Source organism: Sporosarcina sp. P20a (genome assembly GCF_002743175.1).
Taxonomy (GTDB): Bacteria; Bacillota; Bacilli; order Bacillales_A; family Planococcaceae; genus Sporosarcina.
On record NZ_PDYT01000024.1, the window covers coordinates 1 to 48,345 of the forward strand.

Here is a 48,345-nt window from a genome sequence, read left to right on the forward strand (position 1 = left end):
CGCAAGTAAGTAAGATCCCTCAAAGATGATGAGGTGGATAGGTCTGGGGTGTAAGTACGGCGACGTATGTAGCTGACAGATACTAATCGATCGAGGACTTAACCTATTTTAAAAAGTAGTTACTTGAACTACACAATGTCTTTTATTCAGTTTTGAGTGAATGAAATCTTTTTATCAAAAAGGATTGACTTTCTCACTCAGTTTGATATAATAATCATGGCTTTGAAAACAGTTCAGTGATGATGGCAAAGAGGTCACACCCGTTCCCATACCGAACACGGAAGTTAAGCTCTTTAGCGCCGATGGTAGTTGGGGGTTTCCCCCTGTGAGAGTAGGACATCGCTGGTCTGTTAGACAAGTTATAAAGAATATTATAACCACATTACATTATTCCGCAGTAGCTCAGTGGTAGAGCAATCGGCTGTTAACCGATCGGTCGTAAGTTCGAGTCTTACCTGCGGAGCCATTATGGAGAGCTGTCCGAGTGGCCGAAGGAGCACGATTGGAAATCGTGTAGGCGGTTTGCGCTGCCTCAAGGGTTCGAATCCCTTGCTCTCCGCCAGATGTACGCTTTCATTATATATGGCCCCTTGGTCAAGCGGTTAAGACACCGCCCTTTCACGGCGGTATCACGGGTTCGAATCCCGTAGGGGTCACCATTTATTTTGTAAATGAAGTATTCACAAGAATTGTTTTTCAATTTAACCCAGGAGGATTAGCTCAGCTGGGAGAGCACCTGCCTTACAAGCAGGGGGTCGGCGGTTCGAGCCCGTCATCCTCCACCATTTATTTCATAGTATTATCGCGGGGTGGAGCAGTGGTAGCTCGTTGGGCTCATAACCCAAAGGTCACAGGTTCAAATCCTGTCCCCGCAACCAAGGTCCCGTGGTGTAGCGGTTAACATGCCTGCCTGTCACGCAGGAGATCGCGGGTTCGATTCCCGTCGGGACCGCCATTTTATACATACGCTTCGAAAAGCGTCTTTCTAAAAATAACAAATGTGGCTCAGTAGCTCAGTCGGTAGAGCAAAGGACTGAAAATCCTTGTGTCGGCGGTTCGATTCCGTCCTGAGCCACCATTTATATGCCGGTGTAGCTCAATTGGTAGAGCAACTGACTTGTAATCAGTAGGTTGAGGGTTCAAGTCCTTTCGCCGGCATCCTTACTGGTGGGGTAGCGAAGTGGCTAAACGCGGCGGACTGTAAATCCGCTCCCTCCGGGTTCGGCGGTTCGAATCCGTCCCCCACCACCATTTAGGGGCATAGTTCAACGGTAGAATAGAGGTCTCCAAAACCTTTGGTGTGGGTTCGATTCCTACTGCCCCTGTATTTTTTAAAAACAAATAATTATTTTGGCGGTCGTGGCGAAGTGGTTAACGCATCGGATTGTGATTCCGACATTCGGGGGTTCGATACCCCTCGTCCGCCCCATATTCTTAAATTATTAACACTCATTACTATACTGTATGTGATCATAACATGGCGGGCGTGGCGAAGTGGTTAACGCATCGGATTGTGATTCCGACACTCGGGGGTTCAATTCCCCTCGTCCGCCCCATTAGTGGGGTATAGCCAAGCGGTAAGGCAACGGACTTTGACTCCGTCACTCGTTGGTTCGAATCCAGCTACCCCAGTCAGTTTTGCGGAAGTAGTTCAGTGGTAGAATACGACCTTGCCAAGGTCGGGGTCGCGGGTTCGAATCCCGTCTTCCGCTCCATTATGTTGGCGGCATAGCCAAGCGGTAAGGCACGGGTCTGCAACACCCTTACCACCGGTTCGATTCCGGTTGCCGCCTTATAATTTTATAAAGTTACTTTAACACGTGCCCGAGTGGTGGAATGGCAGACACGTCGCACTCAAAATGCGATGCCGCGAGGCGTGCCGGTTCAAGTCCGGCCTCGGGTATCACCAAAAGAACACAGCATATGCTGTGTTCTTTTTTATATTCAAAAAAATGCGGGAATACCCGTTGCACATCAAACAGATATGCAGCGAGCCGTAGGGGGCTCTTGTGACGTAGTGTTACTCTTTGATGATTCATTGTCTATATGTGCTGATCAAGGCGCATAGAGCAATGTGTAGATGGTGAGGCATTTCAGTATATGGCACGGGTCAAATGAAGCAAATGAACATACAGTAATCTGCATTGTAGAGAGATAGGAGCGGTCCTATATCCTTACTATATACTTTGCGGAATTATTTCTAAACAACAATCGAAATTCAATGATTTAGTATAATTCCAATTCCTTAATTTAGACTTATCGGTTTTCTAATAAAGGAAAGAGAAGCGTTTTACTCAATTTATTTATTTGAATGCTTTAAGTGTTTCGTAATTCTTGGTTGTATCGACATCAAATACCAGTCTGTTGTCGTTACAATTCAAAAGCTTTCCTTGTTTAAGAAAATCACCTTTCAAAATCGCGCGCCCCTTTATCTCCGCGTAACTTTAAAAGTTCGGGATACATGGAGGAAGAAAATAGAACGGGTGGCATAATGGCTTCATTGGATGTAGTGGCTACGAATTTGCAGGCAGGTTTTTCACTCATACAAGTAATCATTTCGGAACCTATTTCTATTTTCTTCAAAATGCATTTTTATAGGAAATTTGAGAAATTACTTAGGATGGTGCAGAGTAATCCTGATTAGTTCTTTTGGAAAATACTTAGACTATTGAGTTACTGAGCAAGTCATATAAAAAGAATTAATGGACTTACTTAGCACCTCGTAGTCGTAAATAAACCCCTACTCTCATTAGTCTTTCCAGTGGACCTTGTTTAAAGTATCTCAAGTAAAGGGTACTGCCTAATATTTGGAAAATGAAGATGGCTATACCTAAAGCGAATCCAGCTGCAACACCTAGTTTTGCGAATAAACCAAATCCATACCCGTAAAACACAAATGTGCATATAACCGTTTGCATGACGTAATTCGTTAATGATAATTTCCCTACGTTTTCAATAACAGTTAACAACGGTTGAAGTTTGGAATAAGCGAATGCAAACAGGCAAATGTATCCCATTGGAAGGACGATTCCACCAAGCATCTCCATATTAATTTCATCAAAAAGGTAAGGTGTGCTTTTTAATAATAAGCCTATAGGTATGAGTAGTAATAAACCAATTAAGTATTTTTTCTTATCTTTTACAGGGTTCATAAACCATTTCTTATGAGCGCCAAACATCCCGAATAAAAACATCGGACTTAACAGAAGCGGCAAGAGTAAGAGCATGAGGACTGCTTCTTCTGGATCAAGTTCCATAGGATCCTCATTTAGACGATGATCTTTAATTTCGCTATACGATCCAGAACTGTAAATGGTCATTGTTTCAATAAGATAAGACGTCATTTTCGCTTCACTCGTGATTTCCAAATCTTCACCAGAATCGAATATGCTCCCTGCCGTTATCAGAGAAAATAGAAGGACGACCCAGATCAGTATCGTTTTTGGTTTACGATTAACAAAGGGCAACAGGAAAATCCCCATAATTCCGTAAACTAGTAGAATATCTCCTTCCCATAAAAATGTGCTGTGCAAGAGTCCGAATAAGATTAATATAATCGACCTTCTGAATAAATGCCATTTGACTCGTAGCTGCTTTCGCTTAAGATTTTGCTTCATGAGAATGAGTGAATATCCAAAAACGAAAGTAAAGATAGGCATGAAAGCACCTTCTATAAAAATCTTAGTAAAATAATAAAATCCTAAGTTAGTTGATGAAAGGTCGAAGTATTCAATTTCATCTTTACCGAAAATCCCGTATTGAAAGATGAGTAAGTTAGCGAGAAGAATTCCAAACAAACTCCACCCTCGTATTCCATCGATTGTACCTACTCTTTTTATTGTTGATGACAAAATTGTATCCCCCTATGTGTTAACTAACAACTTCATGTTCATACGTTTTCTTTCTTCTTATCATCTTCCATAGACTCGTTGAAGAAATGATCACAATTGCAACTCGGAGTAGAAAAAAGGCGAGAGTTTTTCCGACAAGTAATCCTCTTAAGAGATCATCTATTTGTTCAGTGACGTGATAAGCGTGCTATGTGATGAGTAGTAGAAGAAACAATATATTCACATTACTTCATCCTTTCAAGAAAATATCTTCAAGATCTGGTTGGTTCACGGAGATCCGGTGCACACCAATTTCGTTGTTTACGAGCAGTCGAACGACTCTCTGGATCATTTCATCATTAGTGGCCTTGAAATTTAAGACAGATTCAATTGCATCTGTTGGCCCCGTTATACTAGCTACAGCCATGAGAAGTTGGCTGGGAGGTCTTTTGGACACTGCCATAGACACTTCAAGTGATTCAGTATATTTCTTTTTAAGTTCATTTAATGTTCCTTCATTTACAATTAGCCCGTCTTTCATAATGGCGAGGCGCGTACAGATTTTTTCAACTTCGTCCAAATTATGTGACGTCATGAAAATAGTTGTTCCATTTTTATTGAGGTCAAGGAGAAGCCGTTGGATATGGATGGCTGATTCAGCGTCCACTCCTGAAGTCGGCTCATCCAGAATGAGCAAGTCTGGTTCATTAATAATCGCTTGTGCAATGCCTAATTTTTTTTTCATACCGAAAGAGTATTTGCCAACCTTTACAGCTACATGGGGGATGAGTCCGACCTTCTCCAAGACTGTAAGGCATTCCAATTTTGACTTTCTAGCCCCTTGCAATGAGGAAAAGTAGCTTAGGTGTTGCAGGGCAGTCATTGATTCATAAAATGTGGTGTAATCAGGTAAGACGCCGATCCGTTTTAATATTGTATTAGTGTTTTTTGATTCGAGTAAGGAAATCTCACCTGTTGTTGGTTGAATAATGCCTGTCAGCATGTTTATGAACGTAGACTTTCCGGCACCATTACGTCCTAAAAAACCATACAATTCACCTTTTTTGATGTGTAGATTAACCGAATCGACCGCTATAGAACGACCGTATGATTTTGTTAAATTCCGAACTGAAATGGCAATCATTATACATCCCTCTTTCTAAATAAATAAATAGCCAATACTATATAAACAGCTGTAAAAGCAAAATTAACGAGAAAGAGCATATTGTCTTCTTCCAAGTATTTATAAGGAGAAGCATATTTTAGAATAGAAAGAGTCCATTTGTCGCTAAACATCGTCCATAAGCTCAATATAGGAATCGCAATGCCCATCAGAATACTTATAAATGAAGAGAAGATTGGCCTACTAATAATCAAAGAAAGTACTAAAGCCATTCCAACAAATACGGATATGAATGAAGCTGATTGAAAAAATGCGAGAAATGAAAAATAGCCAGATAAAATGAAAATGAGTAAGTATGATATTGTAATAATAGTAAACCAAAATATTAAATGGCCCATTACTTTACCTAGAACAATCTTTTTTCGTTCGATTTTTGTAATTAAAAAACGCATTGTCCTCTGTTCAATATCTCGATTCATCACATCATGTGTTAGTATGAATGCAAATAATGGTCCGAAAATGAAGATCACAAACGATAAACCTATAGAATATATCATTGCCTCATTCTTAGAAACGGATAAATCATTTTCTTGCCTCATTTCGAAGGAGCTCTTTAATAGTTCAGTAACACTTACGCCGGCATACGCACAGCCGAGTAGAAATAGTAGAACGAGAATTGATTTAACACTTTTTAATAGTTGTAAACTTTCATGCTTTGCAATAACCCACATATAAAACCACCCTTTCATTTGTTACTATATAGGGTGAATCTTATAAGAAAGTGACTGGAACCTTAACAGAGTCTTACATTTGGAGGTAATTTAGTGGAACAAGCAAAAATACTTGTGTTAGATGATGAACAAGCCATTGGGGACATGGTAGATATTATTTTGCGCAAGGAGGGATTCTTCGAAATTGATGTATGTATAACTTACCGTGAAGCAGAAGCTTTCATTCTTAAAAGATCTTATGATTTATATATTTTGGACATTATGTTGCCTGATGGAACTGGCCTTGAGCTAGCAGAACAAATCCGTAAACAATCTGACGCACCGATTTTCTTTTTGACAGCAAAAACGTCTGATGCAGATAAATTACGCGGATTCATGCACGGTGCTGATGATTATATTACGAAACCGTTTAACCCAATGGAACTAGCAGCGCGTGTTAAAGTACAAACTAGCCGCTATCTGTCTGCTGTAAATAAAAGGAGAACCCTGTATGACTTTGGACAGTTCCAATTAGATGTGGATGCTGCAGAATTGATTGTAAATGGTGTTACCACCCAAATTCTTGGGAAACAATTTCATCTTTTGAAACTGTTTTGCGAGCATCCGAATCAGGTTCTTTCGAAAGAGCAACTTTATCAATCTGTGTGGGGAATGGATAGCTTTATAGATGACAATACGATTATGGTTCATATTCGAAGATTACGGGAGAAAATTGAAATCAATCCTAGTCGTCCATTCTATTTAAAGACCGTACGTGGCATAGGCTATAAACTACAAACTGAGGGAGAGTGAAGAAGTATTGTCCAGTAAGATAACACTCCGGTTTGTTGGTTATTTCTTTGTCTTTTATTTCAGTGTAGCGCTAGCTTCTATACTTATTATTATCTTCTCAGCCGTTAAAGGGCTTAGTGATTTTAATGCATATACAAATATTCGTGAAGCAGATATAGATACAATCGAGAATCACATTGAGAGGGATGTGTTGGGAAATTTCTTGTTTTCAGATGCAATAAAGAAAAGTGCAGAAGAAAGTGGTGGAATCTTACAACTTATTGATAAAGAAGGAAACGTAATTACTTCTTCTACAACTGAAAGTGGAATCCCTTCCAAGTATAAGTTTACGGATTTTATTGAAATGTCTACTGACAAAGGTTCGTATATATGGCTGCTGAAAAAAGAACGTTCGCTACTATTCATTGAACGGACAGATAGCGATGTACTGATGGAAAGCCTTATGACTTCTAGAAGTTTCCCCAATATTACTAATGAACAGAAAAAAGTATTAAAAGAGCATGAAGCCATATTTGAGCTCTACGACGCAGATGGTAGTATTATCTTAAGGTCTAAAGATAATGCCAAAGATGTGTTGAGTGGGATGGAATTGCTTGAAATATCACAAGTTCTAGCTGAGCAGAAAGAGATAAAAACATCTAAAATACTTGATGATGGAACAACTGCTGTCGTTAGAATGCCTAATCCGCATTATGCACCATTTGATACGGCTATGATTAATTTTGTGAAAAAGTTTCTTATAGGTATTACTGTTTTTCATGGCATACTTCTATTATTTATTATCGTATTTTCATTTTGGATTGGCCAAAGGTTTGTAAGACCTGTTTTTTATTTCATGAAAAAGATTGAAAAGTTGTCTAGAAAAGATTACGGCCATGTAGAAGATCGCAAACTACGGAACGAGAAAAATGGTCGATTAAAGAAGAAGTATAGAGTTTATGAAGATGTGGATCAGTCTTTGTTCACATTGGCTGAAAATCTGGAAGAGAATGAACGAAAACTACAAAGGACAGAACAGCTTCGGGAAGATTGGATTACGGGTCTATCGCATGATTTGAAAACGCCACTTAGCTCCATTTACGGTTATTCAGTGATGCTCGAATCGAGTCATGAATGGACGAGTGAAGAAGTTCAGAAGTTTGCGTCAGTAATGAAAGAGAAAGCAAGCTATATGGATACTCTAATTAATGATTTAACGTATACGTATCAGTTGAAAAATGACGGTGTGTTAATTGAAATGGAAAAGATTGAGTTGTGGGAATTTATTCATGAATACGCTAGTCAAATTGAGGCGGAAACTGTTAACTTTCCTGAAGTAGGCGCATCTATTCGCGTTGCCATTGACCCGAAGAGGTTTAGTAGAGTGTTAGACAATGTTATTGGCAATGCGATTAAGCATAATCCGGATGGGACGCCAATCCATGTAGACATAAATCTAGAAGATAATTTGGTTCTGCTTGAAGTGCGAGACGAAGGGATAGGCATGTCTCAAAATATGATGGAGAATCTATTCGATCGCTATTACAGGGGAACAAACACGACCTCAGGTGATACTGGAACAGGTCTTGGTTTGACGATTGCCAAACAATTAGTCGAAGCGCATGGTGGTAAAATAAGTGTAGATTCAAACAAGAAAGGGACAACAATTACGATTTGGCTACCGCTTGTGGAGGACATGTAGAACAGAGGTATAACTCCCGATTTAATCCTTACTGATAGAGCGATAAATGTAATAAACGAAAGTCGTTTTAAATAAGCTGATTTAGTTTTTATTCCAGACGGGGAGGACAAAGTAAAAGATTCGTTTCTTGAATTGTTCAATAAAATGCAAAAAAGTACTGCAATGTATTATCCCTTACGATAGGAAGTAATATAAAAACAGTTAATTAGTTTTCTGCCAAGGTAGTCCGAGTTAAAGATCTTGATGACGTAGGAAGTTTTACTGCGTTTGAAATATAAAGTGCAAACTAGGACTCACAAATACAGTAACAAGTTTGGCTTTGGTATCCGGAAAGAATAGACTAAATATAATTTCAATATTTTATTTTACTTCAACTGACCAACACTAAAAGTACTATAAAATTAAATGACTTTCATAATTCCAAGTCTCTATCTCCCAACGTTTTTAAAGATCAAAAAAGAAGTACCTCCCAAGTCTTGTAAAATGGTGTCGACTAAAACACCCAAAAGACTGGAGGTACTCGCGTTAAATTGAATGGATTCCGACCATCAAGGGCTTAGTAAAACGCTTGAAAAACGACCTATCTTTCAAGCAGGATGGCGGTTTTAAGATCTTGGAAAAAATGCCTTGCGTGGCTTGTTACAGCCACCTTCTAACTAAGTTAAGTGAAACGAACGTCCATTATTATTTGTGAACTACAATAAATAGTCACCAAATTTACGCATGGAGGTACATGCTAATACCCGAAATTAATTTGTAGGTTGATGTAAATTTTTCCACAAGTTAATAGAAAAAATGATAGTAGCAATAACGATTAGAACTCCGCCAACACTCATCAATGGAATACCTACTGCGTTGTACCTTAGACCGAAAGCAATTAGACCAAGCAACATAATTGGTAAACCAATATTGTGAAGCCAAAAATGAACTTTTGCTAATATATTCTTGGTGATACTAGGGAAAGAATGATAAATCAAACCAAATAGCGTCATGGAAACCCATCCTAATAAGTTGATATGTGCGTGGGTGGACATAAATTGATACAAACCTGCCATTCCCATAACCATTCCTAATACAACACCAATTACAAAATATAAACTTGATATTTTAATAAGTTTAATTCCCAACTCTAACCACTCCTTAATTAATGATGTTCAACAAACAGCTACTTCTTAGAAATAGTAGCTGAAATTTTATTTAATATTTGCAGGCAATTGTTTAAATCGTCTTCATCAATTTCACTCACTGCATGAGCCATTGTTTGTTTAACTGTTTTAATTAACGATTGATGCAATTCCTTTCCTCTTTTTGTTAAATAAATGAGATTGCTTCTTTTATCTAAAGGATTTTCGGAACGATATACCAAATCTCTTTTCACTAGATTATCAATGATTCTTGATGTACTGGTTTGCTGACGGAAGGTGGCTTGCGCAATTTTCAATTGAGTTAAACCATCATTACACCATAGTTCATCAAGGATGATCCATTGCTCTGGTGTAATCTCCTGATTGGCTAATATAAAGTTTTTATGTAATAAATCTGTTATTAACTTTGCTGTTTGGTTAATAATAAAGCCTGGTAGATCTTCGCGTCTGTATACATCATTTTCCTTCATTTACCATCCTCCGTTCAATTTTACCCATTATTAAAGCTACAAGTTTACCCACTATTGGCATGGCCAAGAAAGCTACTAGAATCGCAACAATTGTCCCAATTACTGCACTTCCTAGAAGCGCTTTTATAAAAATACTAATAAAACCAACATTCACAGCAGTCATCACAAATGACATTGGGATACTCATGAATATTGACAGTAATACAGAGAAAAGAATAGCATCTATCTTTTTCAATCCCCCCCTATCCTAAGTACTTGTATATGCAAGTACTTTAATCAATTGTATCCTCAATATACTTGCATATGCAAGTAATAAAGATTAAGTGATAAAAGTTTTATTTTTTTATTTATTGAATGACCTTTTTAAAGATATAAAGTCATTGTTTGTGGTGGCGGTGATTCAGCGCTAGATTGGGCGTTGATGTTAGAGGATTTAGCGTCTTCCGTTATGCTCGTTCACAGGAGAGAGCGTTTTACAGCACATGAAACTAGTGTGGATCAGCTGATGCAATCAAAAGTAGATGTGAAAATATCGCTTTCTGTGAAAGTAATTGAAGGATCGAATGGGGAAATTTCTGAAGTTGTACTTGCATCAAGGGATGGCAATGAACAGCGGATTGTGGCTGATCACCTTATTGTCAATTATGGAAATATTACTTCACTTGGTCCGTTGCAACAATGGGGTATTGAATTGGAACGAAATTCTATCAAGGTCAATACACGAATGGAAACCAATATTGAGGGAATCTATGCAGCGGGCGATGTTACGACATTCGATGGAAAAGTGAAGTTAATTGCAACAGGGCTAGGTGAAGCACCTATAGCAGTGAATCATGCGAAAGCATATATAGATCCCAAAGCGAGACTTCAACCACATCACAGCACAAGTGTTTTTACTTAACATGAAATATTCTTCAGATTACTTCTGTCTAGTTAGATACCGCCTCTTTTTTATAGTGACAAAATATAAAAATACCTGCTGCCTGTCAAAATGACAGGCAGCAGGCCATAGAGGAGAAATATGAGAGGATGTTACTCAGTAAGGGTTCATTGCCATGGACGTGGTTGGTAATAGGTCATTGGTCAATGTGTAAAGGGTAACAAGTAATGGGTTTAGCAAGTTTGTGTTCATATTTCCCACTCTATGCCTCAAAAAGGAGTCTCACCTTTTTGAGGTTAAAAGTAGTTAGCGCCATCGAAGTCGAGAACGATTGTATAGTTTTTCATGTTGATGCGATTCGATAATTGATGCGCTGCTTTTTCCGCATGTTGTGCTTTCAATCGATATTCTTCTGGATCAAATAATGCTACACGATAGATCGTAGTCGATTCGGCAAAACCATATTGTATTTCTTCTTTACTCGCTAAAGAGAATTGTTTATAGTAAGAAGACTTTGCACGCAGTTGGATAGCCAGTTCGATAGCTTCAACTAATGGTAGTTGTTTGTTTTCAAACTCTACTGTATTTGTGCTGTTTGCTACGTAGATGAGATAATCTAGTTTGCGTTGATCTAGTCTAACTCGTTCCATCTCAGCTTCTACGTCTTGTAACGTTCGGCTAATTATAGGACGTGGTGCGCCTTTTTCAACCGTTACGAATGCCACTCGTTGGGCTTCCGTTTCCAATTCACGAATTTGCTTGGATAGAATACTTTTTAATTTAATGCCTTCGGCTAATGTAATATTCATGATTCCACCTCTTTTGTTAGGATAAAGTTAGGATTTCGACTATCCACTACAGAACTTTGATAGTCACCACCGTTTATGCTAGTGAACATTTTACCACAAGCGTCGGCTAATTGTTGAGCCTTTTCTTGTTCCAATGAAGGATGAATGAAAAGCAGTTGAATGATGTTTTCGGTTTCCTCTGTTACGGCTGTTCGTATAGAATCGACATACGGGCTACCAAATGGACTGTAACCGTCGCTTAGGAGTAAGATGTTTTCAAAGGTATTGAATTGATTATTCAATCCTTCGTAGCCGTCCTCAGCGGTGCCGACAGACAATATAATATCTCCAGCTATTTTGTCAGCATCGTAAATAACTGTTGGGATTTCGTATTGCAGTGAAAAGAACGTGTTCAGATCTTCTGCACTATGGAAGGAAGAGGTATAGTGACGATCTTTGATCTGTTGCAAGAGTAATTGAAGAGCTGGTGGCTTAGTCGATGGATCTGCACCGAGAGTTGTCCAGATGGATTGCCATTCCGCTAGACCTTTGAAATCTGCGAAATCTTTGTCAAGTAGTTCGAAATATAATTGTTCTTGAAATAATTGTAGTCTGCCTTTTAGCATCTGAGGTGATGCAGAGACGATTGTTTTGTTATAATAGATTATGCCTAATTTAAAATCAGGGATTTTCGTGAATATAGAAGAATCAATAGTAAGTTGCATCAGTATCACCTGCTTGTAATTTTACTTCATCTTATCATAAGGGAGGCGGGGAATGGTGAATGTCGCTCAGTTACAGCAAGAAATACAAACGTTTGCGGCGTCCATTGGAATAGATAAAATTGGTTTTACGACGGCAGCCCCGTTTGTGAAATTGAAAGATCGTCTGAAACAACAGCAACGATTGAACTATCAATCCGGTTTTGAAGAGCCGGATATAGAGAAACGAACGGAGCCTTTATTATTACTAGATCAAGCAGAGAGTATTATTGCTATAGCAGTTGCGTACCCCTCGAAAATGTCAGATAGTCCCCGTGGGAAAAAAGGGGAACGTCGTGGTATGTTTTGCAGGGCTTCTTGGGGTGAAGATTATCATACTGTGTTGCGTGACAAACTAGCACAGCTGGAATTATTCATTCTGACTAAGGTACCTGATGCGCGACTTCGTTCTATGGTAGATACAGGAGAGCTTGTCGATCGTGCAGTAGCAGAACGTGCGGGGATCGGTTGGTCGGCTAAGAACTGTTCAATTATTACACCGGAATTCGGATCCTACGTTTATCTGGGCGAAATGATTACGAATTTGCCATTTGCACCAGATGAACCGATGGAAGATCAATGTTTAGACTGTAATTTATGCTTAGATGTTTGTCCGACGGGTGCGATTGTACAACCAGGACAATTAGATGCCCAGCGTTGCATTGCATTTTTGACACAAACAAAAAAGCCTGTCCCTGAAGAGTTCCGACATAAGATCGGGAATCGATTGTATGGATGTGATACGTGCCAGACGGTTTGTCCAAAAAACAAGGGAATGAATCACACACACCAGCTAGAATTCACGCCTGAGCCGGAGCTTGTGAAACCTTTGTTGCTGTCACTATTGACCTTATCTAACCGACAGTTCAAAGAGCAGTATGGCTATATGTCAGGCTCTTGGCGCGGAAAGAATCCAATTCAGCGAAATGCACTTATAGCATTGGCTCATTTTAAAGATGAAGCAGCGGTACCAGAGTTAACGAGATTGATAAAAGAAGACCCACGACCCATGATCAGAGGAACAGCAGCATGGGCACTTGGGGAGATTGGAACGACGGAAGTGCTAGAAGTACTTACAGAAAGTTTGATTACAGAAGAAGATGAGTTTGTAGTAAGTGAAATTACGCAGGCTTTGGAACAGCTACACATTAATTGAAAGAAGGTAGTAAGATGACGATTCACGTTGCATTATTCGAACCACAAATTCCTGCGAACACAGGAAACATTTCACGTACTTGTGCGGGTACTGATACTGCGCTCCATTTAATAAAGCCGCTTGGTTTTTCTACTGAAGATAAAATGTTAAAACGTGCTGGACTGGATTACTGGGAGCATGTGGATATCACGTATCACGAGGGGATCCAAGAGTTTATAGACGCATATCCGGAAGGCGAGTTTTATTTCATTACAAAATTCGGTGAGACGAGCTATGATACGTTCGATTATTCGGATACCGGTAAAGACATTTTCTTTGTGTTTGGAAAAGAGACTACCGGCTTGCCAAATGAAATAACAGAGAAGTATAAAGAGAGTTGTTTGCGCGTACCGATGAACGATGAGCATATTCGTTCATTGAACTTGTCGAATACTGCTGCAATCCTCATTTATGAAGCACTTCGTCAACAGAAATTTGCACATTTAACGTAATGTATAAAAAAAGGGGATTGGCTCATGGCCAATCCCTTTTCTATTTACTTCATTTGATTCGTCTTTGATTCGCCTGGCTTATTATCATATCCGCCAGTCAAGATTGCAGATAAGAATGCAAAACAAACGGCCATAATTAGAATTAGTCTCATTGTTTGTACCTCCTATGAAATCAATAGTCCTTCATACAGTATACCGTAAAAATTATATAAATGAAATAATCTTCGTCATTTTATGTGACAGGTTACGAACAAATCTTAATGAGGTAGGAATAGCAACTGATAAGTGAACAGTACCGCGAAGATATACATCAATATGGGAACTTGCTTGCCTTTTCCCTTTGTAATCTTCAGTAACGGGTATGTGATGAACCCAAGTGCGATACCTGTCGCAATACTTGATGTAAGCGGCATCGTCAAAATAACTAGAAATGCTGGGAATGATTCGTCGAATGAATCCCAGTCGATATTTTTCACCGCGCCGATCATCAAACTGCCTACAATAATCAAAGCGGGGGCCGTAATGGCCGCGACGCCGGATAAAGCGCTGACGATCGGACTGAAAAATGCTGCAGCTATGAATAGCACTGCAACTGTTAATGTAGTCAACCCTGTACGACCGCCTACAGCTACGCCAGAGGACGACTCGACGTATGCGGATGTCGGGCTAGTTCCGACCATTGACCCGACTGTGGCGGCTACTGAGTCAGCTAGAAGCGCATGGCGTGCACGAGGTAAGGAATTACCTTTCATGAGTCCTGCTTGCTTGGCTACGCCGATCATTGTTCCCGTTGTATCAAACAAAGTAACGAGTAAAAATGATAGTACGACACCGTATAAACCGTATGAAATTACATCTTCCATGGCCTGTGCAGGATTCCATACAAGAATTCCTTCAGGTAGGTGAGGCATCTTCACAACACCATTGAATTGTAACTGCTTCGTGAAGAATGCGACAATACCTGTTGCAATCATTCCAATGAAAATAGCCCCATAGACGTTGCGGTTCATTAGAATAATCGTCACTAGTAATCCGAACAATGTCAGCAATACAGCAGGCGAGGTGAGTTCACCTAGCTGCACGATGTTGGACTCATGTGGTACTACTAATCCCGATAATCGCATCCCGATGAATGCGATAAACAATCCAATTCCGGCTGTGATACCATGTTTAAGATTTTCGGGAATTCCTTCTATTAGCTTTTCCCGGAAAGAAGTCATCGATAATAATACGAAAATCAGACCTGCTATAAAGACCGCAGAAAAAGCTGCTAAATAGTCAAGTTGACCGTTTGATCCGATGACGACTGAAGCAAAGTATGCATTCAAGCCCATACCTGGTGCAATAGCGATTGGGTAATTAGCGAATAAGGCCATCCATAGCGTACCGATGACAGTGGCTATAATAGTGGCTAAAAAGACTTGGTCAAATGGAACCCCGGCTTCCGATAGAATAATGGGATTGACGATGACGATATAGACCATCGTCAGGAAAGTAGTCATTCCAGCGAGTAATTCCGTTTTGACAGTCGTTTGATTTTTCTTTAATTGAAACACTTTGTATTCTCTCCTTAAATTACGAACATAATAAAGTCCATAGACAATAATATTCGTTTTTTCAGAAGAAATCAACCTGTTATATCGAAAAAGCATTCGTAAATTCTGTAAAATAATGTACAATTACACTATGACTTTATATAAGGAGGATTTTTTATGTCAACGATTTTTGATCAGATGGTTATACTGAGCAACGGCGTGCAAATGCCACAGTTCGGTTTAGGAACCTATAAAATGACAGAACCTGAGCAAACTATGCTAGCCGTCGAGAAAGCGGTTTCACTAGGCTATCGCGCTATAGATACAGCATCTATTTATGATAATGAACAAGCTGTGGGGGAAGCAATCCGTCACTCCGGTATCGCGCGTGAAGACTTATTCGTGACATCAAAGGTATGGAATGATGACCAAGGATATGATGAAACACTGCGTGCATTCGAGCGTACATTAACTAGATTGGATATGAATTACCTAGACTTATATTTGACACATTGGCCTGTTACCGGAAGTTATGTGGATACATATCGTGCGATTGAAAGACTGTATGATGAAAAACTGATTCGATCTACTGGTGTTTCCAATCATCATAAAGCACATTTACAAGAGATATTTACGATTGCCAATATTCGTCCTATGGTGAATCAAATAGAACTTCATCCTCGTTTGACACAAGAGCCGTTGCGGCAGTTTTGCAGTGAGCATCAAATTGCGGTAACTTCTTGGAGTCCTCTAGCTAGAGGGCAAATTCTTGAAGATGCAACACTCACTGCAATCGCTGCGCAGCACGGGAAGACTGTAGCGCAGGTCATCATCAGATGGCATATCCAGAATGGATTGATCGTCATTCCGAAGTCCGTGTCATTTGACCGTATTCAAGAAAATAGTGAAGTGGCTGATTTTACATTAACACTTTCGGATATGGCGATGATCGATGCGTTAAACCGCGATGAACGGACAGGTATGGATCCGGATTCGTTTTAAGTCAATCTATTGAAATAAAAAGATCGAGATGAAAAGAAGTGGACAACTTTTAAGATAACGATATGTAGCTGTTGTTAGTGTGTGAATGAATTTGTCTCTAAACATCATTAGATTCAAATTCAAATGCTCATCAGATTATAAGTCACAACCTACTTTCCAACTAATCTAAACAGAAATGAAAAAGAGCTGTCACAAGTGGTCTCTACGACCTCTTGGACAGCTCTTTTTAATAAATTATTCAGTTTCCACTACAATCATTTCTGATGTAATTGGATGTGTGAAAGCGACCTTTGTCGCGACTAGCTTATATGGCCCTCTTGACATCGTCTCGCTGCCATATAGCTGGTCTCCGACTACAGGGTGACCTAGATGGGAGAAGTGGACACGGATTTGATGTGTTCTTCCTGTCTCCAACTGCGCTTCAACAAGTGTAGTATCCGGTTTACGTTCAAGCACCTTGAAATGCGTGATAGCGGATTGGCCGGAAGGGGATACTCGGCGTTTTGTTGCATGATAGCGATCTTTACCGATTGGCATATTAATCGAGCCACGCGGTTTTCTTAGCTGACCTTCAAGTTCAGCCGTATAATATCGTTCGATTTGATTCTGTTCCAACATCCGGTCGAACATAGTTTTCGCTAGTGGATGTTTGGCGATCAGTAAAACACCAGCCGTATGCTGATCCAATCGGTGGATATGCTCTGCATAGGTGCCGCCTTTTGCTTCAATATAGCCCATGACTTCGTTCATCAATGTGCCAGTACCCGGTAAATGTTCTGGGTGTACGGATACTCCAGCAGGCTTGAATACCGCAAGTATATGCTCGTCTTCCCATAGTACACGCAAGGAGTCGGAAGGTTCCGGTTTGTATGAAGACTGCGCATCAGTGAAACCGAAGATCAGTTCCGTACCTTCGGGAAGGGGTTCTTTCCATTCCACTGGTTGTCCTTCTGTATCCGTCACACTTTTATCCATGCGCATTTGGTGAACCGATTTCTTACCACCTTGCCATTTTTCTCTTAGTAATTTTTCAATCGTTTCGCCAGTTTGTTCAGTCGTATAATGAAAACTTGTCATCTACGTAGTCTCCTTAGTTGCTTTCGAATTCGTCAAAGAATGCTCTAATTTGATCGTCAGGCTGTGAGCCAACTGTTCTGCCTTGTTCTTTTCCATCTTTATAGTGGACTAGAGTAGGCCATGCTGTAATATCGTATTCCTGTTTTATCTGATCTTCATACTCCAGCAGATTATACTGATAGACATGTGCATTATATTCGTCTGCAATCGGCATCAAACGCGGAGTCATATCCATACAGTGCGGGCATTCCGGACTGAAGTAGTAAACGGTTGTTGGCTCGCCACTTTCAATTTTTTTGAAGATATCTTCAGGAAGTGCGACGTTCTGATAATTTTCATTGTCTAATAAATCAATTGTGGATTGTTGTAGATTATTTGTACCGTACGGATTGTCAGCCAGTTTTGTCTCATTGGATTTATTATTGAGGACGATGATCAAAACAAAGATCACGACAATAATTCCACCAATAGCTAATAATTTTTTCAATGTGTTTCACTCCTTTGTCTGTTTCAAGATTACAAGACTTGCGATGAAAATAAAAGCGAATGCTATCAATGCTAGAAAAGGAATCGTGATAAATCCGAAATAATTGATGTAAGCACCTGTACAAGAAGCCCCGCCACATTCAGGCGCACTGTCTTGTAAGAAAGCCAGTTTCTGAATACCGTAATGGTAAAGAGAGATACAGCCTCCAATAAAAGCGAACGAAGCAGTAGTCCAGACAATGGAAATATTTTTCTGAATGAGTGCGATTAAACCGATTAATACAATAGGATACATAAAAATCCGTTGATACCAGCACATCGTACAAGGTGTGTAGCCTTTGATTTCTGAGAAATACAAAGAGCCGAGAGTAGCGATTAGCGCGACGGCCCATATAGAGAGAAACCAGTTTTCCTGTTTTTTATTCATGAAGCATCTCCTTACAATTAGATAATAGATAAAAGCTTTCCCGTTTAAGCGGGAAAGCTTTATTTGGACGAATCGGTAGCTTCATTAGTTGCTATGTCGGGAGGTTGTTTTTTTGCTTCTAAGTAAAGAATGTGGTTACCGTCTACTTCTTTGACAGTAAATTCATATCCTTGTTCGATAATCTTTTCTCCTTGAATAGCTTCAAATCGTTGATCCATGAACCAACCACCGATCGTATCGATATCTTCTTCAAGAATCTCAATGTTCAATGCGTGATTGACGTTTTCAATCAGCATTTTAGCATCTAAAATATAGTGGTCTGGACCCACAATCTGAAGTTCAGGTAGTTCATCCATATCGAACTCATCGCGGATTTCACCAACAATTTCTTCCAATATATCTTCAATGGTGACTAGACCTGAAGTTCCTCCATATTCATCCAGGAGGACGGCCATATGAATACGTTCGCGTTGGATCTTCAATAGTAAATCTCCAATTGGAATGGTTTCGATGACTCGGATAATTGGTTGCATGTAATTGATGACCGATTTACTACCATTTGACGGATCTTTAATATAGGCCGTCAGTAAATGTTTCATGTTGATGAGTCCAATGACGTGATCTTTATCCCCGTCGATAATTGGATAACGCGTAAACTGTTCTACACCAAGTAATTCAAAAACTTCGGATAACGTCATTTCTTTATCGACTGTCATCATTTCTGTTCGTGGAAGCATAATTTCCTTTGCGACTCGATCATCAAACTCGAAAATACGATTGACGTATTTGTACTCTGCTTGATTGATTTCACCGCTTCGCAAACTATCGGATAAGATAATACGCAATTCTTCCTCTGTATGACCTACTTCTAATTCGGAAATGGATTTGAAGCCTAGCAATCGTGTAACAAGACGTGCCGATCCGTTCATTCCTTTAATGATCGGGTACATAAGACGGTAAAATAGATTCAGTGGGACGGCTAGGGATAAGGATAATTCTTCCGCCTTATGCAATGCGATGGTTTTTGGAGCTAGTTCTCCTACCACGACATGCAAATAGGTAACGATCGCTAAAGCGATAGTAAATGAAAGAATGGTTTCGACATTGGCATCGAGCATAAACATTTCGAAAATGGGAGCTAGCATCATGCGGACTGTAGGTTCCCCGAGCATACCTAGGCCAAGTGCCGAAATCGTAATTCCGAGCTGACAAGCGGATAAATATTCATCTAAATTATCGGCAATTTTTTTTGAAAGAACCGCTCGTTGATTGCCTTCGACAATTAATTGGTCGAGACGTGATGAGCGGACTTTCACGATTGCGAATTCACACGCGACAAAAAAAGCGGTGATTGCGATCAAGGCAGCAAATGCTGCCAATCGTATGGCAATATCCAAATAATAGCTTCGCACTTAACCCAGATGAGGGAAAAGAACAAAGCGTACACCTCCTGTAAAGTAAAGTTAGTTATCTTTTATAATAATTTATTTATAGAGAAATTACAATTCGATTTGCTTATAGAACGGAAAAAAATCGTTTTAGGGATACATAATGTGTCGATATATAGAATGGTGGGGGACGTGGTAACACCGCCACACGGAGAAATTAGCTTCCACTTCTGATTAATTTTGTTGTTTTTTCAAATCTTTAAAATTCTTTTAAAAAAGACTGAAGACCAAGTCCTTTTTACAGGGACAGTGTCTTCAGTCTTAGGCAATAATTTTACTCGCCGTACTGTGGTTGAGTTTCTTTAAAGGCATTTTGTTCGTTGGGGATGCGGCTTTTGTCTTCAAAGACGTTTTCAGTTTTTTGGTTTTGTACCTTTAAACGCTCTTTTTCTAACTGTTGTTTGCCTTTTGATTGCTCTTTGCCCATAAAAGCACCTCCTCTAGTTAGAGGATGGTCGATTTTGGAGGATCTCATTCATAGACGTGGAAAGTCATGAGGTCATGGACCATTAATAATACTTTTTCTTCGTCTGGCGGTGTGCCGTTTGTCCAATTAATCGTGCCGTCTTTATGGTAATCGCCTTTGTATTGTTTGTTTTGATAATAGAATGAGATGGTCCAGCCTGGTAGATCAGTGTCTTCGAACATTTTTTTATGACTGAAGTGTTGTAGCATCTTGTTTTCTCCTTTATTGTGCCAGTAGTGATATCCTGTTCGTTCGTTTCATAAACTGACCAAAAGGAACGAAAGGATGAGTGTGTGTTTGTTACTCAACTACGTAATGCAGTCGAGGAAAAGTATAAGTCGTATTTTTATTATAAGTCCATGTATCAGCTGACGACTGATTTGCTATGGCAGGAATTCATTCGCCATGCGTATGAGGATGAAAAAAGTCATTACGAGATGTTTCAGCAGTTGCATTATATAATGACGAAAGAGTTTGTGCCAAATCCGAAAAAACCAGCGCCTTGTACGAATTTGAAAGAATCAGCCAAAAATGCGTTAGTTTATGAACTTGAAGCAGTAGAACAATGTAAGGAAATGTTTTTGACGATTCCTTTTGAAGAGGCATACGATCCAATTTTCATTGCGTTACATGATGATATGGAGCATGCGATTCGAATGTCTACCATATTCAATGGAGCAAATTAAATCAAACGTCGAAAGAAATGTGTTTGAAATACTTGGCACCTTCAAGCATTCGAACCCCATACCAAAACATTTCGCCATCAATTAGCTGGATCGCTGAATCGGGTAACATTTCTTGGAACTGAACTTGTTGTTTATCTTTAAATGGATAGGGTTCAGATGATAGCAATACTAAATCTAGATTGGCTTCCTTGAATTGTTCTTCCGTTAGAGCTGGATAGCGGTCAGTTGATTCTGCAAAAGGTGTGATGAAACCGAGTTCTTGTAACAACGAGTTGATATAGGTGTCTTTGCCGGCAACCATATACGGTTTTTGCCAAATGACATAAGCAACTCGCGCAGCAGGAAGAGTGGGGAGTGCCGTGAATGCTTGCTTGATTTCCGTGACAAGAGACTCTGACTGTTGCTCACGATCAGTCAACAATCCCATATCGGTAATCATTCTATAAGCTTCTTCGATCGTCTGCACTTCCGCTACATATACCGGATAGAACTCGGAAAGAATTTCGACCATCTCTTTTGTGTTTTCTTCTTTTTCCATAATAATTAAATCAGGTTGGACTTCATGTATCTTTTCCAACTTTAAATCTTTCGTTCCTGCAACTGCGGGAACGTTCTTGGCCTGTTCAGGATATATACAATATCGTGTGCGTCCAACAATTTCTTTCTCAAGTCCAATTCCAAATAATGTTTCCGTAATACCAGGACATAATGTGACGATTCGTTTAGGTGGGAAATTATATACAACGGTTCTTCCCAAATGGTCGATCATTTCTTTCTTCAATGAAATGTGCGCCTCCTTTGTCGGTGTGTGAAAACGTAGGATCATAGTCAGTAATACTCTACTTGCAACGTACCTGAACGGCTATCAAATGTAAAGTCAGAAATCTCCGCCTCTAATTGCTTTTCATTCAGCTGGTTTTTGTTATAATTGGAACGAAGACCAAGTGGAATAAGGTGAAGCGATTGAAAATAGTGCTAACTATTTTGTTCATGGCGTTTATTGGCGCATTAATTGGTGGAGTAACGAATCATCTGGCGATTAAAATGTTGTTTAGACCACATGAAGCAAAATACATTGGGAAAACTCGTTTGCCGTTTACACCCGGCTTGATCCCGAAGCGCCGAAATGAATTGGCGACTCAGCTTGGTAAAACGGTGACAAATTATTTGCTGACACCTGACCTGTTCCGGAAAAAGATGTTGACACCTGGAATGGAAAAGCGTGTCGAAACATTTGTCCAAAGTAAAATGGATAAATACATCCTGCAATCAGATAAGACGTTGAATGACTGGCTCAAGCTTGCGGGTGCTGACAAACTTCCTGAACAAGTGGAAGACAAGTTGGTCACTCTGATCGATCATCAGTTAAATGAGATGAAAGCGAAAGTGACAACAGGTACAGTGGAAGAAGTCATGCCGCTTCGTTGGCAACAACAAATCGAAGAAAGAATTCCTTCAGCTTCTGACTTTGTACTACTACGCGCAAGTCAATTTGTTGATTCGGCAGAAGGAAGACAGACATTTCAAAAGCTGATTGATGATTTCTTGGCTTCAAAAGGAACATTCGGCGGCATGCTCAATATGTTTTTCGGAGAATCGGAGTCGCTTGTCGGCAAGGTTCAACGGGAAGCATTGCGATTTATAGAAGCACCTGGAACAAAAGATTTATTAGATAAGCTGATTTGGAAAGAGTGGAAGAACGTTCAGCAACAACCGATGGAACAGTTGACGTCTGGATTCGATTTTGATAGTGTGTTTGCTTCAGTGAGAAAATATGCACTCGATCAATTGGCACTACATGAAAGACTCGATCACAGCTTGTCACATTATTGGCCACAAGGTTCCACATGGACGGCTGATAAGGTTACACCACAGATTGTTAGCTTTTTATTCGCACAAGCAGAAGCGCAGCTTGAACAATCTTTAAAGAAGCTAAAACTGGATGAATTGGTGAAAGAGCAGGTAGACACGTTCCCTGTGGCGGTTCTAGAAGATCTAGTTCTCGGTATTTCACGTAGAGAGTTTAAAATGATTACAGTTCTAGGCGCATTTCTAGGTGGTATCATTGGAATTGTGCAGGGGATTATTGCACTTACACTAAATGGATTGTAGGAGGAGATAGTATGTCAGTAAACATTTATGATGATATGAACAAATTGGAATCTACTTTACGCAAGACGGATGAGTATATAGCGGTGAAAACAGCAATGGCCGATGTGAAAGGTGACGAGCATGCACGTGCATTGTTCGAAAGCTTCCGCGAAATCCAAATGAATTTGCAACAGAAACAAATGGCGGGTGAAGAGATTGAAGGAGACGAGCTGGAGCATGCACAGAAAACAGCACAACTTGCTCAAGAAGATCCGAAAATCTTGGCTATGCTGACTGCTGAAATGAAGCTTAGCGAGTTGATTGAAGAAGTAAACCGTGTAGTATTGAAGCCGATTCAAGATTTATATGAAGGATTCAATTAATAGATACATCGAAACCGGCCTTGGCCGGTTTTTTTCAACAGATGGAGAGTAGGAGAAAACGATGCAGCAATTACATGTAAATCAACAGTTCCCCCAAGATTGGATCCGAATGTTTACACATTTGGCCAATTTGTTTTTTGAACAATCTAAAATAGTTACGGATCAGGCAGATGAGACGGCGATTGAGCTACGCTTTACCGAAGAATACGAGGATACGCCAAGTGTAACAGCGGATATTCAGTGGCAAGGTAAGCACTATACGTCACGTTTTGCCGAAGAGGTAAAAGAAACAGAAGAACGCGAGCAATTACGTCAGCGTAAAAGAATGTATTCTCATGTATTGCTAGACGTGTTGGAGCAAGCGACAGGAATGAATCAAGAATGGGGGATTCTAACGGGAATCCGACCTACAAAGTTGTATCATATGTATCGCCAAGACGGTCATACGGTCGATGAAGCGAAGCAATTGCTTCAGCAACGTCATCGTGTATCGGTACGAAAAAGTGAATTGATTGCAAAAATTGCAGATGTTCAACTCAATGCATTGCCAGATTTATATTCATTGAAAGAAGAAGTGAGTATATATATTGGCATTCCGTTTTGTCCGACAAAATGTGCGTATTGCACGTTCCCTGCCTATGCCATTCATCGGAAAAGTGGACGAGTGGAAACATTCCTTGATGGCTTGCATGAAGAAATGCGCGCAATGGGTAAATGGTTAAAAGACCATGATATCCGCATCACGACAATTTATTTCGGTGGCGGAACACCAACGTCTATTGAAGCAGATGAAATGGATGCGCTCTATCAAACGATGATGGACTCATTTCCATATATGGAACATGTTCGTGAAGTGACGGTGGAAGCAGGGCGTCCCGATACGATTACGGTACCGAAACTTGAAGTACTGAAGAAGTGGGGCATAGATCGCATCAGTGTCAATCCACAGTCCTATACGGATGAAACGCTGAAAGCAATCGGTCGTCATCACACTGTGCAGGAAACAATCGATAAATACTGGTTGTCTCGGGAGCAAGGCATGCGCAATATTAATATGGACTTAATCATTGGTTTACCGAATGAAGGCCTTGAAGAATTTGAACATTCATTAGCTGAAACAGAAAAGATGCAGCCGGAATCTTTGACGATCCATACCTTGTCGTTTAAACGTGCGTCTGAAATGACACGCAATAAAGACAAGTATCAAGTAGCTGATCGTGAAACTGTAGGAAAAATGATGACACGCGGAGAAGAATGGTCACGCGATAACGGCTATATTCCGTATTATCTTTACCGCCAGAAAAACATTTTAGGAAATCTTGAAAATGTTGGATATTCAAAACCAGGTGAAGAAAGTCTCTATAACATTTTGATTATGGAAGAAGCGCAGACCATTATCGGTTTAGGTTGCGGCGCTTCAAGTAAATTCATGGAACCGGCAACAGGCAAGCTGACGCAATTCCATAATCCGAAAGAACCTGGTGCCTATATATTAGGATTTGAAGAAGCTATCGATAAGAAAATAGCGTATTTAGAAGAGTTATTTCCGTCCTCAGAAACAATAAAGTAATGCTGATTCCCCCGTCGCAAAAGTGGCAGGGGATTTTTTTTGTTAAAGTTATGCAAATGCTCTGGTAATTGTGTATAATGTAATGAATGAACAACCATTCATACAAAGGGGGAATTGATTTTGACAAAACAGATCGAAGTGGAAATTGAAGGAAGATTAGCGACGGTAACTTTTAACCAACCGGAAGTAATGAACGCGATGGACGGAGTCATGATGAAAGAATTGGCAGATATCATAGATCAACTAAAAGATAACGCATCAGTACATGTCGTACTGTTCAAGGGGGCAGGTCGAGCATTTTCTGCTGGCGGTAACGTCAAAGCGATGTTAAATCCGAATGGTCCAATGAAAATGGAAGACATCATGGTAGACTTATCGAGATTGGCATTATCTATGTACAGCATGCCACAAATCACAATTGCATCCGTACACGGTGCGGCAGCGGGGTTAGGTTGCAGTATCGCGATTGCATGCGATGTCGTCATCGCGGAAGAGTCAAGTAAAATTGCTATGAACTTCATCGGTATCGGACTCGTACCAGACGGTGGCGGTCACTTCTTCCTGAAAGAACGCGTAGGTACAGCCAGGGCTAAACAACTGATTTGGTCGGGGAAAGTACTTGATGGAAAAAGTGCCATGCATATTGGGCTCGTGGATGAAGCGGTAGCAGACGGTGAAGCTTGGAACACGGCACAACAACGTGCTCAAGTAATCTTGAACTCCCCAACGGCTTCGATGGCAGCAACAAAGAAAATACTCCATGTGGCGGGCATCGCAGAACTCGAGCAAGTACTAAAACTTGAAAGCGAAGCACAAGCGGCCATGCGCTCCACAACGGATCACCGCGAAGGTGTGCAGGCATTTGTCGAGAAAAGAAAACCGAGCTTCACAGGCCGATAAATGACATGCAAAAAGACGCGCTATGAACACTGCGCGTCTCATTTATATCTATGAACATATTTATAGAATTATTGATACTTGGCGGCTGTTTCTCTCCATGAGAAATAGCCTTTTTCTATAGCGCGCAATAGTAACTCCGCTGAAGCTAAGTTCGTAGCGAGTGGAATACCATAGACATCACATAATCGAAGTAAGGCGCTCACATCAGGTTCATGTGGCTGTGCAGTCAAGGGATCCCTGAAAAATAAAATCAAATCAAGCCCACCTGTCGCGATCATAGCACCCATCTGTTGGTCGCCACCAAGCGGCCCCGACATAAGTCGTGTAACAGAAAGATCAGTTTCTTCCATGATGCGTAATCCTGTTGTGCCCGTTGCATAAAGAGTATGTTTAGCAAAAATCTGCTCGTAAGCAATTGTGAAATTGACCAATTCAGCCTTTTTTTCATCATGCGCAATCAAAGCAATGTTCAAACGAGTCACTTCCTTCTACGATTTCTCAACGACCATAGCGTATCACAAAATCCCTGAAAAATCTTGTGCTATTTTTATAAATATTTGTAAAATTGTGCGCAATATATTTTCCTGAGGTTGATGATCATCGTATAAAAAAACAAAATCTCCTAAACAGAGATTTTGTCATGTGTTCACGTATGGAATAATAATAGTTTACCAAGAGGGGAAGCTAGGCGGTGCGTTCGCTCGAGCAAATCTTTTTCTGTCAGCAACTGATGACCTTGTTCTTTTGCGGCGTCATCAGATTCAGCAGTGAAAGTCTCTTCTGTAATCAATGAACCATCTTTTTCGTAAGCTGTAAGTTTGTACGTTTTCATTGTATCGCCTCCATCATCTTTTACTTAGTATACTATGAAATGATTGAAATGAATAATGATTCAGTAAATTATAGCGAAGAAAGATACTGAATGTTAGAATGTCTAAGAAGAATATTTATAATTATGAAACATATTGTCAGTTGAAACGTAGAACGAGATAGAGAGATTAGTAAAGGAGATGAAGGGCATGGCCTTAGAATTGGAACGGGTAACTAAGCGATTTGGCGATTTTACAGCAGTGGATCAGCTGTCATTGACGGTTGAACAAGGAACGATGTACGGATTCCTTGGAGCAAACGGTGCTGGGAAGACCACTACATTCCGAATGATTTTGGGATTATTAACACCGACAGAAGGAAATATTTCTTGGAATGGACGCACGATATCGTATGAGACGAGTCCACTAATAGGATATCTACCTGAAGAACGGGGGCTTTATCCAAAAATGAAAGTGCTGGATCAGTTAATCTTTCTTGGACAGCTACGCGGAATGAAAAAGTCAGCAGCGAAAAGTGCCGCACTTCATTGGTTGGATCGTTTCGAAGTGCCACAAAATACGAATAAAAAGGTAGAAGAGTTATCCAAAGGGAATCAGCAAAAAATACAAGTCATTGCTGCATTATTACATAATCCGCAATTGCTGATCTTGGATGAACCGTTCTCTGGACTTGATCCGGTGAACGTTGAGATGCTGAAAAAAGCGATCGTTGACTTCCGTAATAGCGGGGCAACAATCCTGTTTTCTAGCCACCGCATGGATCATGTGGAAGAGTTATGTGAGCAGCTTAGCATTATTCATCATGGCAAACAGTTAGTTAGTGGAAAGTTACGTGATGTAAAACGTTCATTCGGCAAACAAAATGTCCGGATTCGTGCAGACTTCCCTTTACTAGAGCTAGAAAGCATCGAAGGTGTAACGACCGCTCATCATTCATTGGAAGGTGCAGTGTTTCAAGTAGAGGATGAACAAGTGGCACATACGTTGCTGCAAGCGGCATTGCTAAAGGGGCCGATTCGTCAGTTTGAAATAGAAGAACCATCTTTGCAAGATATATTCATTGCGAAAGTGGGGGATGAGAATGCGTGAGTTTTGGATTATTTTCAAACAAAGTTTTATAACAAAAGCTAAAACGAAGTCATTTTTCATTACGACACTTATTATGGTGGCAGGAATTTTCCTCTTCGCGAATTTACCGAGCATTATGGATAAGGTCGGTCAGATGATGGGCAGCGATGAAGACGACCGTGTACTCGTCGTGGATGAGAGTGGTGTATTGTTTGACCGGCTACATGAACAACTTCAGCTAAATGAGCAAGGAATTTCATTGGAGCTGACGGAAGACTCACAAGATCAGTTGTCAGAGAAAGTCCAATCGGAAGAAATTGAAGCGTTTATGGAATTGAGTTTTGATGCTGAACAAACCATCCAAGCTTCTTATACAACGGGCAGTTTGGTAGATCAATTTTTGCCTTCAGCTCTACAAGATGCATTGCAGAATATTCAAACGGAAGTGAAAGCTGATCAGCTCTCCCTATCCGGTGAACAAGTTTCCGAGTTGTTTGCGCCGATTCAATTTGAAAAGCATAATATTTCCGATACGGCCAAATCAGAGGAAGAGCTGAACCAAGCTCGTGTCTTGGTATATGTATTGATGTTCGTCATTTACTTTGCGGTTATCATTTATTCATCGATGATTGCGACGGAAGTAGCGACAGAAAAGTCATCACGCGTGATGGAAATTCTTATCTCAAGCGTATCACCTGTTAAGCATATGTTTGCAAAAGTGCTTGGAATCGGATCACTCGGGATTGCGCAAATTCTGGTCTATGCAGTATCAGGATTTTTGGCTTATAGACTTTCTTCCAAAGGAGAGGATCATGAGCTATCCGCATTTTTCAGTCTTGAAAACTTGCAAGTAAGCACGCTAGTCTATGCTGTGATTTTCTTCTTGCTAGGCTATTTCCTTTATGCTACTCTAGCCGCGCTACTAGGCTCGCTAGTGAGCCGCACAGAAGACGTTCAGCAAATGATTATGCCGATGTCTTTGCTAATCGTTGCGGCCTTCATAATCGCGGCAACGGGGCTTGGGAATCCAGAGTTGGGCTATTTGAAAATCGCGTCGTTCATCCCATTCTTCGCCCCGCTGGTCATGTTCCTTCGGGTTGGCATGCTTGACCTACCTGTATGGGAGCCGTTGCTATCGATAGGTATCATGGTGTTGACTATCTTGATCCTTGGCTGGTTCGGTGCGAAGGTGTACCGTGGTGGCGTGTTGATGTATGGGCCATCTCGTTCATTGAAGGACTTGAAGAAGGCTATACAGCTTGGAAAGGAATAGGTTTATGTGAAGAGTGTCCCGAGAAGTCACAGTGCTTCTTGGGATACTCTTTTTTGCATGGATTTAAGTTCAAGTGTAAGTGGAGTTAGTGACTATGAAGGGATGGAGGCTCCAGCTGGGGACGCTTTCCGGAGGGCACGCGGTGAGCCAACCAGCTCGCTTTGCTCCCTTTGGTTGTCTCACCTGATCGTGCTGATCCTCCCGGAGTCGCCCCATCTTCCGCCTCCATCCTACTTTTAAAGTGGACGGATGTGGATCACTTACTGGCGATAGATTGTGACTTAGTGTTGCTTTTGAACTCGTTTTAAATACAAATACTGGTCAAGTGATGTTAGGATTCTTGTCTAGATCTAATTACAACTTAAACTTTAATGGACTTCTAAAGGTATCATCCACTTCTATTGTAGGGATTGGAGCGGCAGGCGGCGACTCTGGAAGGATCAGGACGACAGGAGAGACGACCAAAGAGAGTGCAACGAACTGGTCGGTTCACCGCGTCCCCTCCAGAACGCGTCCGCCTAGAGCGCAAATCCTCACCTCAACACAAAGTATCACGTCATTTATTCATTGCTAGAAGCTTTGTTTATCCACCTTCCCTTCGATTGATTGAATATGGTAAAATAGGAACGAGTATTCGTGGAAGAGGTGCAACCTATGGAACCTATCCGTTTTTTACATACAGCCGACTTGCATTTGGACAGCCCTTTTAAAGGCATGGCCGCAGCAGGACCGGAAGAGCTAGCTAGATTGCAGCAGTCTACATTTGCCGCATTCGACCGATTCATAGCCTACGCAGTCAAGGAACGACCGGACTTTATTGTTATTGTCGGTGACCTTTACGACGGTGAAGACCGTAGTTTGCGTGCGCAAATTCGTTTCCAACAAGGTATGCAACAACTTCAAAAAGTGAACATTCCTGTATATCTATCATACGGAAATCATGACCACTTGGCAGGCAGGTGGACTAGAGTTTCATTACCCGAAAATGTTCATGTGTTTTCTGAACAAGTAGAGCAAAAACAATTGATGATCCGTGATGAAAAAGTTTATTTACACGGCTTCAGCTACCCGCAACGCCATGTCAAAGAATCGATGATTAAGCAATATCCGGAAGCAACTGACGGAATACATATCGGTCTTTTACACGGAAGTGTGGCAGGAGATGCAGTGCACGCTGTATATGCACCGTTTACCGTCAGTGAATTACAGGATAAGCACTATCATTACTGGGCGCTTGGCCATATTCATAAGCGCCAAGTTTTATCGCAGGAACCACCGATTGTCTATCCTGGCAATATTCAAGGCCGTCATCGCAATGAACAAGGACGTAAAGGTTTTTATGACGTCTTATTGACTTCTACTAATACTTCCATGAAATTTATAGGCACATCAGATATTGTATTCACTTCATTGATTGTTTCGTGCAAAGGGATCGAATACGCAGATGACTGGATTGCTGCTTGTCAGGAAGCGATTGATCAACTGACAGCTGAAACGGGCAGTGTCGTCATAGAGTTAGTGATGGAACAGACGGAAGGCCTTGCAAAAGACTTGGCTAGAGCTGAATCGGAATGGCTCGATATTTTGCGTGAACAGTATGAAGATATGGAACCGTTCGTGTGGATATCGGCAATTGAATGGCCGCAGATCCGAGATTTAGTAGTCCCGAATTCATTACTGGAACCGGTGAAAAAAACCATCTCCTCTTGGGAAACCGATGACTGGAATGACTTGGTGAAAGAAGTCTACAGTCATAAAGCCGGTCGCTATTTAGAAGCACTGACGCCGGCAGATTTCGAGCGGTTGAAACAGCAGGCAACCACATTGCTGGCGAATGAAATGTTGAAGGAGGGCTAAAATGAAGATCCGAAAAATACTTCTTTATGGATTCGGTCAGCATGAGAATTTGGAAATTGATTTGCGACACGGTATGAATCTTTTGTATGGACCGAATGAAGCGGGGAAGACGACTATTCAGCAAGCCATCCTTCATATTTTATTTGGATTTCCTCAAAAGAATCAACAGGAGCTGCGCTATGAGCCGAAAACAGGTGGTAAATATGGCGGCTGTCTCTATATAGAAGATCAGGCGTACGGTAATTGGATGATTGAGCGGGTGCGTGGGAAATCTTCAGGTGACGTTTTAATCCGTTTTGAAGATGGGCGTATTGCGGAGGAAGAAGAATTGAAAAGGTTATTGAGAGGTTACGACCGACAAGCTTTTGAATCCATTTTTTCATTCTCCTTATTCCAGTTACAAGATCTCGAGAAAATGGATGAAAATGATTTAAGTCGTACATTACTAGCTTCCGGAACGACCGGTCTAGATACGCTTTGGAAAGTGGAAAAGAAGATGGAGAAAGAAATGGGCGGCCTCTTCAAAAAATCTGGGAAAATACCGCCAATGAATAAAAAATTGGCTGAAATCCGTGAGCTTGAACAAGCGATGCAAAAAGAGCAGCAGAAACTATCGACATATGAACCGCTGACTATTCGTAAGCAGGAACTCGACGAGCAAGTGGCGGCATTACGCTTCGAGGAGCAACGTCTGTATAAGCAGTCTGAAGAACAACGAATCGCCATGCAAATCGTTCCCTTGCAGCAACAGCGCAATCAATTGCTTGAACAACTTTCCCACTTGTCGGATGAATTCCCGGCAGCTGGAATCCGGCGTTATGAAGAACTAGCCAGTAAACAGTCAGAATTGCACTTAAAGAAAACACGTCTAGAGAAAGAACAGGCAGAGTGGCAATCGGAATTAATTGATTTACGGCCTGACAATGAACGGCAGCAGTTAGAGCGCTGGGTGGCACAGGAAGCCGAGTGGCATCGGTTACGTACGGATCGGTTTGCTGCCGAACAAGAAATTCGTTTGCTTGAAAAGAAACAACAGCAGTTCAGCAATCGCTTAGGATTAACGGACGATCAGCAGTTATCGATAGGGAAGATAGATGTCTCCATTCAACGTGAACGCCAACTTGAACCGATCCTTGAAGAACAAAAGGAACTGGATCAGCAAGTAAAAGCCATGCAACGTCTATTGGCAGAAGCGGAGAGTGAACGTCAGGAAGCGGAGCAACGAAAAGAACGTACGGACCGTTTGCGATTGACTGAATCTGAGCGAGCCAAACTGGCAAACTGGCCCAAACTGCAACGTCAACTTGCGGAGGCTAAATTCATTGTATCTGCAGCCGATAAACAGGCATCAAATCAGATGGTTCCGATAGTTATTTTGCTCATTGGACTAGCAATCGGGGCATATAGTGTCTTGCAGCAGCAATGGTTGTTCGCAGGCCTCGGCCTAGTAGTTGTGGCGGTCGGTGCCTGGTTATGGAAACAACGGCCTGATTCTGTAACGGACCAGCAATCGTTTATTCGGGATAATGAAGCGTTAGCAGCAGAACTTGAAAAATTGGCTGAGCGTGATGATCTGCAACAGCATGATCAACGGCAAGTGTTAGTCGAAATTGAAAGACTGGATCGCAAACTGCAAAAATACGCGGAAGAAATGGAACAACTGTATTATCAAAAACAACAAGCAGAGAAGAAGTTGCAAGCGCTATTGCAAGATGAACCATTCGATCTGACATTCAATATTCAAGAAAGCTTCCGTTTATTGCGTGAGTACCAGGACGCGGAAATTGATCAGAAAACATGGCAACAACGTTTGCAAACGACAACTCAACAGTTACAGTCGCTGATCAAAGAAGTAGAAAAAGTGCTCGGACCTGTTGCGGAAGAAGGTTTATTCGAAAGAATTCGCCAAGAACTACTTAGACAGAATAGCTTGCAAGAAAAGCATATGAGTAAACAACAAGCAGTACTTGAAATCAAAGAGCAGTTACAAGAAACGCAGGAGCTGTTAGAATCGACAACAGCGGAAATACAAAAATTATTCGACATCGTTGGTGTATCGGAAAAAGAGCAATTTTACACAGCGTATGAGCAAGCTCAAGATGCACAGTTGCTGAAACGACAGCTGAAAGAAGTAGAAGCACAGTTATCTTTATATAGTAAGGAGCCATTAGTAAAAGAATGGACCATACCGGAACTTGAACGACAACGCAGCGAAACGACGAACCGCCTACAAATGCTTCGTCAAGAAGTAGAGACACTTGTAGATGAGCAAGTCAAAGTAGGTCATGAAATCTCACAGATGGGTGCCAGTCAAACGTACAGTGAGCTTCAGCAATTAGTAGAAGTACGGAAAGCTGAGTTAGAAGAACTGACAGAACAATGGGTAATCCGTAAAGCTGTCCGTGAGTCGATTCGACAGACGATGAGTGAGTGGAAAGAACATCAATTACCGGCCGTTCTCATACAGGCCAATAATTGGTTTAGCCGATTAACTGGGAATCGATACGCGACGCTCGGTTTAACAGCGGAAGGGTATTTTGAGGCAGTCACTGTTGAAGGACAATCTTTCATGATCAATGAGCTCAGTCAGGCTACAAAGGAGCAAGCGTATCTATCATTGCGACTAGCGTTAGCGTATGAATTATCAGAGCGCGCACCGTTCCCTATTATCATGGATGACCCATTTGTTCACTTTGATAATGAGCGACTTTCGCGTATGATAGAAATACTTACTGAGTTACAGCCATCTCATCAATTTCTGTACTTTACTTGCCATCAAGAAATGAAATCAAAGTGGTCAAGTGAACCTCATACAATTGAGATTGGACGAAAAGTAAAAGGGGAGATTTACTGATGAAAAAATTACTTGACTATCAAGTCGGCGAAACGATCGACATGTATTTATTGATTAAGCAGGCAACAAAAGGTGTCACACAGCAGGGCAGTCCGTTTATGACGTTGATTCTGCAAGATAAAAGTGGAGACCTAGAAGCGAAACTTTGGGATGCAGGTGAAGAACAAGCCCAGATGTATCAGGGAGCGACCATCGTAAAAGTAGGTGGAGAAGTTCATGAATACCGCGGAAAAAACCAACTTCGTTTGAAAGCAATCCGTCCCGTAAAAGAAGATGAGGGCGTAACGATTGCAGATTTAGTACCATCTGCTGAAAAGAGCAAGGAAGTATTGCTAGATGAATTGATGCAGTATTTCTTTGAAATGAAAAACCCACAAATCCAACGTCTCACTCGTCATTTATTGAAGAAGCATCAGCAAGACTTCGTGTTATATCCGGCAGCTACGAGAAATCATCATGACTACGTATCTGGTTTACTTGATCACGTGGTTTCGATGTTGAAACTAGGTAAGGCGATTGCAGAATTGTACCCAACGTTGAATAAAGACTTGCTATATGCAGGAATTATTTTGCATGATATCGGAAAAGTTATCGAGTTGTCAGGCCCAGTCGGCACGCAGTATACGATTGAAGGGAACTTGCTAGGGCATATTACGATCATGGTCAATGAAATTTCCAAGGCAGCAGAAGAACTGGAGATTGAAGGCGAAGAAGTGATGTTGCTTCAGCATATGGTGTTGTCTCACCATGGTAAAGAGGAGTGGGGCAGTCCGAAGCGTCCGATGTTGAAAGAGGCGGAGATTCTTCATTATATCGATAATATCGATGCGAAGATGAATATGTTGAACCGCGTCATGTCGAAGACTACGCCAGGCGAGTTCTCCGAGCGCGTATTCCCGCTGGATAATCGTTCGTTCTACAAGCCTACGTTTGAATAAGCTAGTGTGTAACGATGCACTAGTAGTTGCTGGGTACTGAATTTTTTTAGGTTGTTGTGTTTAGTGGACTAGCAAACAGAGAAATTGATTGCACTACCCAACTAACAAACGCGTTTGGCAGGATGACTAGGCGGCTGCGGGTCTTTGTCACTTTCTTGAGGGTCGTTGCTCGACTGGTTGTTGGGGATGGAAATTAGTGAGTGTTCGTTTTCTGGACCCGCGCAGGCACGTGGGGGATTGCCTACAGCCAGGAGCCAGCTGGCGGTAGGGCTGCCAGTTGTCTCCTGGCCACGGCCTACCCCGCAGTTGTGCCTGCGCTGCAGAGTGGAATTCATTTATTTTGTGGTTCTAAGAATGATAAATTGCGTAACTTACCCAACCTACAAACACGTTTGTCTGAAAGACTAGGCGGCTGCGGGCCTTTGTCACTTTTCGGTGGGGTCGTGGCTCGACTGGTTGTTGGGGACTGAAGTTAGTGCGTGTCTGCTTTCTGCACCCGCGCAGGCACGTGGGGGGATTGCCTACAGCCAGGAGCCAGCTGGCGATGGTGCTGCCAGTTGTCTCCTGGCCACGGCCTACCCCGCAGTTGTGCGTGCGCTGCTGAGTGGAATTCATTTATTTTGCGGTTCTAAGAATGATAAATTGCGTACCTTAACCAACCTACAAACGAGGTTGGCGGAAAGACTATGCGGCTGCGGCTCTTTGTCACTTTTCGGTGGGGTCGTTGCTCGACTGGTTGTTGGGGACTGAAGTTAGTAAGTGTTCGTTTTTTGGACCCGCGCAGGCACGTGGGGGATTGCCTACAGCCAGGAGCCAGCTGGCGATAGTGCTGCCAGTTGTCTCCCGGCCACGGCCTACCCCGCAGTTGTGCCTGCGCTGCTGAGTGGCATTTAATTTGGTTGTGGTTCTAAGGGGAAGAAGACCCGTGAATTGGTAATACTGATTTTGTACTTTTTGAAAAAGAAGTAGAAGAACTGTCCTACACATACTCTAACGAAGGCGACTGCTGTGGTAGGCGTAGCGATGAGACAAAGACAGGCGAACTTCCTGTCTATGGCTCCCCGCGAAAGCCATCCACCAGCGCCGTAGTGGGTTCAATGGACTTGCCACTGACATAGGCAGCTAAACCACAACCCCCTGGATGAACAGAAAAAGAAAAAGCACGAGCAAGAACCACAACCCAACGCCGCTTATTACGCACCCTTAACAGAAACATAATCCATTCTCACTAACAACAGAACAATGATTCGAAAAGCACTAAGACTCTATTGAAAACACAAAAAAAGGTCTGCCACCGGAAGTTGTAACTTCCAGGGCAGACCTTTTTCATATATTACTTACCTTCTTCAACTTCTACTTCAGCATCATCAGCTGGAGCGTCTTCTGCAGGTGCTTTTTCTTCAACCGGAGCTTCTTCAGCTGGTTGCTCTTCCATCTTGAACAAATCAAGTGAAGCTTTCAAATCTTCATCTTTGATTTTTACATCTGCTGCTTTAACTAACTTCGAAACTTTAGCCAATAACTCATTTTCATCAGCTTTTTCCATCAATAGTTCTTGACGAATTTCAGCTTTCTTTTCATCAGAGATTTTCTTATCATCAGCTTTGCGCTTTTCTTTTACTTCGATGATGTGGAAGCCGTTATCTGATTGAACCGGCTCACTGATTTTGCCTGGCTCTAAGTCGTATGCAGCGTTCCAGAATTCAGGAACCATTACACCGTATGCGAACCAGTCAAGATCTCCGCCTTCATCTTTAGAACCTGGATCAGTAGAGTATTCTTTTGCTACTTTCGCAAAGTCTTCTCCTTTATCCAACTTCTCTTTTACTTCTGTTGCTGTCTTTTCATCTTCAACTAAGATGTGACGCGCGTTGATTTCTGATTGAGATTCTTCAAGACGTTTGTCTAACTCTTCGTCAGAAACCTCAATACCATCAGTCAATGCAGCTTCCTGCAATTTATTCAAACGAATCATTTTCTTGAAGCTTTCAGGTGTTTGACCTTGTTGAGCCAAGAATGCTTCGAAGTTTTCACCGAGTTGTTCTTTGTTTTTATCAAATTCTTCATCTACCTGCTTATCGTCTACGTCATACTTATCATCCAGAACCTTTTCCAAGATGATCATTTGTAGGGCTTGTTCACCGACAGATGTTTTCATTTCTTGATAAAACTCATCTTTCGTTACATCTCCTGCTTTAGACGTCATAACCTTTTCATCGCCGCCACCAGAACAAGCGGATAAAGCTGCAACCGAAGCTGCAAGTGTAAATGCTAACATCTTCTTTTTCATGTAATTAACTCCCCTAATCTAAGTATCGATTCTGTCTATTCTTCAAGTAAACACTATATCATATAACGTATGAAAAACAAAAAGGTTCCATACGTCAAAAACTGCCCAACCGCTTTTTTCTACTTTCGCATAGGATACAATGTGAAAGGGGGTGCCTTCATGAGCGGTTATTCACATGGCGGATCAGGTTCATCAGGCTTTGCTTTAATTGTTGTGTTGTTCATTTTGTTAATTATCGTCGGTGCAGCATACTTGTGCTAAAAAAAAGCCCGCCCCCAGCAATGGGGGTGGGCAATACATAGTGTTAAGCACTAAAGAACACTTCTACATATAAGGATAAAATGAGGATTGTGATCAGAATGTTTACAGTTCGATAAATCTTTGGCTGCTTTTCTTCTGGAATCTCTCTAGATTGGCAAAGAGCAAATGTCATTTTATTTATTTGATATAAGTAGAACAATGAAAATAGAATGGTAATCGCTATAACCATTATAGACCTCCTCTTTCTGCTTCTGTACTATCATAGCAGAATATGTGATCAAAAGGAAAAAACTAAACCGTGTAAAGAGCAGGTGGTTATGACTCTACTTCAGATTTTGTTAGGTAATCATTTGAATCAACATATGTCTTCTCGATGTTCTGAAAACCGCGTTCGAATATGTCCATAAAATCATCTCCATAGATGTTACGCAATACGGACATGACCTCTAGGAATTCAGGAAATTTACCGTAAATATCACGAATGGGAAGAGAACCCTGAAGAACGCTGTAATCTTCATTGTGGTAATTTTCATTCATCCGGATGAGTAACGCTTTGCCTTCTTCTGAAACCGTCACGTATGTATTGCGTCGGTCATCATCTTTTTTCGAGAAGTACAAAAGCTGACGTTGTTCCAACTTTTTCGAGAAGTTAAAGGCGGTTGAGACATGCATTACACCAAATTTCGCGATGTCTGAAATTGTGGCACCTTCCAAATGGTAGGCGATCCACAAAATATGATGTTCATTAATATTGAGTTCATACGGTTTAATCCATTGTTGCCAATCTTTCTCTACAGCTTTCCATAACGCCTTGGACATTTGGGCTACGCGCTGATTGAAGATCATGGCATCTTTACGTGAAATATTTTGATCGGCCATCGAGACACCTGCTTTCTTTCAGTCATTTTATTTATTATACCAAAAAAACAACAAATAAAAAAGACGGAATAGTAAAATAAATCAGTTTGAGTGTATATGCCCATAGAAACAGCTATATTACGGCTGTTTTTACTATGGGTACGTACTCAAAGATTAGCAAGTGAAGAACGGATGCCTAAATGGAAATACGTTAGCGAGTACCAATTGATTTTTCGAGATCATCTAATGCTGTTTGAATTGCAGAAATTTCTTTTTCTAAACGTTTCTTATTGTGTTCAGTCGAGCGCTTCCAGTCTGCTACAGAAACTTTCATTTCTTCGACAGTCTCTGGGACTAGCTCTTTTGCTTCTTTCGATAAATCGGTAACAGATTCCTTTAGATCCGCGACTTGCCCTTTGACATCTTTCAACTTATCCTTCAATTCGAGTGATGCATTTTTGACGCTGTCACGCAGTTCACTGCCAGCTTTTGGTGTAGAATATAGAACGGTTACCGCGGAAGTGACAGCACCTGCTGCCAGGCCAATAAAGAATGTGGACGCTTTCATGTAGAGAACACTCCTTTTGTATAGTTATTATTTTATTAAAGCATGTTCGTACGTAGTTGAGCAAGAAAATGAATGAAATATTATACTAACAAAAGCTTTTTATCTCCATCGTGTGGAGAAATGGACAGAAGAGTAGGATTCAATTCGAGGAATAATGAAAAATGCCGCACTCTTCTGCTCTGTATCCGCCACGTGTTATCGTTGCAGACGCCTTGAAATATTCGTAGCTAATTCAGATACTACATCCATCGGGAACTGCTCTACTTTTGTATCAAATTCGACTTTCAGACCATCTGTTTTATCATAGCGTGGAATTAAATGCATATGGAAATGATAGACGGACTGGCCTGCGAAAGATCCGTTGTTTTGTAATAGGTTCATTCCGGCCGGTTGAAATTCCTCTTTTAATGCATTAGCGATTTTGGGTGCTACTTTAAATAAATTCGCAGCTTCTTCTTCAGTTAATTCATACACATTTTCACGATGTGTTTTTGGGATTAGGAGTACGTGCCCTTTCGTAACAGGCATAATGTCCATAAAAGCAATTACGTGATCATCTTCGTATACTGTTTCTCCTGGAATCGTTCCTTCTACAATCTTGCAGAAAATACATGAGGTCATTTCTACACATCCTTTCATGTTTGGATGTATTGTAGCATATTTTCAGATAGTTAACGAAGGCGGATAAAGCAATTTTACAATTTCTTTGCTAAAATAATAAAAGAAGATAGGGGGAAATATAATGGCAATCCTAGAACTAGAACACGTTACAGGTGGTTATACGCGCAAGCCCGTTTTACATGACCTTTCATTTCAGATAGAAGAGGGGGAGTTGGTCGGGTTAATCGGTCTAAATGGCGCTGGGAAGAGTACGACAATCAAACATATTATCGGTGTCATGAATCCACTTGAAGGAATTATTAAAATTGACGGTGCAACGTTTAGTGATAAGGAACATTACCGCCAATCATTCAGTTATATTCCAGAGACGCCGGTGTTATACGAAGAACTTACATTACAAGAACATTTGGAACTGACTGCGATGGCATATGGTTTGGACAAGCAGCAATTTGAAATACGTACCGAACAATTGCTGAAAGAGTTCCGTATGGAAAAACGCTTAAAATGGTTTCCAGCTCACTTTTCTAAAGGTATGCGACAGAAAGTCATGATCATGTGTGCTTTCCTAGTCGAACCTAAATTATATATTATCGACGAGCCATTCGTCGGATTGGATCCTCTAGCGATTCGCGCATTGCTAGACCAAATTATTGAACGGAAAAATGCGGGGGCTTCTATTTTGATGTCCACTCACGTATTGGCGACGGCTGAGAAGTATTGTGATCGCATTATTTTATTGCACGAAGGCCGGGTGCGTGCGAACGGTACAATGGACGACTTGCGTAAGACGTTCGGGCGACCGGATGCCACACTGGATGACTTATATATTGCAATGACTGAGGAAACTGACCATGAACAACATGCATGAGATATGGGGACAACGGTTCTTCCATTACGTTAATGAACTACAGAAATATATGCGCTATGTATTCACTGGACATTTGGCTATCGTCTTCATGTTTGCCATTGGAGCGGGGGGCTATGCGTATAGTGAATGGCTAAAAGAAGTGCCCGTTACATTCCCTTCAGTTTTCATCGTATCTATCGTCATTGCACTCTTATTAATGAAAGCGGCACCGACTACGTTACTAAAGCCGGCAGATATCGTTTTTTTCCTGCCATTAGAAAATCAATTGCCGAGCTATATGAAACGTTCGATCACTTGGTCGACATTTTCACAACTTCCCTTACCACTAATTGCTATGGTCGTTGCTTTGCCGTTATTAAAAGCAACAGAAGTGGGAACAGGAACGGATTATCTTCTCATTATGTTACTAATCATCGTGTTTAAAGGGCTATTTGTAGGGACTGAATACAGTGTTCGTATTGCGAAGCATAATTTCGTTTGGCCGGATCGTGTGTTACGACTCGTTTTAACATTTCTAACGATTCACTTCGCTCTTACGTGGAGTACGGTTGCAATCTTTATCGGAATTCTGATTGCTATGCTCTATGCGAAGTTTTGGGATAAGAAAGCGGAGCATTTTCCATTTCCGTATGAGCAGTTTATTGAACTGGAACAAAATCGTATGATGCGTTTCTATCGATTTGCGAATTACTTCACGGAAGTACCGCATTTGGTTGGTTCAGTGAGTAAGCGGAGCTGGTTGAAGATTGCTATGAAACGGTCTACATTCAAGCGCAAGGATGTACAAAACTACTTAATCGTACGTACATTTATTCGTACAGATGATACATTTTGGTTGTGGGTTAGATTAACGGCACTGTCTGCGTTGGGTGCGTTCTTAATACCGTTACCAATTGTATCGTTCATTTTTGTAGGAGCTCTAGCGTTTGCGACAGCTGTTCAGTTGATATTGGCGCTTGAAGGTGGCGTCGAATTCACGATGGATCTGCTATTCCCTGAAGAACAGGAAAAATCGCAAATCAAAGCGGTTCGTTTGTTAGTAAGAAAACTGATTTGGCTACAAGCAATTATTCTATTACTGGCGGCATTACCTTTGTATGGACTAAGTATTACACCTCTCTTGATTGCTGCGATCGCACTCATTGTCGGTGAGGCAACGATCCGATTAACTAAAGAGCAAGTAAAAGAAATATGATGTTCGTCCAGAGTAAAGTGTAACTAATGCTAGTAATGTAATTTCTATAACAGAATTGTCTGAATATATGTACCTAGTAAATATTCCTCTAATTATATTAAAGTAATTCAAAAGTTCGAATAGTTAGATTAGTGGTTGCAATTCGTATTCTATTGCATATATAATTACTAAAAGGTATCAGGGGTGAGAGAGATGAACAATAACAACTCATATGCTGAATTTTTGAAAGCGGTAGGTAACAATGGCACTTCTCTCCAAGCGGAAAAGTTGCTGAACGAAATCTATTGGGATCTGTTTCTACAACACATTCATTGGGAACAAACACAATCGCGAATCATGCTGTTGATTGACGATGCGCTGGATCAAAATGACAAAGAAGCATTCGACCTGTATACACAACAATTAATCGACATTTCACAAGAACATGGTTATGAACTAAAAACAAAATAATGTATTCATAGGCACTGCTAGGGCAAAATCCTGGCAGTGTTTTTTTTATTGCATAGAATAACCTCGCTGTGAGTTTCTTTCACAAAGTACAAGGGTACAATAAAGTACATAGAGAGTTAGCTTAAAACGTACGTTCGTTATTTCTTTAGAAAAAACACTGGTTGTGGTAAAATAGAAGGACAGGTGTTTAAGAAGAGGAGTGGAACCATTTGAACGAAACATTTCAATTGCAGGCACCATATACGCCACAAGGAGATCAGCCAAAAGCGATCGACAGCCTTGTTAACGGTATTAAAGAAGGCAAGAAGCATCAAACGTTACTGGGTGCAACGGGGACAGGTAAAACATTCACGGTTTCCAATGTGCTGACAGAAATTAATAAACCTACACTGGTCATTGCCCACAATAAAACGTTGGCTGGCCAATTATATAGCGAGTTCAAAGAGTTTTTTCCAGATAATGCGGTAGAATACTTCGTCAGCTTCTACGATTTTTATCAACCAGAAGCATATGTTCCACAGACGGATACATTCATTGAAAAGGATTCATCGATCAATGATGAAATCGATAAACTTCGCCACTCCGCAACGAGTGCATTATTCGAACGGAACGACGTCTTGATTGTAGCATCCGTGTCATGTATTTACGGTCTAGGTTCGCCAGAAGAATATAATGACATGGTTTTTTCATTACGCAAAGGAATGGAAATACCGCGTAATCAACTATTGCGCACGCTAGTGGACATTCAGTATGAGCGCAATGATATCAATTTCACGCGTGGTACATTCCGTGTCAGAGGCGATGTAGTCGAAGTCTTTCCGGTAGCTCGTGACGAGCGTTGTATACGTCTTGAGTTTTTTGGAGATGAAATCGAACGGATTCGGGAAGTGGATGCCTTAACAGGAGAAGTCATCGGCGATCGTGATCATGTGGCTATTTTCCCAGGATCCCACTTCGTTACCCGCGAAGAGAAGTTACTTAAAGCGATTGAAAATATTGAAATCGAGTTAGAAGAACAGCTTAAATACTTACGCGATAATGATAAATTATTAGAAGCGCAGCGGCTAGAACAACGGACGCGTTATGATCTAGAAATGATGCGGGAGATGGGCTTTTGTTCTGGAATCGAGAACTATTCTAGACATTTGACGTTGCGTGAAGCCGGGGCAACTCCATATACGTTGCTGGATTATTTCCCTGACGACTTTTTGATTGTAGTAGATGAAAGTCACGTCTCCTTGCCGCAGATTCGTGGAATGTACAACGGGGACCAGGCACGTAAAAAAGTATTGGTGGAACATGGTTTCCGCTTACCATCGGCATTGGACAACCGTCCATTGATGTTTGAAGAATTTGAAAAGCATGTTCGGCAGGCAATGTATATTTCAGCCACGCCAGGTCCTTATGAGATTGAGCATACAGACGAAATGGTAGAACAGATTATACGTCCTACAGGATTACTTGATCCAATCATTGAAGTGCGTCCTATTGAAGGACAAATTGACGATTTATTGGATGAAATACATCTTCGAATCGAGCGAAATGAACGTGTATTAATAACAACTCTAACGAAAAAAATGTCAGAAGACTTGACGGATTATTTAAAAGATATCGGAATTAAAGTTCAGTACCTCCATTCTGACGTGAAGACTCTAGAACGGACAGAAATTATCCGTGAGTTGCGTGTCGGGACGTACGATGTATTAATCGGAATCAACTTACTGCGTGAAGGAATCGATATTCCCGAAGTTTCATTGGTCACGATTTTGGATGCGGATAAAGAAGGATTCTTGCGTTCGGAACGTGCGTTAATCCAGACAATTGGACGTGCAGCACGTAACTCAGAAGGACGCGTTATTATGTACGCGGATAAAATGACAGATTCCATGAAGAAAGCTATTGATGAAACGGAACGTCGTCGTGAAATTCAAAAAGCTTATAATGAAAAACATGGTGTAACACCAACGACCATCGTTAAGCCGATACGCGAATTGATCCGTGCCACTCAAGTGGCTGAAGAAACGGAATCGTATTTGCAAAAGGTGACGAATGGCAAGAAGCTTTCCAAAGACGAGAAAAGCATATTGCTAACCAAATTGGAAAAAGAAATGAAAGACGCAGCAAAAGCTTTAGACTTCGAAAGAGCTGCAGAGTTACGAGATACCGTATTAGAACTGAAAGCAGAAAGGTAGAGTCCGCATGAAAAATAAAGAACTTGTAATACAGGGAGCGAGAGCGAATAACCTAAAAGATATTACGGTGAAGATTCCACGCGACAAACTAGTGGTGCTTACGGGTTTATCGGGCTCAGGAAAGTCTTCACTAGCTTTTGATACGATTTACGCGGAAGGGCAGCGCCGCTATGTGGAATCATTATCTGCATATGCGCGTCAGTTCCTTGGACAAATGGATAAACCAGATGTGGATTCTATAGAAGGATTGTCGCCGGCTATTTCCATTGACCAGAAGACAACGAGTAAAAATCCACGGTCTACTGTAGGAACGGTGACGGAAATCTACGACTACTTGCGTTTACTTTATGCGAGAGTCGGGAAACCGCATTGTCCGTTTCATGGCATTGAAATCTCTACGCAGACGATTCAGCAGATGGTGGATCGTGTAATCCAGTTACCTGAGCGTACTCGAATTCAAATTTTGGCACCTATTATTTCAGAACGTAAAGGGACACATGCAAAATTATTTGAAGATATTAAAAGACAAGGGTATGTACGCGTACGAGTAAATGGTGAGACGATTGATTTAGACGATAATATCGATTTGGATAAAAATAAAAAGCATACAATTGAAATCGTCATTGACCGAATCGTCATGAAAGAAGGCGTGGAAACACGTCTAAGTGACTCATTGGAATCTGCGTTACGATTAGCAGACGGTAATGTTCTTGTCGATGTAATCGGTGAAGAAGAACTGTTTTTCAGTGAACATCACGCATGTCCTATTTGTGGGTTTTCTATTGGCGAACTAGAACCGCGTATGTTTTCATTTAACAGTCCGTTCGGTGCATGTCCTGAATGTGATGGACTTGGCATGAAACTCGAAGTGGATCCTGATTTAGTCATTCCAAATAGTGACCTAACCTTAAAAGAACACGCTATTGCCCCTTGGGAGCCAACGAGTTCGCATTATTATCCAGAACTTCTGAAGACGATTGCTAAGCATTATAAGATTCCGATGGATGTACCTGTTAGTGAACTAGCTGACTCAGATATTGAAAAATTGATGCTAGGATCGAAAAAAGAGAAGATTCGTTTCCGCTATACTAATGAATTTGGAAACACCCGCGATAGCGATATTTATTTCGAAGGTGTTTTGCGCAACGTCGAACGTCGTTATCATGAGACATCGTCAGACTATATACGTGAGCAGATGGGTAAATATATGACGGAGAAGTCATGTCCTACTTGTACAGGCTACCGCCTGAAGCCTGAATCACTTTCGGTATTAGTGAACGGTGAGCATATTGGGAAAATCACGGAACGCTCGATTGTTGAAACGACGAAATTCTTTGACCAATTAATCCTTTCTGAGAAAGACACACAAATTGCAGATATGATCTTGAAAGAAATCCAAGAACGTTTAGGCTTCTTAGTGAACGTCGGCCTCGATTATTTAAATTTATCCCGTTCAGCAGGAACATTATCAGGTGGAGAGGCACAGCGTATACGTCTGGCCACACAAATTGGATCTCGCTTGTCCGGTGTTCTGTATATTCTCGATGAACCTTCAATTGGACTTCATCAGCGAGATAATGATCGATTAATTGGCACGCTTCAAAGCATGCGAGATATTGGAAATACGTTAATTGTTGTAGAACATGACGAGGACACGATGATGGCTGCAGACTATTTAATTGATATCGGTCCTGGTGCTGGCGTGGCAGGTGGAGAAGTGGTAGCTGCAGGTACTCCTGCGAAAGTGATGAAAAACAAGAAGTCGCTGACCGGTCAATATTTGAGCGGGAAGAAATTCATTCCACTCCCAATTGAACGCAGGTCACGTGATGAGCGTAGCATTATCGTTAAAGGCGCCTCAGAGAATAACTTGAAGCATATTGATGCAGAATTCCCACTCGGTCAATTTCTCGCAGTTACAGGAGTTTCCGGCTCAGGTAAAAGTACGTTGGTCAATGATATTTTGCATAAAACATTGGCCCAAAAATTGAATCGATCCAAACAAAGACCTGGAAAATTCGATAGTATTAGTGGTGTGGAACATTTGGAGAAGATTATTGATATCGATCAATCACCAATCGGACGTACACCACGTTCCAACCCAGCTACGTATACAGGCGTCTTTGATGATATACGCGATGTTTTTGCGATGACGAATGAAGCGAAAGTTCGCGGCTATAAAAAAGGTCGCTTTAGTTTCAACGTCAAGGGAGGACGGTGTGAGGCATGCCGTGGAGATGGAATTATCAAAATTGAAATGCATTTCCTTCCAGATGTATACGTACCGTGCGAAGTATGTCACGGCAAACGTTATAACCGCGAAACACTTGAAGTGAAGTATAAAGGAAAGAATATTGCGGACGTACTGGAAATGACAGTAGAATATGCGGTGGTGTTTTTCGAGAATATCCCGAAAATTCATCGTAAGCTGCAGACGATAGTCGATGTAGGCTTAGGCTATGTACAATTAGGTCAACCAGCGACGACACTGTCAGGTGGAGAAGCCCAACGTGTGAAATTGGCTTCCGAACTGCATAAACGTTCCATGGGTAAATCATTTTATATTTTGGACGAGCCGACAACAGGTTTGCACGTACATGATATAGCCAAGTTACTTGAAGTTCTTCAACGTCTAGTTGATGGAGGTAACACAGTTCTCGTTATTGAGCATAATTTGGATGTCATTAAGACTGTCGATTATATTATCGATATCGGTCCGGAAGGTGGAGACAAAGGCGGAGAAATTGTTGCGACGGGTACACCGGAAGCGATAGCAGAAGTCAAAGAGTCCTACACGGGTAAATATTTGAAGACGATCCTAGAAAGAGATCGAAATCGGATGAAAGAACAAATAAAGAAAGTAGTAAAGAAATAGAAAATGAAACTTTTGTTCCGCAGAACCGTATAAATAGATAGCTACTGAAAAGATTGTTCAAAACAAGGAGGAATCTGGAAATGCAAAATGAACGCATACGAATACTAACGATGCTTGAAGAAGGTAAAATCACAGCTGATGAAGCATTGAAATTACTAGAAGCCATGGGTAAAGAATCTGAGCAAGGAACAGCAGAAGATAGCTCTTCAGCTGATGCTTTCTTCGAAGATATCCGCAAAGAATTCGTCTCAGCAGGTGACCGCTTCATGCAATTTATGGATACGGCAGTACACCGTGTGAAAGAATTCGATTTCGAAGCACCATTCAGCAAATCTGTTTCCTTTACACATACAGAAAGTAAATCCGTAGAAGATATTGAAGAAATCATCATCCATATCGATCATGGTACTGTGGAAATTCATCCTTCAGATAATGAGGAAATCACGGCGAAGTTCTCTGTAAAGCATTTCAATCATGATTCTGAAGCAGGCGCACTCAGCCAGTTCCTAGAAAAGTTATTGTTCGTAAAAGACGGCAATAAGTTGCGCATCGCAAGCGACTTGAAAATGCTGCAAGTCAACCTACATCTGTACGTACCGACTACAGCACCGTATAGTAAACTCTCTGTCCGTCTATTGAACGGCGGATGTTCTGTTGAAGGCGTGGACTTTAAAGATCTACGCATTAGAACGGCAAATGGTAAAATTGAATGCGCCGATATCAAATTTGATGAAGCGGAGCTGGAAACAGCAAACGGTATGGTACGTTTGTTGAAAGTTACTGGCGAAAAGCTAGAAGCCGAAACATTAAATGGTCGTGTCTATGTAGATGGCATGGTCAATGATGTAGACGCAAAATCCTTAAACGGAAATGTGACGTTGACCACTTCTTCTGCTGATGCAAAAAGATTAGAAGCGAAGTCAATCAGCGGTACGGTTGAAATTTACTTCCCATCTACTATAGGTGTTAAGGGAGAGATTACTTCCAACATGGGTAAGCTTGACTTGCAATTGAAAGACGTATCACGTGTGGAAGAACAAGAACAGTTCTTACACCGTACGATCCGCTTTAGCAAGAACGCTGAAGACTCAACGAAAGAGCCGTTGCACATCACGGGCGAGTCCAAGACAGGCACTGTCATGGTTCGCTATAACTCTGTCGATATGGTTTGATAGCATACGGAAACACCTGTACTGCCGTTTTTGGCGGTGCAGGTGTTTTTTGATTGTTTGAATGAAATGGGGGGATTTGCTTGTGCCGCTCAATAAATCGTGTAAGTGATCATTGTTGTTGCGTGACCGCTCTATGGGGAGTGATGTCCGCTCTATCGTTGTCCGTGAGCGCTCATACTTACGGGAAATGCGATCAATCATGCTGCTCACCCGCTCAATGCCCTGCATATGGAGGTCAATCGCCTGTGCCGCTCAA

General features: G+C 41.2%; 45 protein-coding genes, 16 tRNA genes, 2 rRNA genes and 1 pseudogene. 41 read left to right on the forward strand and 23 right to left on the reverse strand.

Translation table 11 applies throughout. From position 1 onward, the window contains the following. From CSV72_RS14170 to CSV72_RS14255, 18 genes are all read left to right on the forward strand, one after another. Positions 1 to 106, forward strand: a 23S ribosomal RNA gene (locus CSV72_RS14170); the annotation flags it as partial. Positions 107 to 232: 126 nt separating this feature from the next. Then, positions 233 to 348 (forward strand): 5S ribosomal RNA (gene rrf, locus CSV72_RS14175). Between the two features lie 43 nt (positions 349 to 391). Next, a tRNA-Asn gene (locus CSV72_RS14180) sits at positions 392 to 466 on the forward strand. A 4-nt stretch (positions 467 to 470) separates the two neighbouring features. Next, positions 471 to 562, forward strand: a tRNA-Ser gene (locus tag CSV72_RS14185). A gap of 22 nt (positions 563 to 584) precedes the next feature. Further along, positions 585 to 659 (forward strand) — tRNA-Glu (locus CSV72_RS14190). Between the two features lie 50 nt (positions 660 to 709). Continuing rightward, a tRNA-Val gene (locus CSV72_RS14195) sits at positions 710 to 785 on the forward strand. Between the two features lie 18 nt (positions 786 to 803). Further along, positions 804 to 878, forward strand: a tRNA-Met gene (locus tag CSV72_RS14200). Between the two features lies 1 nt (position 879). Next, positions 880 to 955: transfer RNA gene (locus CSV72_RS14205), tRNA-Asp, on the forward strand. A 47-nt stretch (positions 956 to 1,002) separates the two neighbouring features. Beyond that, positions 1,003 to 1,078, forward strand: a tRNA-Phe gene (locus CSV72_RS14210). Positions 1,079 to 1,085: 7 nt separating this feature from the next. Beyond that, positions 1,086 to 1,158: transfer RNA gene (locus CSV72_RS14215), tRNA-Thr, on the forward strand. 8 nt (positions 1,159 to 1,166) lie between these two features. After that, positions 1,167 to 1,251: transfer RNA gene (locus CSV72_RS14220), tRNA-Tyr, on the forward strand. Positions 1,252 to 1,254: 3 nt separating this feature from the next. Beyond that, positions 1,255 to 1,325 (forward strand) — tRNA-Trp (locus tag CSV72_RS14225). 28 nt (positions 1,326 to 1,353) lie between these two features. Continuing rightward, positions 1,354 to 1,429, forward strand: a tRNA-His gene (locus tag CSV72_RS14230). A gap of 51 nt (positions 1,430 to 1,480) precedes the next feature. After that, positions 1,481 to 1,556, forward strand: a tRNA-His gene (locus tag CSV72_RS14235). Between the two features lie 4 nt (positions 1,557 to 1,560). Continuing rightward, positions 1,561 to 1,632: transfer RNA gene (locus tag CSV72_RS14240), tRNA-Gln, on the forward strand. Positions 1,633 to 1,640: 8 nt separating this feature from the next. Further along, a tRNA-Gly gene (locus CSV72_RS14245) sits at positions 1,641 to 1,715 on the forward strand. A gap of 7 nt (positions 1,716 to 1,722) precedes the next feature. Then, positions 1,723 to 1,793 (forward strand) — tRNA-Cys (locus CSV72_RS14250). Between the two features lie 29 nt (positions 1,794 to 1,822). After that, a tRNA-Leu gene (locus CSV72_RS14255) sits at positions 1,823 to 1,903 on the forward strand. Between the two features lie 805 nt (positions 1,904 to 2,708). Here the strand turns inward: CSV72_RS14255 and CSV72_RS14265 are convergent. The 3 genes from CSV72_RS14265 to CSV72_RS14275 form a co-directional block, all read right to left on the reverse strand. After that, positions 2,709 to 3,851: a DUF418 domain-containing protein gene (locus tag CSV72_RS14265; protein WP_099678902.1), complete on the reverse strand. Its 1,143-nt coding sequence runs from the start codon at positions 3,849 to 3,851 to the stop codon at positions 2,709 to 2,711. 229 nt (positions 3,852 to 4,080) lie between these two features. Next, positions 4,081 to 4,974: an ABC transporter ATP-binding protein gene (locus CSV72_RS14270; RefSeq protein WP_099678903.1), complete on the reverse strand. Its 894-nt coding sequence runs from the start codon at positions 4,972 to 4,974 to the stop codon at positions 4,081 to 4,083. Further along, the gene (locus tag CSV72_RS14275; protein WP_158232228.1) at positions 4,974 to 5,684 is read right to left on the reverse strand and encodes an ABC transporter permease; all 711 of its coding nucleotides are present in this window, start codon (positions 5,682 to 5,684) and stop codon (positions 4,974 to 4,976) included. The genes CSV72_RS14270 and CSV72_RS14275 overlap by 1 nt, the downstream gene beginning before the upstream one ends. A gap of 93 nt (positions 5,685 to 5,777) precedes the next feature. Here CSV72_RS14275 and CSV72_RS14280 point away from each other — a divergent pair, with 93 nt between their 5' ends. Further along, positions 5,778 to 6,476: a response regulator transcription factor gene (locus CSV72_RS14280; RefSeq protein ID WP_099678905.1), complete on the forward strand. Its 699-nt coding sequence runs from the start codon at positions 5,778 to 5,780 to the stop codon at positions 6,474 to 6,476. A gap of 7 nt (positions 6,477 to 6,483) precedes the next feature. Continuing rightward, positions 6,484 to 8,157: a sensor histidine kinase gene (locus tag CSV72_RS14285; protein ID WP_099678906.1), complete on the forward strand. Its 1,674-nt coding sequence runs from the start codon at positions 6,484 to 6,486 to the stop codon at positions 8,155 to 8,157. Positions 8,158 to 8,906: 749 nt separating this feature from the next. On the opposite strand, the gene CSV72_RS14290 is transcribed toward CSV72_RS14285, so the two are convergent. Genes CSV72_RS14290 through CSV72_RS14300 form a run of 3 tightly spaced genes read right to left on the reverse strand, consistent with a single transcriptional unit; the run spans position 8,907 to position 10,007 of the window. After that, positions 8,907 to 9,284: a cytochrome-c oxidase gene (locus CSV72_RS14290; protein ID WP_099678907.1), complete on the reverse strand. Its 378-nt coding sequence runs from the start codon at positions 9,282 to 9,284 to the stop codon at positions 8,907 to 8,909. A gap of 38 nt (positions 9,285 to 9,322) precedes the next feature. Then, positions 9,323 to 9,772, reverse strand: coding sequence for a MarR family winged helix-turn-helix transcriptional regulator (locus tag CSV72_RS14295; RefSeq protein ID WP_099678908.1), 450 nt, complete (start codon positions 9,770 to 9,772; stop codon positions 9,323 to 9,325). Next, a complete protein-coding gene (locus tag CSV72_RS14300; RefSeq protein ID WP_099678909.1) occupies positions 9,759 to 10,007 on the reverse strand; it encodes a DUF2798 domain-containing protein in 249 nt (82 codons plus the stop codon). The genes CSV72_RS14295 and CSV72_RS14300 overlap by 14 nt, the downstream gene beginning before the upstream one ends. A gap of 138 nt (positions 10,008 to 10,145) precedes the next feature. On the opposite strand from CSV72_RS14300, the pseudogene CSV72_RS14305 reads away from it, so the two are divergent. Then, positions 10,146 to 10,673, forward strand: a pseudogene (locus CSV72_RS14305) (NAD(P)/FAD-dependent oxidoreductase); the annotation flags it as partial. 275 nt (positions 10,674 to 10,948) lie between these two features. Here the strand turns inward: CSV72_RS14305 and CSV72_RS14310 are convergent. Both CSV72_RS14310 and CSV72_RS14315 read right to left on the reverse strand, forming a co-directional pair. After that, entirely contained in the window at positions 10,949 to 11,464 is a 516-nt protein-coding gene (locus tag CSV72_RS14310; protein WP_099678911.1) for a hypothetical protein, read from the reverse strand. Continuing rightward, positions 11,458 to 12,165: a B3/B4 domain-containing protein gene (locus tag CSV72_RS14315; RefSeq protein ID WP_099678912.1), complete on the reverse strand. Its 708-nt coding sequence runs from the start codon at positions 12,163 to 12,165 to the stop codon at positions 11,458 to 11,460. The genes CSV72_RS14310 and CSV72_RS14315 overlap by 7 nt, the downstream gene beginning before the upstream one ends. A gap of 55 nt (positions 12,166 to 12,220) precedes the next feature. Here CSV72_RS14315 and queG point away from each other — a divergent pair, with 55 nt between their 5' ends. Both queG and trmL read left to right on the forward strand, forming a co-directional pair. Next, a complete protein-coding gene (queG, locus tag CSV72_RS14320; RefSeq protein ID WP_099678937.1) occupies positions 12,221 to 13,357 on the forward strand; it encodes a tRNA epoxyqueuosine(34) reductase QueG in 1,137 nt (378 codons plus the stop codon). A gap of 14 nt (positions 13,358 to 13,371) precedes the next feature. Then, positions 13,372 to 13,848 (forward strand): tRNA (uridine(34)/cytosine(34)/5-carboxymethylaminomethyluridine(34)-2'-O)-methyltransferase TrmL, encoded by a 477-nt coding sequence (gene trmL / locus CSV72_RS14325; protein WP_099678913.1) that lies wholly within the window; start codon positions 13,372 to 13,374, stop codon positions 13,846 to 13,848. A gap of 257 nt (positions 13,849 to 14,105) precedes the next feature. Here the strand turns inward: trmL and CSV72_RS14330 are convergent, their stop codons facing one another. Next, positions 14,106 to 15,404, reverse strand: coding sequence for an NCS2 family permease (locus CSV72_RS14330; RefSeq protein WP_099678914.1), 1,299 nt, complete (start codon positions 15,402 to 15,404; stop codon positions 14,106 to 14,108). 156 nt (positions 15,405 to 15,560) lie between these two features. On the opposite strand from CSV72_RS14330, the gene CSV72_RS14335 reads away from it, so the two are divergent. Next, positions 15,561 to 16,385, forward strand: a complete 825-nt coding sequence (locus CSV72_RS14335) for an aldo/keto reductase (RefSeq protein WP_099678915.1) — start codon at positions 15,561 to 15,563, stop codon at positions 16,383 to 16,385. Positions 16,386 to 16,619: 234 nt separating this feature from the next. On the opposite strand, the gene CSV72_RS14340 is transcribed toward CSV72_RS14335, so the two are convergent. The 6 genes from CSV72_RS14340 to CSV72_RS14360 all read right to left on the reverse strand — a co-directional run bounded on the left by CSV72_RS14340 (position 16,620) and on the right by CSV72_RS14360 (position 20,498). After that, complete coding sequence (locus tag CSV72_RS14340) at positions 16,620 to 17,462, reverse strand: RluA family pseudouridine synthase (protein WP_099678916.1); 843 nt, start codon at positions 17,460 to 17,462, stop codon at positions 16,620 to 16,622. A 13-nt stretch (positions 17,463 to 17,475) separates the two neighbouring features. Beyond that, complete coding sequence (locus CSV72_RS14345; protein ID WP_099678917.1) at positions 17,476 to 17,949, reverse strand: thioredoxin family protein; 474 nt, start codon at positions 17,947 to 17,949, stop codon at positions 17,476 to 17,478. Positions 17,950 to 17,955: 6 nt separating this feature from the next. Beyond that, on the reverse strand, positions 17,956 to 18,375 hold the full coding sequence (locus CSV72_RS14350) for a disulfide oxidoreductase (RefSeq protein ID WP_099678918.1): 420 nt from the start codon (positions 18,373 to 18,375) through the stop codon (positions 17,956 to 17,958). A gap of 59 nt (positions 18,376 to 18,434) precedes the next feature. Then, positions 18,435 to 19,772, reverse strand: a complete 1,338-nt coding sequence (locus tag CSV72_RS14355) for a hemolysin family protein (RefSeq protein ID WP_199170115.1) — start codon at positions 19,770 to 19,772, stop codon at positions 18,435 to 18,437. 325 nt (positions 19,773 to 20,097) lie between these two features. Beyond that, positions 20,098 to 20,250 carry a hypothetical protein gene (locus CSV72_RS16790; RefSeq protein WP_158232229.1) on the reverse strand — a complete coding sequence of 51 codons (153 nt, stop codon included), beginning with the start codon at positions 20,248 to 20,250 and terminating at the stop codon, positions 20,098 to 20,100. A gap of 44 nt (positions 20,251 to 20,294) precedes the next feature. Beyond that, complete coding sequence (locus tag CSV72_RS14360) at positions 20,295 to 20,498, reverse strand: YheE family protein (protein WP_099678919.1); 204 nt, start codon at positions 20,496 to 20,498, stop codon at positions 20,295 to 20,297. Between the two features lie 84 nt (positions 20,499 to 20,582). Between CSV72_RS14360 and CSV72_RS14365 the strand changes: the two genes are divergently transcribed. Continuing rightward, the gene (locus tag CSV72_RS14365; RefSeq protein WP_099678920.1) at positions 20,583 to 20,975 is read left to right on the forward strand and encodes a ferritin family protein; all 393 of its coding nucleotides are present in this window, start codon (positions 20,583 to 20,585) and stop codon (positions 20,973 to 20,975) included. A gap of 1 nt (position 20,976) precedes the next feature. Here the strand turns inward: CSV72_RS14365 and CSV72_RS14370 are convergent, their stop codons facing one another. Beyond that, positions 20,977 to 21,756 carry a helical backbone metal receptor gene (locus CSV72_RS14370; RefSeq protein WP_099678921.1) on the reverse strand — a complete coding sequence of 260 codons (780 nt, stop codon included), beginning with the start codon at positions 21,754 to 21,756 and terminating at the stop codon, positions 20,977 to 20,979. A gap of 173 nt (positions 21,757 to 21,929) precedes the next feature. Between CSV72_RS14370 and CSV72_RS14375 the strand changes: the two genes are divergently transcribed. The 4 genes from CSV72_RS14375 (at position 21,930) to CSV72_RS14390 (ending at position 25,919) form a co-directional block, all read left to right on the forward strand. Further along, complete coding sequence (locus CSV72_RS14375) at positions 21,930 to 23,087, forward strand: DUF445 domain-containing protein (protein WP_099678922.1); 1,158 nt, start codon at positions 21,930 to 21,932, stop codon at positions 23,085 to 23,087. A gap of 11 nt (positions 23,088 to 23,098) precedes the next feature. Then, complete coding sequence (locus CSV72_RS14380) at positions 23,099 to 23,449, forward strand: YlbF/YmcA family competence regulator (protein ID WP_099678923.1); 351 nt, start codon at positions 23,099 to 23,101, stop codon at positions 23,447 to 23,449. Positions 23,450 to 23,510: 61 nt separating this feature from the next. Continuing rightward, entirely contained in the window at positions 23,511 to 25,019 is a 1,509-nt protein-coding gene (locus CSV72_RS14385; RefSeq protein ID WP_099678924.1) for a coproporphyrinogen III oxidase, read from the forward strand. Positions 25,020 to 25,133: 114 nt separating this feature from the next. Continuing rightward, positions 25,134 to 25,919 carry an enoyl-CoA hydratase gene (locus CSV72_RS14390; RefSeq protein ID WP_099678925.1) on the forward strand — a complete coding sequence of 262 codons (786 nt, stop codon included), beginning with the start codon at positions 25,134 to 25,136 and terminating at the stop codon, positions 25,917 to 25,919. A gap of 68 nt (positions 25,920 to 25,987) precedes the next feature. Here CSV72_RS14390 and mgsA read toward each other — a convergent pair whose 3' ends face one another. Together mgsA and CSV72_RS14400 are read right to left on the reverse strand one after the other, a co-directional pair. Continuing rightward, positions 25,988 to 26,401, reverse strand: coding sequence for a methylglyoxal synthase (gene mgsA, locus CSV72_RS14395; RefSeq protein ID WP_099635359.1), 414 nt, complete (start codon positions 26,399 to 26,401; stop codon positions 25,988 to 25,990). Between the two features lie 164 nt (positions 26,402 to 26,565). Continuing rightward, the gene (locus CSV72_RS14400) at positions 26,566 to 26,751 is read right to left on the reverse strand and encodes a YhzD family protein (RefSeq protein ID WP_029054126.1); all 186 of its coding nucleotides are present in this window, start codon (positions 26,749 to 26,751) and stop codon (positions 26,566 to 26,568) included. Between the two features lie 187 nt (positions 26,752 to 26,938). On the opposite strand from CSV72_RS14400, the gene CSV72_RS14405 reads away from it, so the two are divergent. The 5 genes from CSV72_RS14405 (at position 26,939) to yhaM (ending at position 34,739) form a co-directional block, all read left to right on the forward strand. Beyond that, complete coding sequence (locus CSV72_RS14405; RefSeq protein ID WP_099678926.1) at positions 26,939 to 27,838, forward strand: ABC transporter ATP-binding protein; 900 nt, start codon at positions 26,939 to 26,941, stop codon at positions 27,836 to 27,838. Then, positions 27,831 to 29,090 (forward strand): ABC transporter permease, encoded by a 1,260-nt coding sequence (locus tag CSV72_RS14410; protein ID WP_099678927.1) that lies wholly within the window; start codon positions 27,831 to 27,833, stop codon positions 29,088 to 29,090. Before CSV72_RS14405 ends, CSV72_RS14410 begins: the two co-directional genes overlap by 8 nt. 654 nt (positions 29,091 to 29,744) lie before the next feature. Continuing rightward, entirely contained in the window at positions 29,745 to 30,947 is a 1,203-nt protein-coding gene (locus tag CSV72_RS14415) for a metallophosphoesterase family protein (protein ID WP_099678928.1), read from the forward strand. 1 nt (position 30,948) lies between these two features. Next, entirely contained in the window at positions 30,949 to 33,801 is a 2,853-nt protein-coding gene (locus CSV72_RS14420) for an ATP-binding protein (protein ID WP_099678929.1), read from the forward strand. Then, positions 33,801 to 34,739 carry a 3'-5' exoribonuclease YhaM gene (gene yhaM / locus CSV72_RS14425; protein ID WP_099678930.1) on the forward strand — a complete coding sequence of 313 codons (939 nt, stop codon included), beginning with the start codon at positions 33,801 to 33,803 and terminating at the stop codon, positions 34,737 to 34,739. The genes CSV72_RS14420 and yhaM overlap by 1 nt, the downstream gene beginning before the upstream one ends. A 1,333-nt stretch (positions 34,740 to 36,072) precedes the next feature. Here yhaM and CSV72_RS14435 read toward each other — a convergent pair. Further along, complete coding sequence (locus CSV72_RS14435) at positions 36,073 to 37,029, reverse strand: peptidylprolyl isomerase (RefSeq protein WP_099678932.1); 957 nt, start codon at positions 37,027 to 37,029, stop codon at positions 36,073 to 36,075. 159 nt (positions 37,030 to 37,188) lie between these two features. On the opposite strand from CSV72_RS14435, the gene CSV72_RS14440 reads away from it, so the two are divergent. Next, entirely contained in the window at positions 37,189 to 37,290 is a 102-nt protein-coding gene (locus CSV72_RS14440) for a YjcZ family sporulation protein (RefSeq protein WP_099635583.1), read from the forward strand. A 43-nt stretch (positions 37,291 to 37,333) separates the two neighbouring features. Here CSV72_RS14440 and CSV72_RS14445 read toward each other — a convergent pair whose 3' ends face one another. The 4 genes from CSV72_RS14445 to CSV72_RS14460 form a co-directional block, all read right to left on the reverse strand. After that, positions 37,334 to 37,519, reverse strand: a complete 186-nt coding sequence (locus CSV72_RS14445) for a hypothetical protein (protein WP_029054118.1) — start codon at positions 37,517 to 37,519, stop codon at positions 37,334 to 37,336. Positions 37,520 to 37,605: 86 nt separating this feature from the next. Beyond that, positions 37,606 to 38,169: an HTH-type transcriptional regulator Hpr gene (locus CSV72_RS14450; protein WP_099635584.1), complete on the reverse strand. Its 564-nt coding sequence runs from the start codon at positions 38,167 to 38,169 to the stop codon at positions 37,606 to 37,608. Between the two features lie 190 nt (positions 38,170 to 38,359). Next, positions 38,360 to 38,716, reverse strand: a complete 357-nt coding sequence (locus tag CSV72_RS14455) for a YtxH domain-containing protein (RefSeq protein ID WP_099678933.1) — start codon at positions 38,714 to 38,716, stop codon at positions 38,360 to 38,362. Between the two features lie 195 nt (positions 38,717 to 38,911). Further along, positions 38,912 to 39,337, reverse strand: a complete 426-nt coding sequence (locus CSV72_RS14460; RefSeq protein WP_099678934.1) for an HIT family protein — start codon at positions 39,335 to 39,337, stop codon at positions 38,912 to 38,914. A 121-nt stretch (positions 39,338 to 39,458) separates the two neighbouring features. Between CSV72_RS14460 and CSV72_RS14465 the strand changes: the two genes are divergently transcribed. From CSV72_RS14465 to CSV72_RS14490, 6 genes are all read left to right on the forward strand, one after another. Then, positions 39,459 to 40,205 carry an ABC transporter ATP-binding protein gene (locus CSV72_RS14465; RefSeq protein ID WP_099635587.1) on the forward strand — a complete coding sequence of 249 codons (747 nt, stop codon included), beginning with the start codon at positions 39,459 to 39,461 and terminating at the stop codon, positions 40,203 to 40,205. Continuing rightward, entirely contained in the window at positions 40,198 to 41,400 is a 1,203-nt protein-coding gene (locus CSV72_RS14470) for an ABC transporter permease (protein ID WP_233191310.1), read from the forward strand. The genes CSV72_RS14465 and CSV72_RS14470 overlap by 8 nt, the downstream gene beginning before the upstream one ends. Before the next feature lie 192 nt (positions 41,401 to 41,592). Then, a complete protein-coding gene (locus CSV72_RS14475; RefSeq protein ID WP_099635589.1) occupies positions 41,593 to 41,850 on the forward strand; it encodes an IDEAL domain-containing protein in 258 nt (85 codons plus the stop codon). Positions 41,851 to 42,059: 209 nt separating this feature from the next. Continuing rightward, positions 42,060 to 44,042 (forward strand): excinuclease ABC subunit UvrB, encoded by a 1,983-nt coding sequence (gene uvrB, locus CSV72_RS14480; protein WP_099635590.1) that lies wholly within the window; start codon positions 42,060 to 42,062, stop codon positions 44,040 to 44,042. 7 nt (positions 44,043 to 44,049) lie between these two features. After that, positions 44,050 to 46,917 (forward strand): excinuclease ABC subunit UvrA, encoded by a 2,868-nt coding sequence (uvrA, locus tag CSV72_RS14485; protein WP_099678935.1) that lies wholly within the window; start codon positions 44,050 to 44,052, stop codon positions 46,915 to 46,917. 80 nt (positions 46,918 to 46,997) lie between these two features. After that, a complete protein-coding gene (locus tag CSV72_RS14490) occupies positions 46,998 to 48,089 on the forward strand; it encodes a DUF4097 family beta strand repeat-containing protein (protein ID WP_099678936.1) in 1,092 nt (363 codons plus the stop codon). Positions 48,090 to 48,345: the final 256 nt, after the last annotated feature.

What these genes read in the sequence shown, in the direction of transcription:
- CSV72_RS14460 (WP_099678934.1), bottom strand. Translation starts at nt 39,337, where the DNA reads ATGACCTCATGTATTTTCTGCAAGATTGTAGAAGGAACGATTCCAGGA.
- CSV72_RS14475 (WP_099635589.1), top strand. Translation starts at nt 41,593, where the DNA reads ATGAACAATAACAACTCATATGCTGAATTTTTGAAAGCGGTAGGTAAC.
- CSV72_RS14350 (WP_099678918.1), bottom strand. Translation starts at nt 18,375, where the DNA reads ATGAATAAAAAACAGGAAAACTGGTTTCTCTCTATATGGGCCGTCGCG.
- trmL (WP_099678913.1), top strand. Translation starts at nt 13,372, where the DNA reads ATGACGATTCACGTTGCATTATTCGAACCACAAATTCCTGCGAACACA.
- CSV72_RS14435 (WP_099678932.1), bottom strand. Translation starts at nt 37,029, where the DNA reads ATGAAAAAGAAGATGTTAGCATTTACACTTGCAGCTTCGGTTGCAGCT.
- CSV72_RS14465 (WP_099635587.1), top strand. Translation starts at nt 39,459, where the DNA reads ATGGCAATCCTAGAACTAGAACACGTTACAGGTGGTTATACGCGCAAG.
- CSV72_RS14295 (WP_099678908.1), bottom strand. Translation starts at nt 9,772, where the DNA reads ATGAAGGAAAATGATGTATACAGACGCGAAGATCTACCAGGCTTTATT.
- CSV72_RS14415 (WP_099678928.1), top strand. Translation starts at nt 29,745, where the DNA reads ATGGAACCTATCCGTTTTTTACATACAGCCGACTTGCATTTGGACAGC.
- CSV72_RS14340 (WP_099678916.1), bottom strand. Translation starts at nt 17,462, where the DNA reads ATGACAAGTTTTCATTATACGACTGAACAAACTGGCGAAACGATTGAA.
- uvrA (WP_099678935.1), top strand. Translation starts at nt 44,050, where the DNA reads ATGAAAAATAAAGAACTTGTAATACAGGGAGCGAGAGCGAATAACCTA.
- CSV72_RS14410 (WP_099678927.1), top strand. Translation starts at nt 27,831, where the DNA reads ATGCGTGAGTTTTGGATTATTTTCAAACAAAGTTTTATAACAAAAGCT.
- CSV72_RS14420 (WP_099678929.1), top strand. Translation starts at nt 30,949, where the DNA reads ATGAAGATCCGAAAAATACTTCTTTATGGATTCGGTCAGCATGAGAAT.
- CSV72_RS14275 (WP_158232228.1), bottom strand. Translation starts at nt 5,684, where the DNA reads ATGTGGGTTATTGCAAAGCATGAAAGTTTACAACTATTAAAAAGTGTT.
- yhaM (WP_099678930.1), top strand. Translation starts at nt 33,801, where the DNA reads ATGAAAAAATTACTTGACTATCAAGTCGGCGAAACGATCGACATGTAT.
- CSV72_RS14315 (WP_099678912.1), bottom strand. Translation starts at nt 12,165, where the DNA reads ATGCAACTTACTATTGATTCTTCTATATTCACGAAAATCCCTGATTTT.
- CSV72_RS14470 (WP_233191310.1), top strand. Translation starts at nt 40,198, where the DNA reads ATGCATGAGATATGGGGACAACGGTTCTTCCATTACGTTAATGAACTA.
- CSV72_RS14335 (WP_099678915.1), top strand. Translation starts at nt 15,561, where the DNA reads ATGTCAACGATTTTTGATCAGATGGTTATACTGAGCAACGGCGTGCAA.
- CSV72_RS14380 (WP_099678923.1), top strand. Translation starts at nt 23,099, where the DNA reads ATGTCAGTAAACATTTATGATGATATGAACAAATTGGAATCTACTTTA.
- CSV72_RS14490 (WP_099678936.1), top strand. Translation starts at nt 46,998, where the DNA reads ATGCAAAATGAACGCATACGAATACTAACGATGCTTGAAGAAGGTAAA.
- CSV72_RS14360 (WP_099678919.1), bottom strand. Translation starts at nt 20,498, where the DNA reads ATGCTACAACACTTCAGTCATAAAAAAATGTTCGAAGACACTGATCTA.
- CSV72_RS14455 (WP_099678933.1), bottom strand. Translation starts at nt 38,716, where the DNA reads ATGAAAGCGTCCACATTCTTTATTGGCCTGGCAGCAGGTGCTGTCACT.
- CSV72_RS14270 (WP_099678903.1), bottom strand. Translation starts at nt 4,974, where the DNA reads ATGATTGCCATTTCAGTTCGGAATTTAACAAAATCATACGGTCGTTCT.
- CSV72_RS14445 (WP_029054118.1), bottom strand. Translation starts at nt 37,519, where the DNA reads ATGGTTATAGCGATTACCATTCTATTTTCATTGTTCTACTTATATCAA.
- CSV72_RS14440 (WP_099635583.1), top strand. Translation starts at nt 37,189, where the DNA reads ATGAGCGGTTATTCACATGGCGGATCAGGTTCATCAGGCTTTGCTTTA.
- CSV72_RS14400 (WP_029054126.1), bottom strand. Translation starts at nt 26,751, where the DNA reads ATGAAAACGTACAAACTTACAGCTTACGAAAAAGATGGTTCATTGATT.
- CSV72_RS14450 (WP_099635584.1), bottom strand. Translation starts at nt 38,169, where the DNA reads ATGGCCGATCAAAATATTTCACGTAAAGATGCCATGATCTTCAATCAG.
- CSV72_RS14385 (WP_099678924.1), top strand. Translation starts at nt 23,511, where the DNA reads ATGCAGCAATTACATGTAAATCAACAGTTCCCCCAAGATTGGATCCGA.
- CSV72_RS14405 (WP_099678926.1), top strand. Translation starts at nt 26,939, where the DNA reads ATGGCCTTAGAATTGGAACGGGTAACTAAGCGATTTGGCGATTTTACA.
- CSV72_RS16790 (WP_158232229.1), bottom strand. Translation starts at nt 20,250, where the DNA reads ATGGGCAAAGAGCAATCAAAAGGCAAACAACAGTTAGAAAAAGAGCGT.